The sequence below is a fragment of the Halomonas bluephagenesis genome (genome assembly GCF_054790765.1).
Genome location: NZ_CP133631.1, coordinates 576,244 through 633,914 on the forward strand (window position 1 = coordinate 576,244; position 57,671 = coordinate 633,914).

The window sequence follows — 57,671 nt, forward strand, 5'->3', positions numbered from 1 at the left end:
TTGAGCTTGCCGCTAATTTGTTCGGGAGACAAGCGTCGCCGCAACATATGCACGATGAGATCAAACCGCTCGGTGCCTGGCAAAAGCTTACGCGCAGGACGACAGACCTCTCGACGCTTTTCTCGCTGACGTTGGGCGTACCGGGCGCAGTAACCGTTCTGGGCCATTTGGTTACGGCGTATTTCACGAGAGATGGTTGAAGGAGCTCGCCCCAGGAGCTGGGCAATATGCCGAAGGCTCATCCCTTGGGCTTGACCCACTTGGATGCTGGCACGTTCTTCAATACTGAGTTCGAGGTAAGACATGGGACAACACCTTAGCGAAATGCTCAGGTGTTGCACTCAGTTTCTGCGGCCAAGGCCAATATTGAGCACAAACCTTTGATTGAAAACAATTAACAAACTACACATAACGCTATCGTTGGCAATTATTAGATACCAGCATCAAAGTCGACGTAAAACCCAGCAAGTTTCTAATATGAATTATGTTTTGTAAGGATCAACATGACCCCATGGGCCGTTTTGTTATCAATTGCTGTATTGCTAGTACTGTTAATTAGCGGAAAAGTTAAGCCTGCGATTGACTTTGTGACGCTCGCGGGCATATTTTTACTTTTAGGGTTTGTTGATACCAGCACACTGCTAATGCAATACACCAACCCCGCATTGGCCACGCTACTCTTACTGCTGCTGGTGTCACTTGCATTAGAACGTTCACCTCTGCTGGACTGGCTTTCTCGCGACTTACTCAAAGGCCACCCCCGCTTAGCCACGGCCCGGCTAATGGGCAGCACCGCTGTGCTTTCTGCCTTTTTGAACAACACAGCGGTGGTCGCCGCTTTTTTAGGGGCTATTTCACGCCAACAGCGCATTGCACCTTCGCGGCTATTAATTCCACTTTCCTACGCCTCGATTTTAGGAGGAATCACGACGCTAGTAGGCACATCTACCAACCTAGTGGTGAACTCTTTTAATCTCAGCGCCAGCGGTAGTGAGCTAGGTATGTTTCAATTTAGCTTAGTAGGTGTGCCCGTTGCATTGATCACTCTATGCGTATTGTTATGGCGAGCGAATGCCCTACCCCACCATCGTCTGGAAGATACCGACGAGAAACTCTCCTACTTTCTTGCAGCGGACGTAGAATCCGAATCACCTATGATCGGCAAGAGTATTGAGGAAAACGGCCTTAGAAACCTTAATGGCCTTTATCTATTAGAAATTGAACGCCAGGGCCGCCTAATCAGTCCCGTTGCTCCAGATGAACGCCTGCAAGCAGCCGACACGTTAGTATTTACAGGCGAAGTGAATAAGGTGCAGGCGCTACAGCGCTTTCCAGGACTCAATCTATTTGGCCATCAAGCCGATAACTTACTCGCCACCAATTTAGTAGAAGTGGTCATTTCCCACGAATCAGAGCTTTCTGGCAAAACACTGCAAGATGTTGATTTGCGAAGCATGTTTAGCGCAGGGGTTGTCGGTATACGCCGTGGTGGGAAACGCCTGGAGGGCCAGCTTGGCAAAATCCCTTTGCGGGTGGGCGACTGCTTGCTCTCAGCTGTTAGTGCCGACTTTCGTCAACATCGCAACATAGACCGTAACTTCCATCTACTCAGCGGCAGCTTTACACGTCCTCAACTCACGCGAAAAGAAAGCATTATTACGCTAGGCGGATTTGCAAGCGTTATCGCACTGGCGACTGCCAACTGGCTGCCGCTGGTTCATGGTTTACTACTACTGCTGGGCGGCCTACTGTTATTAAAAGTGATTAGCTTGGCCGAATTGCGCCGCCGCTTTCCGTTTGAACTTTGGCTGATCATTGGTTCTGCCTTGGGGATAGCACTAGCGTTAGAAAATTCAGGGGCCGCCGCTGTACTGGCAGGAGGAATGCAGTGGATGTTTAGCGGTTACGGCGTTTACGCTGCTTTTATTGGCTGCTACCTATTAACACTACTGTTAACCGAAACAGTCACCAATAACGCGGCTGCCGCACTAGCCTTCCCTATTGCCTGGAGCACCGCCCAAGCCTTTGGTGTCGACCCCCTGCCATTTGTGATGGCAGTTGCCTACGGTGCCAGCGCCTGCTTTTTAATTCCCTTTGGCTATCAGACCCACCTGATGGTGTATTCACCAGGGCGCTATAAAATTACTGATTTCTTCAAGATTGGTTTACCTGTGAGTATTACCTACTCGGCCGCGGTATTGGTTATTACACCAATAGTGTTTCCCTTTTAGGATATTTTCTGATTAGGAGCACGCAGCTCAACTAGCCAATTCGGCTACCTTGAGACCATGTCGCTCAGCCCACTGCTGGCACAAAGCTTTTAAGGATACATTCATATTATCCACCAGACACACCTGCGCGGTAGGTGCTAAGCGTGGCAACAGTATGGGCAAAAGCTTACAGAGCAACGCTTCTAGATGTTCGTCTAAAAAATCTGATGTGCCAATAATCAACAAGCTAATGCAGTTATTCTATGAATTCAGAACACAACAACCAACGCGCCTTAACTTTTAAAAATCCTAGCCTCACGAAAAGCATCAAAACAACTACCAATCAACTTAAGCTCAAAAGCTATCCATAATATCCTGATTACTAATTTCTCGCCAAGCAACAGAGCCATCAATATATTTACTAAAAAGCACCACTGACAAACCTTCAAAACCAGACTCGCAATTTATAAAAAACTTCTTCTCCTTATTATATTGATATTTTTTTACAACAACTCCATCCCACTTTTCATAGATTGTAGCCCATATCGAAAAATCATCCACCACCTCTATCAATAAACCCTTTGGCTTTTTAGAAACGTAAAAACCAGGATCTTCTTCTTTTTTTACGATTTTATTCTCTCCCGCTATGTATTTATACTTCGAAACCTCTCTTCTAAGCCCTGCAACGTTATCAGCTAAATATAATTTCAAAGCAGACACAATTAGCTTTCTTGGTGGAACCGCATGACCTGCACCCCAATTCCCTTTAAAAAAAAGCATCTTCTCTTTGCTGTAAAAAAAACCATCTTCGTCATCCAAGTCAAGCTTTTTGATAAATGGCTCAGCATGAACAGTAGTATGCCAGTCGAGAGCATTTTGAAGGTAAATAAAATCTTTATTCTTTAGGCTGTCACTCTTGGATAATAAACTAGTGCATATACCAATCGCCCCCCTTTCCTCGGAAAACTCTACTTCACTTGTTAGCTTTTTCTGTAAAGACACCTCAGACAAATGCCTCCAAAACCTAGAATTATATTTCTCGACAACCGTTTGACAATTCCAGACAAAAGCTTTATTGATTTCGTCACTTTCGCTCAAATAATATAAGCTCGCAAATCCACCACCACTTCCGCCGAATGAGCAGAAACTAACGCCCATCACTTTTGCCAAATGATTTACAATCAATATAATAGTTTTTTGAGTATTTAGCTCTCGCCACCCCAAATACCAACCAATATATATATCATCCTTTAAATAAATAACTGGATCAAAAAAAGCTACTACAGATGCACCTATCTCCTCAGCTAATGCTACACCTGTAAAATTAGGTATCAAATCTAACTCTCTTGCTTTCTCACTTAATGCTCCATTAAAGGTCAACAGAGCTTTATCGCTAAAGGTTATTCCTCTTTTGATCAAAACATCAATCGCGTTACCTCCAATCAATATCTGATAAAGCCCATCATCTATTATATTTCTATCAAGAAACTGATCAATAGATAGCGAGTAGAAACTCACTTTAAATCTATTCGCAGATCTTTTACCTTTGTTTATTTTGCTCGAAACATCACACACAGGGCATATCACTCCCAAACACTTCCACCAACCATCCCAAAAGCTATAACTACTTTCATAGCTATCGAAAGAATTCTCAAACAATTAGATTCTAGAACTTTAAAAACACTAAACAACTATCTCCACCATTAGGTTTGCAACAGCGTTAATATTAAAACTTGCGCTGGCAAAGTCAAAGATATCATCCCTCCTTCCCAGTCGAACATTAAAGCTTTGTTTTACTTGCTCCATATCCCTGTAAACCCACTCTTTCGGATAAATCTCATCCGCGCCTTCCCATGGCAATACAACCGGGGTACAGCCACTGGCGGCGCCTTCAGCTACCGCTAGGTGGAAGCTTTCGTGGTCACTTACCGAAAGAATGAAATCAACCCCAGCATACCATTGAGGCATATCATTGCCGTGAGGGTCGAAGATCACGGCATCTTTAAGCAGCGGGTCATCTTGTAAGCGACGATACTGCTCTTCATACCAAGCCATTTCTTCGGGCCGGTGCATGACCATCCAGGCGAAGTCTTCTGGCCGCTTTCCTTTTACCCGCAGAATATAATCGGTGTCTTCTTTGCGTAGCTCCTTCAGAATATCCAACGCACGGTCTAAGCGCTTGCTTTGCGGCACCATGCCGACTAAGCCCAACACTTTGCCATTGGTGGGTTGACGCGGTACCGCTTGCATGGCGTCGATATCAACGCCGTTATAGATGACCACGCCATTTTTCTTCAGTGCTGGATTGCGTTGCTGGGCATTACGCAGCATATGCGGGCCAACAAATATCACCTTATCAAAAGCATCGAAGGGCACTTGGTCAAACAACACATTGCGCAGTTCTTGAGCGTGCAAGCGCCCTACCAATCGTTGCCCTTCAATTTTATGCTTGGCATACCAAATAGCGTTACCCAGGGTCCACTCACAGAACACGGTATCGGCTTGGCGCACTAAGCGCTTACTAGCGGTTTCATTGTGATGATTATGACCGGTCCAAAAATCTAGCAATACGCGCATCCCTGCGTTCGTGAAGTAGGGATAAAACGGCTTAATAAACTTGAGATCGTGCCCTGCAATCACGACAGTTTTCTTAGGCGGCACATTGGGCGCTTGGGCATGAACTTGGGGTGGTTTGCGAAGCGTCAAGGTCAACTGGCGTGACGCCCAAGGCTGAAGCTTGGAAAGCAGCATATCCGTATCTGAGCGAAGCAGTTGCAGTGACGTATCGATAGAAGAGTTTTCCACCGCCACACCCGGCCAGCCACCTTCTTCAAGCGCCGCATGTCGACTGAAAGCAATACGCTTATGGGGGGCGTAAAACGTGGGCCAGATTAAGTCTTCGAGATCTTCCACTTCCAACCCTTCCAATGCACGCGGATTAGCCAGCAACCAAAGCGCTCCTGGAGAAGCACGTTCACCATCCGGCGTTGCACAGCGAATACCTTCCGCTTCTAGTTGTGCACGGGTACCGGCCTTCCATTCGCGACTGACAATACATACCGGGCGAACGGTTTGTGCTAACACGCGCTGGGCACCCGCCGGGGTCATTTCAGACGTATAAATAGAGTACGCTGGTGGTTCAGGTGCTTGAACAACCATACCGGCAGTGCGCAGCATTTGGGTCAGGCGTAGTTCGGTGGTGTGAGCGCGCATAACCGCGCGGGCGCCTTTCAACGCCACGCGCCAGCGGTATGCAGGGTAATGCATCAGATTCTCAAGCGCCTGGGCGGCATCGCTCTCGGTACGCACCACATGACCCGCTCCTTCCAAGTAGCGATTCATACCCAGGGCTGGGCCGGAAAGCATAGGCGAACCGCAGGCAGCCGTTTCCACAACACGGCGCGAAAACATCGTTGGGGAATCCAGCACCGAGTTGACGTTAATCTGCACCGGATGAGCTTTGTAAGCCTGGATCATCTCCTCATAACTGAGGCTGCCTGCCACATAGTTACCCAAGCCGCCGGGGTATTTGTAAGGCGATTTGGGATCATCGTGCTGGCGATCATAAAGCGTCAAGCCTAAGGGGGCTGCCGCGCTCATGATTTTGTCCATGTACTCGGTGCGTTCAGGGTAGCGCTTACCATAATAGGTACCGCCATAAGCGGCCGTTGGCTGCCATTCACGGGTAGACGGCAGCAAGTTATGGATCTTCGGTGAGGCATAGAACGGCGCACTACTGGCCGTTTGAGTCAACGCGCCAGGCGTGGTGAGGTAAGGAATAATCCTCCGGCTGTCGGTCGTAAACACGTGGTCACACTTAGCAGCGGTCGCGCGGAAACGGTCAAAGTGAACCGGGTCTTCCTTATTCCAGAATAACGACGGAATACCCTTACGGCGGCAGTGCGCCAACAAGGCATCAAGCGCTGCAAACTCATGCACGCTGTAATGCCCTACTTGACGGAACCACTGCCAGTCATTGCCCTTCCAGGCGGATTCCACAAACAGCGCATCAATGGGCTGTTCTTTAATCTGCTCACGCCAGTTGTCCGGTGAAAGCGGCACTACTTTAACGGCGCTGGCCAGCGTGTCGGTTGTAAACGTATCGCCAATTAAACCTAGGGTTAGCTGCGCTAGTGTTTTAGCGTTGGTTTGACCTTCAACTTGCTGCTGCTTGCGCTGATGCTCTACCACCGATTCACGCAGTTGCTGCAAGCTGCGGGCATAAATACTAGTAACGTGATTCCAGGTCCGCTCGCGGTCAATCCATGCACGGGCAGCCTTGCCCAGGCGCTCACGCTCTGCGGGGTTGTTGATTAGCGCTTCAATCGCATTGCTTAACGCCGCCGCGTTATCTTTTTCAAATAACCGCGCGCGTTCGCCACCTGGGCCCGCCATAACTTGGTGGGGCGACACATCGGAAAGCACTACTGCCTTACCCATTGCCATTGCTTCAAGCGGTTTGAGTGCCGACACCATTTCAGTAACCGCTGAGGAAAGCCGCGGTATCGGCATAATGTCCATGCATGATAAATAACGTGGCACCTGCTCAAACGCTACCCGCCCTGTAAAGCGGCAGTTCTTTTCAATTCCTAACGTCTTGGCGGTGGCTTTTACGGCATCAATAACCTTGCCATCCCCCACCAGCACAAAGACAAACGCTTGCCCTCGTGACTTAAGCTTGGCTAACGCTTCCAGCAACAATTCCAGCCCTTCATAGGCTACCGCGCTCCCCGCATAACCGATAACCGGCACGCCAGCAGGCAGCTTAAGCTGGGGAGCCACATCGATATCTGCAGGCCTGGGGGTAAAGCGCTCAGCATTCACCGCGTTAGGCACCACCGTAATACGCTCACGCTCCACGCCCCAACTAGCCAGCTCATCGGCCAGTTCTTCGGTTAGGGTAATAACTAGATCCGCTTCAAGAGCAGCCTGTTGCTCCAGCTCACGCATAAGCTGGTAACGTTCGGAGCCTGCCCATTCAGGCTGGGTAGAGGCTTGCGTGATTTCCCACAGACCGCGAACTTCATAAACAAACGGTAAACCCAGGCGTCGTGCCGCTATTAACGCTGGCAAGGCGGTAATATGATTCGACGCTGCCACGATAACTTCCGCACCACTGGTTTGCGCTTCACGCAGGTAGTGGTCAGCAGCTTCTGCTAGGTAGAGATCCAAGGGGGTTTTGGCAAGGTTCCAGCCAGCACACGCCGCGTAGGCCACGCCATCTACGTTGGCTTCATGGTAACCACGGGGCAATCCTCTAGCGCCGCCATCCCACGGAAAGCCAGGTCGCGTCGTCGCGCGAACGTTCCAGCCAGATTCTTGCAAGCCCACCGCGATACCATGAGAGCGAGTCGAATAGCCGTTAGTGGCATGGGGAACCGATTGGTGTAAGCAGTACAACACTTGCTGGCGGCGGCTCATCAGCCCAGCATTAGGTTGGCGAGGCGGCAGCGCCATGCCCCCTTTAAGGCGTGCTAAACCCGCTACAAAGGCCTCAAAGTCGCGCTTAGGTTTATCAAATTTAACCCCACGAGCTTGTAGGCTTTGCAACGCCTTTAGCGTATCGGTCAGGCGACCCTCTTTATAAAACCACTGGCTGGCCGTTGGGTAATCAATGTCTTCAAAACCTTCAGGCCCTTCCTGGGGTTGCGGCAACGCTAAAAGCGGTGCTGATTCGTCTGCAACAATTTCTAGGGACTCTACCATTCCCTGGGTCAAGCGGCTAAACGTCAGCACGTTGGTGTCTAGCCCTTGAAGAACCGCATTACTCTGCGAGCCTTCTTGCTCATTGCTTAACCTTTCGACACGCACATCTTCCAGCGCTTGCGCCATGGCAGCGACTAACGCCTCCGCGTCATCTGCCTTAGCAAAGCTAACGCCCTTGAACACCGGGCAAGCATTTTCTAAAGCCGGAAGCTTCGACATTACCAGCCGTTTGCCATAAGCCAACGCTTCCAATGCTTTTGCGGGTGGTACCAGCTCGCATACCGGCACTGCCTTACGAGGAATAACCACACAGTCCATAAGTGCGTAATATTTCGCCAGCTGCTCATTAGGCACACAACCTACCTGAATAAGCCACGGCTTATCAGCATCACGCTGATAATCAATAACAGCATTCGTTAGCGACTGTTCATTCCCAACAAGTAGCAACTTAACATTGATACCTTTGCTTACCAGCGCTTCACAGGCTTCAAACAGTATATCCAACCCTTCGTAAGCATAAAAACTGCCAACATAACCAATAACGTTATCGCCCTCCCAAATACCTAACCGATGCTTCAGTGCGGCATCAGCAGGCTGAATGGTAGGCAACTCACGAAGGCCATTGGGCACTATACTAATACGTTCCGGCTGAACGCCACGCTTGATCAGTTCCGCTTTCATTGGGGCATTAAGGGTAAATACCTGACTGGCTTCACGAGCGATAAAACCATCTCGCGCCGCTTCTTCTTTAAAACCTTGGGTATAGGCATAGCCTGGCTCTCGAGCGTCATTAGCGAGTTCCCCAAATCCGCGCACTTCAAAGCAAAACGGTAGCCCCATCCGCTTTGCTGCCACCCAGGCAGGTAACGCCGACACCCAGTTAGACGCAGCCACCACAACCGAAGGGCGATACACCCGAAACCGTTCAACAAAACATTCCACACTGGCATTCAAAATAGCCAACTGCCCCTGCGGCACCACACCATAAGGCCAGCGCGAATGAATGTACGTTACCCCATTCACCTCGACGTCAGGCGAAAGTTCGCGTTTAGCATAAAATGCCCATGGGCATCCAGGGCGTACAAAACACAACACCTCTAATCCCTGATGGTTCAATGCTTCTGCAATACCCTGTGTGCGAACCGCGTCACCATTGGTCGCGTCGTACTGTCCATGATTGACGACATAAGCCACCCGCCCAGTAACCGGCTGTGCAATAAAAGGAAGGCGATGCTGAGCTAACTGTTCCACGTGCTTAATCAGAGCGTCCATGTAATACCTAGTAAAAAGTGAAATTTATTAACAATAGCAATATATTAAATGCTGTTCAGTTATAAACATAAAAAGACAAGGAAAAACAAAAGGCAAATTTAGCAACAATAAAGCGACTTAAGCATTAATTAAAAATCCACCTTGCCAACAACTAATTAAACGCCAATGAAAACTGAAGACCTTTGTCTAATTTCTTCGCAGCTTCAAGAAATTTATCATCACTAATAGCCCATGTATGATCATGAGCGTTTGCATAACGAACATGTATAAAATTGAATGGGTCAGAGGAGTAAATCTCGCAACCTTTTGCTAATAAGTCTTTAAGAAATAAAGAATCCGTGCCCTGCCTCACTCGATTAAACGTCAGGTTACCTGTTTTTTTGCGGCTCCATATCAGCGTACCCCCTTGAACATGCTTGAAATAGCGATAGTGCTTGCCAGAAAATCTCAACGCAAAATCATTGGTACTTTCTACGTAGCAGAAGAAACTTGTTTTCCCAACCAGCGCAGCACCGGAATACTGCAGAGCCAAACAAGCATCTAAAAGGTAATTAGGGCCATAATAGTCGTCGTCATCTATCTTCGCGATAACGTCAGTTTCACAGCTATCTAGCGCTAAGTTAAGACCGTCTGCCAGCACTTTATCTTCACCGGTAATACGCATAAAACGGCAACTCTCAACGCCTTCGAAGGCATCGAGAACATCTTTTTCGTCAGCGCCTTCACCATGGGCCACGTAGATAACCTTAACATTGACACCATTTTGAGTATTAAGCATTTCAGCTACTCTGGGAATCAGCCAGGGCCTCTTTGAAACGCACACTGCCGTTACGGTTAACGTTTCGTCATTCAGCAAAGAGATGGATTTACTTTCCACTACCTTGCTAAGCAGCTCTGCAAACCTGTGACGAAATGTATTCTTGGAATGGACAAGCCTTACCCCCTGAGCGGCCACTTTTAATGCATAAATATCATCTTCAAGCAGACTGTCAATTTTGTCCTGCGCCTCCTGTCTACTATTGACGACCTGGACGATATCAGCCAGCTCATGGTCTAGAGAGCTTACCGGTGGAGACACAATAGGTACCGCACAACCTAATGACTCATAGAATTTCTCTACCAGTAGCGGACTAGAACAGCCCGCTGTATTGGCATTAACCATCACACTGTATTTTTTATATATTTTTTCGTTAATATCATCGAGGCTTGCAGAGGGAAATATGGACTGCTTATATTTACCTGGTAGCGAATGCCCACCATAAATATCCAGAATTCCTTTTTCCGCAGGATAATCGAAAAGCATTTCCAGATGATCGGCACGCACAGGGGTATCTTTACTGCTCCAGCTATCGGAAAATGCCAGCCGTCCGTTTTTTTCACCCTGCAACTGAGGAAAATACAACGCTTCTTGCACCGCAAGCTTCAAAAAATAGACACGGCCATGGCCAACATCTTGTTTATACCGATTTATAACCGACTCATCTACCGTAAACACATAATCAAACAACTTGGCCGCATCAATAAACATGTCGTAATTGACAGGGTCATCTTTATTCCAAAAAACAGTTGGAATTCGCTTTTCCTTACATGCCAGCAATAACGCTTTAAACGGAGCAGCAATCGCTCCGTTTATGTCCTTCTTACCGTAATGCCAAGCTGAATTTCTGTTAGGCAACACACTTCCCACAAACACAATATCTATGGACTGCTGGTCGAGCTGCTGTTCCCAAGACAAAGCATCTGCTGGAATAAAATTAAACACGTGCTTAAAGCAGCGCTCAGAGGCCTCGTCCAGCAGTGTTAAAACATTGTATGATTCATGACACGTCTTAATGGCGGCCGTCGATACGACGCCCTGATTGTCACCATAAGTGTTCAATGCCTTATATATTTCTTGAACTCTATCGACGCCGTAAAGCTTGAGCGCGCGTTCTTCGACGAACGTTTTGGATGCCACGCCTTCAGGATTAGTAGGATAATGACTGTTACTGCTTTTGCCATTTTCAACGTCATCACAATGGCTAGCGCGTTCAGCTACTCCATAAAATGCTATCTCTAGGCGCGCAGCTGCTACCCACGCCGGAAGCCCCACCCCAGCTGTTTCCGCCAGCACCGCTGAAGGGCGATAAATGCGCAATAGCTTGATAAGTTGCTGAACCACTGCTTCCAGCGTAGCTCGCTCATCGCCTTGAGCATTTTGGTGCAAAGGAGAATACAAATAACGAACACCGTCGATAGTAGTCTCTGGTGGTATATAAGATTCACCCTCAGCATTATCATCCCCTGTCCAATCAGGGCGAATCATGCATAGAGTGTCAACACCCTGCTGGTTAAGCGCTTCCGCCAGCCGATGAGAGCCGTTAGTGCTTCCCGGCGCTTGATTAATGAGAAACGCCACGCGCCCTTCTATCGAGTGGATAATCGGCGTAGAAGCCTGATGGGCCAACTGTTGGGCGTGTTTGAGAAGATCATCCATAGGTCTCTTCAAGGTCTGTGAGTGGTGAGAAGCTAGGAGTGAGTAGATTACCCTAACAAGCCCACCGCATCGATGACGCTTTCTTTAGCACGTACATTCTCAGCATCAGCGATAAACGGCTTGTGCTTGACGAGCACACAGACCACGTCCGCTTGGGCAAGTGCTTCTTCCAACGTGACCAATGTGGTGTTCTCACCTTGCAGTGTTTTTGGCAGTGATTTGATATTGGGTTCAACCACTTGTAGGCGGCAGCCTAGCTGTTGCACTTGCTGAGCAATACCTAATGCGGGGCTTTCACGCAGGTCGTCGATGTCTGGCTTGAAGGCCACACCTAGGCAAGCCACGGTAAGGTCGCTGCGTTTGGCATCGGGGTGTTGCTGGTGGTAGTACTCTAGCGCTTCTTTCACGCGGCCCAGCACCCACAAAGGTTTGTCATCGTTAACCTCGCGAGCGGCGCGGATAATTTTTGCTTGCTCCGGGCAAGAATCTACGATGAACCAGGGGTCTACAGCGATGCAGTGGCCACCAACACCGGCACCTGGTGTTAGGATATTGACGCGTGGGTGTCGGTTGGCCAGAGCGATCAATTCCCAGACATTAATATCAAGCTCATGGCAAATGGTGGAAAGCTCATTAGCAAAGGCAATATTCACATCGCGAAAGCTGTTTTCGGTGAGCTTGGCCATTTCTGCGGTGCGGGCAGTAGTGGTCACGCAGTCGCCTTCTACCACGATTTTATAGAGTTCGCTGGCTACTTCCGCGCACTTGGCAGTCATGCCGCCAATCACACGGTCGTTTTCAACTAGTTCACGGATAACGTGGCCGGGCAATACCCGTTCTGGGCAGTGAGCAATGCGGATATCTGACGCCTCACCGTGGGTTTGCGGGAAGGTCAGATCCGGGCGAGCTTCGGCTAACCAGGCAGCCATTTGCTCGGTAGCGCCCACGGGGCTGGTGGATTCCAGTACCACTAGGTTTCCAGGCTTAAGAACTTTGGCCACGGCTTTGCTGGCGGCTTCGATATAGCTTAAATCTGCTTTGTGGTTTTGGCCGTTTTCATCGGTATGAAACGGGGTGGGTACAGCAACTAGAAAGGCATCGGCAGGTTCTGGCGTGGTGGTCGCACGCAGGTAGCCTTCTTTTACAGCCGCGTGAACAATAATATCCAGCTCCGGTTCAACAATGTGGATTTCACCATTATTGATGGTGTCGACAGCATGTTGATTAACGTCAACGCCGATAACATTCTGCTTACGTGAGGCGAAAACAGCGGCGGTAGGCAGGCCAATATAGCCCAGGCCGATCATGGAGATAGTGTCGAATTGCATGTTGCATTCCTTAAGTAAAAGGCCACAAATAAATATTAGTTAGCCACGGATGAACACGGATAGTCACGGATAAGGTCAAAAGCAAAAAGACAAAAGAAAAACCAAAAAGATCTTGGGTTTAATCGTTTTATCTGTGCTTTTCCGTATGCATCCGTGGCAAAAAAGTGTTCACCAGTGGCAAGAAGTCTTCAGCTTATGAGCGAGCCAGAACGTCGCGGATTCGTTCGCAGGCTTTGCCGTCCCCGTAGGGGTTGTGAGCGTAGCTCATGGCAGTGTATGCGTTGTTATCGGTTAGCAACCGAGTTAGCTCGCTGGTAATAGTCGCTACATCGGTTCCTACCAGTTTAACGGTACCTGCTTCAACGGCTTCGGGGCGTTCAGTAGTGTCACGCATAACCAGTACGGGCTTGCCCAGCGAAGGTGCTTCTTCCTGAATGCCACCAGAATCTGTGAGGATAATGTGAGCGCGATTCATCAGATAGACAAACGGCAGATAGTCCTGCGGCTCAATCAGATGAACGTTACCTACCCTGGCCAACAGGCGATTAACCGGCTCGCGGACGTTGGGGTTAAGGTGTACCGGATAAAGAATCTGGGTATCTGGATGGCGCTCAGCGGTATCGGCTAGGGCTTGACAGATACGTTCAAAACCGCCACCAAAGCTCTCTCGGCGGTGCCCTGTCACCAAGATAAGACGCTTGCTTTCATCCAGCATCGGGAAGCGCTTGGCCTGTTCTGCCGCTAGCGTCTGATTGGTTTCTAGCTTATGGGCAACTTCAAGCAGCGCATCAATCACGGTATTGCCGGTTACGTGAATAGTGGCCGGGGCAACACCTTCATTAAGTAAATTTTGTTGCGAGGTAGCCGTGGGAGCAAAGTGAACCGCCGCCAGCGCGCCAGTAAGCTTACGGTTGCCCTCTTCCGGCCAGGGTGAATAAAGGTTGCCGGTGCGCAGGCCTGCTTCAACATGCCCTACCGGAATCTGTTGGTAATAACACGCTAGAGTGGTCGCAAAAGTAGTAGCAGTGTCGCCATGCACAAGAACGATATCAGGTTTGAAATCTTCTAGTACCGGTTTGAGCCCTTGCAGAATGCCGCAGGTAACGTCGTTGAGATCCTGCCCTGGCTTCATAATGTCCAGGTCATATTCAGGGGTAAGTTCGAATAAGGCGAGCACTTGATCCAGCATTTCACGATGCTGAGCGGTAACACAAACACGGGCATCAAAACGCTCATCCTTGGCTAGCTGCAATGCAAGCGGTGCCATCTTAATGGCTTCTGGGCGTGTACCGAATACAGTGAGTACTTTCATTCCTTGCCTTCTTTTCAGTTATCGGACCAGCGTACGACCGGAACGCCGAGCCTGTGACGTCATGCTTTGTAAAGACGCAGCTTACCGATTTTTACTCGCCACGTTTAGCCTGCGTCGTTCAAGCGGTATTCCAGTTCCTGACAACGGCGATAGTAGTACTCTAATAGTTCCTGGGTTTCAGCCAACTGCTGAGCAACAGGAATGGCATCCGAGCTTTTAGGAACCCTTTTCATTAGCTGGCCGGGCTTTTGTAATCGTTGCTCACAAATCCTGATATTAACATCAAACAGACTTTGACCATATTGATAGGCCGCCTGCTGATATAGCGTTATCGCATCTTGGTAGTCACCATGATTGAAAGCATCGTGGGCGCGTTTAACGAGGTCTTTTTCCATGGGGCGTCTCGCTGGTTGATTTATCTATATGGATAACAGAATTTAACGCATAGCGCTCGTTTTGAGAATTCTCAACCAAGCCTTAGTGTTTCTAACGGCTGGGTGAAGTAGCAAAGTTCGATTACGGAAAAATCAAAGGTCGCTTTACTGAGCACTCTAACATAAACAAGTTTTGAGACGTTTGCTCACTAGCACGATTAACGATGGCGTATTGTAGTATACCCGACCGCTTTTAGGAGTATTAGGCAAACGACAACGGCCAACGCATCTTGGAAACTGGCTGTTGATAATATGAGCGCAGCCAGACAACCGGATGCATGCTCGCGCTTCTATAACTGCTGCATGTAATCCTGAATATGTTCTGCCTCACTTCGGCACTCTGATTGTATAGTGGCATCAGCTTGGCTGAAATCGCTAATCGAAGTAGTGAGGCAACAGATACCCAAACGCCCGTGAATAATCAAAAAATGACAAAGACACGACATCAATTATGACAAACTTGAAAATTGGCTATTTGCTCGTTCATTGACGACACTCTAGTCTGACCAAAAACATTTGGCACCAATAGCTAAACCTATAGTATGCTAACAACTGTTGTTAGCGTTATCGCTGGGCCATGAGACTAGCTATCACACTTGATAGTGACAGGAATGTAAAAAACAACTAGAACATAAAACATCGGTCTAAATGTATTTTACACTCTAGAATTTACATACTTTTACTAGGCAGGGTTATTATCATCAATGACTCATGACCTGAACAGAGCTTGGCAAAGCTATTACATTATTCTCGCAATGAAAAATCCAGGCCGAGAGCAATCTCTAAACCTCCTTCCACCATCACCTCTGGTAGGTTAAAACTTAGTTCACAAGGTAATACTGAAACTGCAGCCTTGCCTTCCACTATTGCAATCATTTTATAATCTTTTGCGTATAACTCCCTCAAACGAACTTCTGTGGCAGGTGTCAGTAGCTGGCGGAGTGATGGTAGCGCTTTCCCTTCGGCGTATTTCTTGCGAAAGTAGACGGCCGGGCAATCAGAATCGACCCAAGGCAATGATGTACTGCCCTTGGTGGTGCTGTTAGAAGGTTCCTTAAACACCTGATCACAAAGCTCGTTAGGTAGTAGCTCTTGCATCTCTTTATAAACGTTGTCCATACGAATTACTTTGTTGTAGGTAATTGGCCGCAGATGCCAAACCTGAGGGTAGAGGTGACTGTCTACCTCCTCCCAGCGCTCGGTTTCAAGCAGCACCACGTACTCATGAACAAACTCGTCAAATGTCAGTAATGCCGGGTCTCGTCCGACCACTTTTTGAAGCAAATTGAGTAGGTCTTCGGCACCATCCCTCTGAATCAGCTTATTTTTATATGTCGAAAAAACACGTTCAATAGGGTCGCGATAAACAAACACTTTAAAGTTGAAGCGCTGGTCGATTTCTTTAGGATCTAAATCATTAACCTGCGCATTTTTAATCATACAACTAACGGAGGGCACATCACCAGGGCAGGCATCAGGATATAGCGCTTTAAAAAGCATTTTAAAAGAAGTAGAAGCATTTTTACGAATATAAGTATAAAAGAAAGAAACCCCCTCCCCTTCAAAAAAAAAATCAGGAGAAAAACGCTCCTTTGCGGAATGTAAAATTGAATTTTCAAAATTCATGGAACACCACCCTTATAAAATTTCTTTTAAACAACATGAGAGGCCAATCATGACATTTTCATAAATTTACACCATACTCACTCAATGACACACTTTTGCATATAGCGAGCTTTTACCTCAAAAATTTAATGTCAAAAAAAACCGCATTAAAACCTGCATTTATCACCTCCCTTTTATAAAAACTGTATAATTCAGAAAATCCTACAGGCGTTAAGATAAAACTTCATATTTAGTGAATATTTTAGCATCAACATGAGATAATCAACACAATGTAGAACCTGTTTGCCGCTAATTAAAATCACTGAATAATTTTAAAAAACCAGAAAAAATCAAGAACTTTTCTATCAATTAGGAAATTATTCAAATCGAAAAAATGATTTATTTAATTTAGCTTATAAAAACCATTTAACTTAAGCTTAACTCTCAAAACATATAGAGAACATGCAAACATACGTAATTAATGCTTGCATGTTAAAATTCAAGCAATCACCGACTAATTGCTGTATCGGCGAAACATTTTGATCCATCTACAAAAGCTATTTTATCTGGATAATGAATCACTCATCATGCTAAAAATTTTACTTAACTAACTCAAGGGGCCTATAACGAAAAATTATGCTCAATAAACAGCATAAACAATTTTTTTGTATCATTCATTTTTGTTGATACTCAGTGACTTTGCAAAAAGCTAAAAACCTCAGGCCCGAAGAAAACCACTTTCGAACTTTTAGCATAAATCCAAAACCAAGTGAAGCAAAACAACCTGAAACTACTGTCTGAATAGCTTCCATATAGCAACCTTTAACTCAATGAATGATTTCACGCATCTTAAAAGCACAACACTAACGCACTTTAAAAATATAACTCAAGCAAAATATTTTTAGCGGCCACACACTCATAACAATATAAAGACAACAACTAGTCTTGTTAGAGTTGATCAAAGCGTCGGTATGATGGCTTAAAGAAGTTATTATCATCAGCTCTTAAAAGCAAAACAGATTCTATAAACTCATCAATCTGGGCGATATCAATTCTCCTAATGAGTTCAGGATTGACTTCCCAGAAACTAGCTTCAATAAGACGAGAAACAGTTTCTTCATCAAACCTCATACCAATACACCTAGCCGGCACACCAGCATAAATAGAATATGGAAGGACAGTTTTTGTAACAACTGCCCCCGCAGCTATTATTGCGCCACTACCAATTTTAACTCCAGACATAATGTAGGAGTTATCACCAATCCAAACATCATTCTCAATCTCAACTCTTATTCTTTTTATTGGATCAGAAAACTTTATTTTTGGCGGGTTTGAATTAACTTGAAAAAAAGGATTAGTAGAAATAGCATCAAAATCATGGGCGCCAGATCCAATAATTACATTGCGACCAATACTACAGTAACGGCCCACCATAACGCTAGATCTAATAAAACCGCTATTAAAATAGCTGGAAAAACCAAAACTGACCCCACCATGCATCTCTACTTTTCCAAGCATCACTTCAGGTTCATAGCGAAAATTATCGTGTGGCTTAAATTCTTTATTATATTTTAAACTCAAAACTAAGAACTCCATGACCTAACAATCAACACTCGTTTCATAAAACTCACATATCAATCATTCACGTTATAAAGATCTTGATATAGTTTTTCTAATAGCAAGATCAACATCCGCGATAACATTATCCACTCCAAAAAAATCTAACGAATTGTATCCAGCGGAACTTATACGCGACCAAATATCTTCACGCTCATATAGATTTTTACATACTTCGCCAAGCTCAAAAGGTGATGCTACCTCTACAGAAAGCGGAGATAAATACTCACTTAATGACTGCGGCATTTCTCGGTGTATAACAGGAGTTCCAGAAACCATAGATTCCAAAGGAACCATTTCAAATGTAGCTCCAGGAACAAGACACACAGTAAGCCTAAACTTATTCAATACCCGCCCTATGTCTTGAGTGTAAGGTATCACTTTCAGATAGTTGAGTGGAACATTATTTGTATGGTAATGCTTCAATACATAAATATTGACATGCGGCAGCTTAATTCTAATTTGCTCAACCCACTTTGCTAAGTTTCCGTTTACTAAAGAAGAGTTACTAAGCTTTGCAAGATCGCCAAGGAATATTCCCTCACGCTGTGAATAAGGTTTATTCTCGTACCTCTCAAGTGAGATAGTTTTCGGAAAAGGAACAATCATCTCTTTGGTTTTTTCTTTAAAAGAGTATTGCGTTGAGTTGGAAAAACTTGCAAAAAATATTTTTGGTTTTTCAAACTCTGAATTCAATTCCCATAGTTTGTCCTCGATCCATGCTGTCCTTTGCTTATTCAAATTAAACGATAAATTAACTGCACACACGCAGCCCTCTACTGCTAATTTTTTAATATACTCAATGCAGTCACCAAAATCTGGCCTATCTGGATCAGGAGCATAAGCCAAACAAAAGTCATATTTTCTGTTTACCTCACATTCATTAAGTTCTGAAAGGCAACACACATCAACTATATGCCCTAGTTTCTCAAGCCCATTTTTTAATAAATGAGAGCTTTTAAAAACCCCCCCCTTAACATTAATTTTAAAACGACCAACAATCAAAATTCTTAGCTTAGTATTTACGTAATTAACGCTCCAATCCGTAGCACTAACTATCTTATTTTGCTTTTCTTTTGTATTATGCCTTGATCCCTTGATGCTTTTAGAGCTGTGCTGATATATAGAAAACTCTTGACTGGCATCAGACTCATAAATCTCTCCTTTTTTATGCTCGATAACTACAAAAGGTATTCTTTGTTCTTGACCCAAAACCGCAAAGTATATATCTGCCATATTGGGTGATTTAAAATCTGCAAATGATACATTAATGTGGGAAGTATGAAACCCCATACAACCTGTACCCAATACATGTACCGGCGTATCATAAGGCCTCGGAGCTCCAAAAGAAAACACTCGACGTGAGTCCTTATTGTAGTAATTTACAAAAGGCTCAAGTATTACACTGCCATGCCAACCGACAACTACCGGATAATTATAATGCTGAATTCGTTTGACAATCCTGTTGATAAAGTCTTGGGGGTATATCAAATCATCATCACATGTAAAATAATATCCATCAAAATCATCAACCCAATAAAACTTTCCTGCATCACCTATTTCTCTAGAGAAGTCACTAGATAACTTGTATGTAATTTTTTCATTATTTTCAAGAAACTCTGGAACAGAATCGTATTTATCTAAGAAAACACCTATCCTATCTACTTGATCAATCAGTGATTGAACGGTTTGTTTCAAACAGTTAACTCGCTGAGGTATCGAGGCAATGCCTACGAAAATTTTATCATTTTCCTTATGATAAAAGTCACCACTCCATGAAACACTAACGTCTTTCTTTACGACTAAATCACGTTCATAATTGCCATTAGGAGAATCTATCTTTAAGCCTTCATTTATCCCAACCGACAGATAATGTAGTAATGCCCAGTCGCCTTTCCTGAAAAACCTTGAATATCGAGCAGTATAGTCCGCACTAGAAAATTTCGGCCCTGGATCACGCAAAAGACGATACCCATATTTCACGAAATGCTGCAAAGGAGATAAGTCACCTTCAAAAACATCAGGATATTTTTCGCAATACCATTTGCCATCGAAAAAACCCGACTCTTCAACTAATTCACATACTTCTTTTTTACTAAGCAAAACTTTTCCCCTATAACTAAATTACATGTAAATTATATTTTCGCCGCAAGCTTTAACAACTTTCTTTATATCTACAAAAGTGAAAATTTCCTTACAGTAAGAGAAAAGCTCCCTCCCCTCCTGAACAAACTCATTATGCTTAACAGTCACAACAACTGCATCATAGTAATTTTTCTTCGGCACACTGATTAAATCTAACCCGTATATTTCTTTTGCTTCATTTTTATCAACCCAAGGATCATAAACGTCCACATGTAACCCATAGGATTTAAGCTCTTTAATAAGGTCCACTACTTTACTATTACGTATATCAGGACAATTTTCTTTAAAGGTCATGCCCATCACTAGCACTTTGGCACCTTTGATCAACTGGCTTTTTTCAATCATGGCTTTGATCAATTTAGAGGCTACAAAGCGGGCCATGCCATCGTTGATTTCGCGCGCTTTACGAATCATATCAGGGATGTGGCCTACCGACATGGATTTATGTACTAAGTAATACGGGTCTACTCCTATGCAATGACCACCTACTAAGCCTGGTTGTAACTTGATAAAGTTCCATTTGGTAGCTGCGGCCTCAATTACATCATTGGTATCTATACCCAGGTGGCTGAAAATCATTGCCAGCTCATTGATAAGAGCAATATTGACATCGCGCTGGGTGTTTTCAATAATTTTAGAAGCTTCAGCTACTTTAATGCTGCTGGCCTTATGGGTACCTGCTTCAATAATGGTGCCATAAAGTTGGTCGACAAAGTCTGCTATTTCAGGCGTAGAGCCAGATGTCACTTTCATAATCTTAGTGACAGGGCGCTCTTTATCGCCTGGGTTTATACGCTCGGGGCTATAGCCCGCATAGAAATCCTGGTTGAATACAAGGCCGGAAACCTTCTCAACAACAGGTATACACTCTTCTTCTGTTGCACCCGGGTAAACCGTAGACTCGTAAATTACCACATCGCCTTTGTTTATTACACGCCCAAGCATTTCAGATGCTTTCACTAGTGGGGTAAGATCAGGCTGGCGGTGGTCATCGATGGGTGTTGGCACAGTAACAATTAATACGTTTGCTGCTTTCAGGTCTTCTTCATTACAGCTAAAAGCAAGATTGGGTGCAGCAGCCAGCTCGGCCTCACTTACTTCACGGGTGTTATCTTTACCCTGCATTAATTCTTCAATGCGCGTCTTTTTAATATCAAAACCAATGGTCGGGAAATATTTACTGAACGCGACTGCCAAAGGTAAACCAACGTAACCTAGACCTAAAATAGCAATTTTGGTATTTTCCATTTGCATGGCGCTTCTTACTCCTGATTATGTTTGCAGTGCGTTAACGATACTTGAATTTGATAATTCAAGCAGAAACGGTATTATCTTTTTCTTCTAATATGCGGGTTAAAATCGCTAGCTCCTTAAAGCGCTCGTTGATATTGGCGTCTTTTTCACGTAGCTGGCGCTGCATATCGCGCATCTGCTCGTGCAATTTTTTAACTTCTGCACTTTCAATGAGTGAATTAATCGTTGATTTCTCTTTACCTGATGCTACTTGCAGGTATTTGTCGCATAAGACAACATTAACGCTAAAAAGTGTTTCTCCATAGAGCTTTGCTGCTTTTTGGTAAAGTTTTTTAGCCGCTATGTAATCACCTTCATTGAAAGCGGCGTGTGCGCGTATAACGAGATCTTTTTCCATGATGTTGGCCCGTGAATAGTGAGTGGTGAATAGTGAGTGGTGGATAGTAAGTGGCGAATCATCCGGTTGGGGGCAAAATTCGATTCTCGGCTCCGCTACTCAACTCTTAGGCTGTAGGCATTGGGGAGTGTCAACCATTGGGCAGGGCGTTGGCGGGTTTCGAGCAGCGTATCCCAATAGGAGACTAAATTGCTTTCCTGTGGATAGCTATTGCTCTCCAGCACGATATCTAGCCGCTGCGTGGGCAGTTGCTTTAATAATAGCGGTAAGGCTACTTCTCGGCTGTGGCCTGCTTCAGGTAGCGTTTCCCCTACAATGATCAGCACGCGGGCATCTTCTGGCAGCCATTGATTAAGCCGTTGCAACGTGGTTTCCGCTGAGTAAAACAGCGCTGTTTGGTCGTTGGCCTGGCACTCACCCCATGGGGCGTAAACCACATTCACCGCGTGGCTAAGGCGCTTGTTGTTTAAGCGCTCTTTGAGTTCGTCACTGACCGTTTTCTGATGCTGAATGCTCACTATGGTTTGCGGTAAATCATCGTGAGAAAGCGTCACTTCATTATGAGTCTCTTGCCGCTGGCCGTTTTGCCTAATTAAGCGTGGTTGCTCTGTCCGGGCATTGATAATGCTCTGAGCAAGTAGCTCTGTGGTGTTCAAGCTGCCGAAAATCACCACCACATCATGATGGTGGGTATCATAGTGTACTAGCAGCGCCATAGCGTAACCGGGCGCAAGCTGAGTACTGACAGGGCGCTGCCCATGTTGCAAATAGTGCGTCAGTGCCTGCTCATCACGCTGTTGGCGGGCGCTTCGGGTAACGTGCTGGCCAAGCGCGCTGGTCGTTTGCTGAATGTAGCTGCGCTGTTCGCCGAACAATGATTCCAGTTTGCTTTCTAACTGCCCAAAACGTTCGTTACTATGCTTTAACGTAGCTAGCTGTTCGCTGAGCTGGCTGATCATAGCGTCTTTTTCAGTTAGCTGCTGCTGGGCCTCAACTAGTTTAGCCTCAGATTCTTCATGCTGTTTTTTACTATTGGCAAAGTAGCGCTGGTAATTCTCGCGTTCTTCTTCACTAAGCGTTAAATTTTCTTGAAGGCTTTCTGACTGGGCCTGCTGAGTTGTTAGCTTTGCCTGCAGCGCTTTAATTTGCTCAGCGCCCTCTTCTGCTTGCTGCTTGCGATTAATAAACCAAGCGTGAGTTTCTTCCAGTTTTTTCAGCGCTTTCTGTTCGGATTGAACAGCATTTTGTAACTGCTGTTCTACAGCTTCATATTTCTGTGTTACATCTTTAAGTCTTTGCTCACTTTCCTGGTGTTCTTTTTGATGCTGCTGGCTAACTTTAATCGCTTGGTTTAGCTGCTTCTTCAGCGTATCGCGCTCTTCGGTTAGCTGGCTTAATTGGGTATCACGCTCGGCTAGCTCCGCGTCTTTTTCTTTCAACTGGGCATCTTTTTCTTTCAGCTGTTGCTGGGCTTTTTGGGCACTCTGCTTGCTGTTTTGCTCGGCTTCCGCAAGCGTTTTCTTGAGCGCATCACGCTCTTCTGTCAGCTGTTTAAGCTGACTAGCACGCTCACCCAACTGGGCATCTTTTTCTTTCAACAGTTGCTGGGCTTTTTGGGCACTCTGCTTGCTGTTTTGCTCGGCTTCCGCAAGCGTTTTCTTCAGCTTGTCGCGCTCAGTGCTTAGCTGTTCAAGTTGGCTAGCACGCTCACCTAGCTGTGCATCTTTTTCTTTCAGCTGCTGCTGAGCTTTCTCGTCGCTTTGCTTGCTGTTTTGCTCAGTATCCGCAAGGATTTTCTTGAGCGCGTCATGCTCTTCTGTCAGCTGTTGAAGCTGACTATCCCGCTCACCCAACTGGGCATCTTTCTCTTTCAGCTGTTGCTGAGCTTTCTGTGCATATTGCTTACTGTTTTGCTCGGTTTCAGCGAGCGCTTTCTTCAGTGTGTCTCGTTCTGCGCTTAGATGACTAAATTGGGTTTCATGTTCAGCCAGCTGTTCTTGAACAGCTTTCAACTTGCTATAGAGAGGGTTACGAGTAAGCTCGATGAGGAAAAAATCTGGGTCTTCAGCATCTTGAACACCAACCTCAAAACCATGCTGTTCACACCATTGAGCCAGCTCAACGTTGGTGGCCATTCCCTCGTAAAGACTCAGCGGGCTGGTACGCACCCAAAGATGAGTTAACTGATCCAGCAAACCTGAGTGATTAAATACTTGTAGCAAGCTGAGAGCGATTTCCGGTTGCTCGATAATCAAATGGGTTAGCGTGGCTTGGCTTAAACCAGCCTGTTCCAGCGCTTGAGGAAGCGTTTGGGTATCCACGGTTTGATGGCGAGCCTTACCCAACCCTGGATAGAGACTGGTTAACTCACTAGCAGGAGCCAAGCTGTTAAAGTCTTTCAGCGTATAGGCATAGCACACCGCCTCTCCACCGGGGGGGGTCACTGGCTGCTCCGTAATGTGCAAAGCAGGCAAGTTTTTTGCTAACGCCTGCTGACGATCAAGCATAGGGGAAAGCGGTGCCAATAATGTGACTTGGTTTACATGTTTTAGCAGCGTTTCGCTTTCTTCACGTAGCGGGCCAATGTGTACTAGCAGGTCAACATTCTGGCTCATGCTTTAGCCCCCTTCGCTATTGTTTGAAGCGCTGACAACTGGTATTGAGGTGGGTGTATCTCGCGATTTTCCTCTTTTCCATAGCGAAGGTAATGCAGCAACGGATGCTGGCCAGAGGCAGCGACATCTTCATAGTGAGTAAGATAAAACTCAGTACTGAACAGTGGCCCTGGGTGGCGGCCATCAATGGCACCAAACTTGATGAAATGCTCAGCGGGTTTGATATTGGCCTGAGCTACGTCTGGGTATTGCTTACAGTACCACTCGGCATCAAACAGCGGGCTAGCTTCTAGCATGGCTACCTGTGAGGGCAACGCCTTCTTGTAGCTGCGGATTTCGCGGTAAGCTACAGCTGCGTGGCGCTGGGCATGCACACGTAGCCACTGCACCAAACGCTCTAGGCGGTGTATACGCTGTTCACTTTCCGTGCGCAGAACGTTGAGTTCTGTTTGGCGCTTTTCCAGCTGCTGGCGGAGGGTTATCTGCTCAGAAGCGTTCTTTTCAAGCTCTTGCTGGTTTTGCGGGTATACCGTGAATAGCTGCTCAGATAGTGCTTGCTGTTCTACATACAACGTTTCATACGCCTGTTGGGCCTCCTGCAGGGTACTCAGCAATTGCACATTTTGCGCTGCAGTGAGTTCCTGCTGGGCAATCGCTTGCTCTCTGTGCTCAAAATCAGTGGCCCTGACTTGCTGCAACATATCGAATATTTCAGCGGCTTCTATTTGCACATTTTGCAGCGCCTGCAAAATGACTGCTTGGTCTTTCTGCTCTGTCTCCAAAACCTGTTTAAGTGTTTGGTTTTCTTTTTGCAGCGTTTGAACATGTTGCTGAATAGCACTTTGTTCTTTGCGCTGAGTCTCAACGTTCATCTTAAGTGTGTCAGAAGCCTGTCCAAGTGCTTCGTTTTCTTTTTTCAGCACCTGATTGTGTTGCTGAGTAACATCTTTCTCTTTGCGCTGAGTATCAAAAGCTTGCTTAAGTGCTTCGTTTTCTTTTTTCAACGTTTGAAGATCATTGATTCCTTCTGCTAAGAATTCTTGTGTGTTTTGGAGTTGTTGGAGCACTAGGGCGTACTCATCGTGGGTACTACTCAATTCACCTTTCAGGCGGGCAATATCCTGCTGCTGGCGTTCCTGGGCGGCGTCTGCCTCTTTTAGCGCACGACCATTTCGCTGGCCTTGCTCACTCTCCGCTTGCCGAGCGTGATATTCGCTCAGCGCTGCTTGAGCCATCTCTGCCTCGCGCGCCTCTACAACCGGGCACTCCTTGCTGCTGGCTGCCAAGTAGGCATAGGTATCTTGTAATGCTTGAGATTGACTGCTCAGATACGCCGCTGCTAGTTGATATATCGGATTTTCAGAGCGGTCTATCACTGGCGCTTTAATCACTTCTAATTCACAGCCAGGCATGTAACCAGCCAACGTCACTTGACGGCGAGCTGAGCGAAAAAGCGCGAGTAAACGTTTAGCTTGCGACAGCCAATCACTTAACGCTTCCTCGCCTGTTGTCCCGGTTGCCAGGCTAGCCGCCAGCCAAGCAACAGGCTGCGGCCAAGCGATGATACATGCATGCGCTGTCTCTTTTTTCAGCCAGCTTTTAAGTGACGCTAACGCTTCTTCACTAAACATATCAATCACCAGCAATTGGTCTTCAACGGTGCTGGCTTCATCAGTGCTGGGCTGCCCCTTTGCAATGTCGCTTAACGTTAGTTCAGTCGCGTTTTGCTCGCGCAGGGCGGCGCCTGATTCGGCCTTGAATTTATCTATTCCTACGTACACGACTAAGGACATGGTGAGAGCAGCTCCATTCTTTTCTTTAGCAATCATTAATTTTAATTAAAACGAGGGGCATTTGGCAAACTTAAGCCTTGTTTATCTTTGGCTGAAAGCATGGGTGCCCGGCTGTTTACCAACGGCCATTGAATATTAAGTGTGGGGTCATCCCAGCGCAGCGATACTTCATCCCCTGGGGCGTAGTAATCGGTGCATTTGTACTGAAATTCGGCTTGTTCACTGGTGACATAAAAGCCATGAGCAAACCCGGGTGGCACCCATAACATTTGCTTGTTCTGCTCGCTAAGCATTGCGCCAACCCACTGGCCGAAGGTTGGCGAACTTTGGCGCATATCTACCGCTACATCGAAGACTTCACCTTGGGTTACCCGCACTAGCTTGCCCTGCGGCTGTTGGTGCTGGTAATGAAGGCCACGCAGTATGCCTTGGGCGGATTTACTGTGATTATCCTGCACAAAGGTGTGATGCCCACAGTGGGCTTCGAATTCGCTTTGGCGAAAGGTTTCCATGAAGAAGCCGCGCTCATCGCCGAAGACTTGGGGGGTAATAAGCACAACATCAGGAATGGCGAGTTTTTCGTATTGCATATCTAAACCGTAAGAGGTGAAAGGTGAGGAGCTTGATGTAAGGCTTGAGGGGTAAGATTACTTTCTCCTCACTACTCACCCCTTACTTATTACCTTTCGTTTTGAGTAGGCGTTGTAGGTATTGGCCATATTGGGTTTTAGCGAGTGGTTTGGCGAGCTCAGCTAAGCATTCGTCGCTGATCCACTGCTGCTGCCAGGCGATTTCTTCTAGGCAAGCGATTTTAAGACCTTGGCGGTGTTCAATCGTTTGTACGTATTGGCTGGGTTCTAACAAGCTGTCATGAGTACCGGTGTCTAGCCAAGCGAACCCGCGACCAAGACGCTCTACGCGTAAATCCCCCCGCTGCAGGTAGGCGTTGTTCACACTGGTGATTTCTAGCTCGCCGCGCTCTGAAGGAGTTACCTGCTTGGCAATATCTACTACGTCGTTATCGTAGAAATACAGTCCGGTGACGGCGTAGGCAGATTTTGGCTTTTTTGGCTTTTCTTCGATGGAAATAGCGCGGCCCTGCTCGTCAAATTCCACCACGCCGAAACGTTCAGGGTCTTTAACTAGATAACCAAATACCGTCGCGCCCGACGTATGCGAACTGGCACGCTTTAACTGATCAGAGAAGTGCTGACCATGGAAGATGTTGTCGCCCAACACTAAGCAAACAGAACTTTCGCCAATAAATTCTTCACCGATTATAAACGCCTGGGCTAGGCCGTCGGGGTTAGGCTGTTCTGCGTATTGCAGGCGAATGCCAAAATCTTCGCCGGTACCCAGCAGGTTTTGATATTGAGGTAAATCTTCCGGCGTTGAGATGATCAGAATGTCGCGGATGCCTGCCAACATGAGCACCGAGATCGGGTAGTAGATCATCGGTTTGTCGTAAATCGGCAGGAGTTGCTTGGATACACCGCGGGTAATGGGGTGTAACCGCGTGCCCGAGCCACCGGCCAGGATAATGCCTTTACGGTTTTGGGTGTTGCTCATACTCAACTCGCTGTAATAATTTTTTTTGCCACGGATATACACGAAAAGGCACGGATAAGATCAACAACAAAAAACCAACATATGAATATTAAGAATATGGTTTTATCCGTGGACTCCGTGTAGATCCGTGGCAAAACTCGTCGCTTCCGTAGCTTAAAAATTATCTAGATATTCTTTAAGCGTTAAGGCCAGCTGGCTTTGCCAAGGTGGCATGGTGATACCTAATGCGCTTTCTAGCTTGCCTAGCGCCATGCGTGAATTCAGTGGGCGCTGGGCGGGTGTTGGATACTCTACCGTGGAGATGCCGGCAACACCCTCGGGAGTGATGGCAAGAACTTCCTTTAATTCACGGGCTTGGTTAAAAATCTCACTGGCGAAGTCGTGCCAGTTGGTTTCCCCTCTGGGTGCTAAGTGGTAGATGCCTTGGGGGATGTGAATAGAGAGCCGTGTGCCATGAGCCACGAAAGACAACGCGGTGATTTGAGCGATTAAACGTGCGGGGGTGGGCGCGCCTATTTGATCGTTAACGATATTCAGCGTGTCTCGCTCGCGGCCTAGGCGAAGCATGGTTTTCATGAAGTTGTTGCCACGGGCGGCATACACCCAGCTAGTGCGAAAAACCAGGTAGCTGGCACCGCTTTCAGACACCGCTTGATCCCCTTCCAGTTTGGTTTCACCGTAGACGCTTAGCGGGCCAGTGGGGCTGTCTTCCTGCCAGGGTGTTTCGCCGCTGCCTGGGTAAACGTAATCCGTTGAGTAATGCACCAGGGGGATGCTCCGCTTCGCGGCGTAATTAGCCAGTTGCGCGGGCAGTTTGGCGTTTAAGCGCCTTGCCTGTTCTGGTTCGCTCTCGGCATTATCAACGGCTGTGTAGGCAGCGGCATTGAGGACCAAATCAGGCTGGTGTTTTTCAAGATACGCATCGACAGCTTCGGAGTTGGTTAGGTCGAGTTCTTGGCGTGTCGGGGCCAGGATAGTACCGAATGGAGCAAACTGGCGCTGGAGCTCAAAGCCTACTTGGCCATTGCCGCCGGTGATGAGGATGTTCATGGAGAAGCCTTAACGTCAAACGATTGCGTAACCTGTAGCGCGGTGTAACGAGGCCGCGAGGAACGAGCGATACCGAGGCACCCGCGAAACTCAAGCGTCTGTTGCGGGTGCGCCGTAGGCTTACCACGCACTACAAAACCCAGTAATACCGACCTATCGTAAAACCCGTAGCGCGGTGTAACGAGGCCGCGAGAAACGAGCGATACCGAGGCACCCGCGAAACTCAAGCGTCTGTTGCGGGTGCGCCGTAGGCTTACCACGCACTACGTATTGGCGCCTAGGCGTTGACCTTGATAGCTACCGTCTTGTACGCGTTTCCACCAGGTTTCGTTGGCGAGGTACCATTCGACGGTTTTGCGTAGGCCAGTTTCGAAGGTTTCTTCTGGCTTCCAGCCCAGTTCGCGTTCAATTTTGCTAGCATCGATGGCGTAACGAACGTCATGGCCTGGGCGGTCGGTGACGAACGTGATCAGTTGTTTATGTGAATCGTGAGTGGTGAGTGGTAAGTGGTGAGAATTACCCTTCACTTTGTATGGCACTAGCTCATCCAAAATCTCACAGATAGTCTCTACTACATGTAAGTTAGTTTGTTCGTTGTGCCCGCCGATATTATAGGTTTCGCCTATACGACCTTCGGTGGCAACTTTGATCAGGGCTCGGGCATGATCTTCTACATAGAGCCAATCCCGAATTTGCTGCCCATCGCCATACACCGGCAGCGGTTTGCCAGCCAGGGCATTGAGAATCATCAACGGAATTAGTTTTTCCGGAAAATGGTACGGCCCGTAGTTGTTAGAACAGTTGGTGACAAGTGTAGGCAGGCCATAGGTGCGCTGCCAAGCGCGAACAAGATGGTCTGAACTGGCTTTACTCGCCGAATAGGGTGAGCTAGGAGCGTAGTGAGTTTCTTCTGTGAAGAGGTCGTCAGTGCCTTCTAGGTCGCCATACACTTCATCGGTGCTTATATGATGAAAGCGAAACACTGCTGCTTTATCGGCATCTTGTTGCTGCAGGTCTTTCCAGTAAGCTCGGGCGGCTTCTAGCAGAACTGCAGTACCAACCACGTTGGTTTGAATAAACGCAGCGGGGCCGTCGATAGAGCGGTCTACATGGCTTTCTGCTGCTAAGTGCATCACCACATCAGGCTGGTGCTGTTCAAACAGCTGCTGCATGGCAGGGGCATCGCAAATGTCCGCTTGCACAAATGCGTAGCGCTCATTGGCAGAGACGCTTACCAACGATTCTAGGTTGCCAGCATAGGTGAGCTTATCGATATTCACGACACGGTGGTCGGTATTCTTAATTAGCTCACGAATAACGGCAGAACCAATAAATCCTGCACCACCGGTGATTAAAAACGTTTTTCTCATTAACTATCTCATTAACTATCTCATTAACTATCTCACCAACTAACTCATCAGCCATCTCATCAACTATCTCATCAACGCTGGCACTATCGTTCGCTTTGTCGAAGCTCTAAATTTGCCCGCGCATCTTTAGCTCTGTTGCCTGCTTCTTGAACCGCTTTTTTCGCCGCGACCAGCGCCGCTTTATCATCTTGCTCTTTGGCATCAGCCAGGGTTTCTTGAGCAGCTTTTAAATCGGCATGGCAGGCTTGTAGGTATTTACGAGCGCCCACAACATCGCTAGGCAGTTCGGCATGACGTTTCTTTTCATCGACATCTGAGTGATAGGCAGCAATGGCATCATTGATATCGTCATACCAGTAGGCATTACCCTTTTTGAGATAAACCCCTGCCTGGCAGAGGTCCTTCAAAATGCCTTCTGAGTGAGACACCATTATCAAAGAGGCTTGGCCTGTTTTTGCTTCAAATAACTCTTTGGCTTTGGCTTTAAATGCACGATCGCCCACGGCAGTGGCTTCATCGGAGATGTAGACGTCAAAATCAAACGCGAGCGATAGACCGAAAGAAATACGTGATTTCATACCCGATGAGTACGTGCGGATTGGCTCATCGAAGGCAGGGCCAATTTCAGCGAACTCTTCCACGAACTTGATAACTCTCTTGACTTCTTCGGGGTCACTGCCTTGCACGCGAGCAACGAATTTAACGTTTTGGCGCCCCGTCATATTGCCCTGCATACCACCAGAAAGCCCTACCGGCCAAGAAACACGACTATGTCTAATTACCTCGCCGCGCTCGGGGGTGTCCATACCAGCAATTAGACGTAAAAGCGTTGATTTACCTGCCCCGTTCGCACCAATCAAGCCCACACTGACGCCCATAGGGATTGTGAAATTGACGTCTTTTAGTACCCAATTACTACCGTGGTGATTGTGGTAGCGTTTGTAGAGATGTTTGATTTCAATCATTTTAAATTCGTGAATAGTGAGTGGTGAATAGTGAATAGGAAATTCATGGGCAAGTAAGTTTCACCGACTCTTTAGGTGTTTAATAGGTAGCAAGCGGTAAGCGAACCGCACTACAAATTGATATCAAGCGGTTTGCTGTTGCGCTGATAAAGCGCTTCTAGTTCATTTTTGAGCGCGTGCTTGGCGGCTTGGTCACCGTGCACAAGGCGTATGGTATGGGGCCAGCGTCGCATGCGCTTTACAAAATTAAGCAGGTCTTTTTGATCTGCATGGGCGGAATAGCCGCTGATGGTGGTAATGCCAGCATGGATATCGATGCGCTGACCATCTATTTCCACCCAACCGCCCTGTGGGCCGTGTTGCTGTATCATTCGTCCTGGCGTGCCTGCGCCTTGATACCCCACAAACAATACCTGATGACGCGCATCGCTTAGCATGGCTTTTAGGTAGTTCATAATGCGGCCACCTGCACACATGCCGCTGGCCGCAATGACTACCGCTGGGCGGCTGGTTTTCGCTAAGTATTGGACAGTTTGCTCGTGAGCTTCGTGGCTTTCTACGGTGTAGAGATTTTCGAAACTGAGCGGGTGACGGCCACTGCGTAGGCGGCGGTGGGCTTCTTTATCCCAATAGGGCTTTAGCTGGCGGTATACGTGGGTAAAGCGGGCAGCAAGAGGTGAATCAACAATGATTTCCAAGTCTTGCCAACGGCTTTGCTTGGGCTTCGATTTAGCCTCGAAAATAATGCCTTCCAGCTCGTATAGCAGCTCTTGGGTGCGGCCTATGCTAAAGGCAGGCACCATTACCGTACCCCCGTTAGCGAGGGCTTGTTCAATGGCATTTTTTAGCGTGGCACGCCGTTTGCGGCGACCTTGATGCTGGCGGTCGCCGTAAGTACTTTCAAGGACTAGCTGGTCACAACTATAAGGCGACTTAGGCGCAGGCAGCAATGGTGCATAGGGTGCCCCTAAATCACCGCTGAAGACAATGCGCTCTTTGTGGCCATTGGCATGCTGGTGGGCGATCTCTACGTAGCTAGAACCGAGAATGTGCCCTGCCCTTTTGAGCTTGATGCGGGTAGTGATGCCATTGCTTGCATCCACATTTTCACCAACCAAGGTGTGCCACTTACCGTAGGGCACACTGACGATTTGTGATTCAAGCTGCGCTTGAAAGCGCTGAATCAGGTCTGCATTACGCGTAAAGCCGATCTTTAGGGCGTCTTCAATGACCAGCGGTAGCAGCATTGCTGACGGGATGGAGCAAATAATTGGGCCTTTATAACCCGCCGCCAGCAGGTAAGGTAGCCGCCCCACGTGGTCAATATGTACGTGGGTAACGACAAGAGCACTAACGGTGCTGATATCAAATTCAATTTGCAGCTGTTGAAAACTGTCTTCAGCCGCGTCTTCGCCTTGAAAGAGGCCGCAATCCACCAGTAGTGAGTGTTCGCTGTTGAGAATAAGCTGGTGACAGCTACCCGTCACCCCTGCCGCACCACCATGATGGATAATCTCAAGCATCGAAATTCCTTTTTCGGTGGCGCTAGTTGGCGTCGGTGCTGATATTGAGCAGGTAACATTGCTGGGCGGCTACGCCGCCGTTGCTGGTGCCTCGGTTTCGCTCGTTACGCCGCACTACATATTTGCCTTTCAGGTTATGTGGCATGGCGCTTCTATTCGCGGGTGCCTCATTTGCTCGTGCCTCGCAAGATTCGTTACACCGCGCTACACGTTTGCCTTTCGGGTTATGTGGCATGGCGCTACACGTTTGCCTTTCGGGTTTTGTAGCGCGTGGTAAGCGAAGCGCCCCCGCGGGCAATGTGCAGCATAGGCACGGCGTTAGATTTCAGGCAGCTTGACTTTTCAAAAGTGGCCAAGCCCCTTGCTTAGAGGCATCTAAAATAACGATTTCTGTGATTGTCCCGTCTTCTGCATAGCTAATATGCGTATTCCAGTCTTGAGACACTTCTTTGATGGTCGTTTTTTCAGACAAATGCAGCACTAAAATATCGTCTGCCTCATCGTAAGTAGTCCGCATTACTTTTCCTCCCACTCAAAATGATGCATTACCGTTTTCACTACAATTTTGTCCTCTAGGACTGCTGCAACGCATAAGAGATTGTCTTGCCTATTATCAAAATTTTTTGCCACCCACACTCGCACATCATCTTTATGCTTAACCGTGCCTGCTTCTATCAATTCGATTAACTCACCATCATTTATGTTTCTAGCAGCCATTCTTTCGCTAGCATGACGAGTGATGTGTATGTCTGAGTTAAATCGATGGCTATACATAGTTAAGGCTAGCTCATTTTTCAAATCAGGTAATGTAGCGCGAAGCGTTGACGGTAGGGAGCTTTTAGGCGGCTGCGCCGCCTGATATTGAGCAGGTAACATTGCGGGGCGGCTACGCCGCCGTTGCGGGTGCCTCGGTTTCGCTCGTTCCTCGCGACCTCGTTACGCCGCACTACATATTTGCCTTTCAGGTTATGTGGCATGGCGCTTCTATTCGCGGGTGCCTCATTTGCTCGTGCCTCGCAAGATTCGTTACACCGCGCTACACGTTTGCCTTTCGGGTTTTGTGGCATGGCGCTACACGTTTGCCTTTCGGTTTTTGTAGCGCGTGGTAAGCGAAGCGCACCCGCGACCTCGTTACGCGGCGCTACAAAATTCCACCTTAATCCCTGTGGTCCTTCACAATCATCATGATCATGCTGAAAATGAAGGCTAAGAAGATAGTGATGATGGCAAATACACTGCTGTTGTAAAGGCGGTTTGGTTCGGTTGGGTATTCTGGGAATAGCGGGCTTTGCAGCACGCTCACCTGTTTAAGCTGACGGGCGGCTTCCAAGCGGGTATTTTCCAACGCCGCTAACGCGCTGGAGTAAGTTTCTTGTGCGAACTGGGCTTGAAGCTCTAGCGTTTCGTATTCCGCAGATATGCGGTTTAGCGAATTCCCCGTTGCTTGCGCTAGGCGGTCACGCTGCTCGACGATTTGATCTCGCAATGCGGTGATGCTGCGCTCTACTTGGCGTAGCTCAGCTGATTGCGAGCTTTGGAAACTGGCCAACGCGTTACGTTGCGCTTGCAAACGGGCCAAGTCGCCTTCTAGCGTAGCCACTACTTGGTTGATGCTTTCCACCGTGGAGGTTGGCGATACTAAGCCGTACTCGTTTTGAAATTCGAGCAGCTCAGTGCGGGTATCACGAAAACGATCTTCCAGGCGAATCATCTGCTGTTCTAAAAAGCGAACCTGCTCTTCCGCTAAGCGGTGGCCCATTGTATTCATGTGGTTTTCGCCAGCGTCTAGCAGCAGCCCAGCCATATCTCGGGCGAATTCTGGTGTGTAGCCTTGGACGTGAATATTCAGAACGCCGGCATATTCATCCAACTCTACCTCAACCCGGCGCAGATAGTATTTGTGCAAGTCTTCAATGGGGACATTAGGGTCGCGCAGCTTGGCAAAAATATCGCCGTGTTCGCTGTAGTGCTGGCGAATATCGAGCTGCTCATCAAGCAGGCGCAGCATATCAACAGAAAGTAGATGCTCTCGAAGCAGCAAAAGATCGGCCGTATTCCCCCCACCGCCGCCCATCAAGGAGGAAAGGCTGAATTCCGGCGTGGCTACCTGGGGGCTTTCTAGCACCACGGTAGCCCGAGACACATAGCGCTCTTCTGCCCATACAAACCAATAAAAAGACACTAGCAAAATAGCAATAAATGCTAACGCCCAGTGGGGAGATGTTTTTACAAATCGACGCAGGGAAACTTGCATGAATTATTTTGCCTTTAACTTATCAACAAAGCGCAGGTGCATCAGCAAACCTAGCGATATTAAGGTGAAAGTGAACAGCCACATGTAAAGCATGCTGGTACCTTGCACCACTTCATAATTTTCGAAAAACCCTAAGCGAAGTGTTTCTAATCCATGAGGAATGGGGTTCAGCATTAAGTATTCCAGCAGCCAGTGAGGCAGACTATTTAATGGCAAAATAACACCAGAAATAATTAATAGTGGCAGCGAAATCATGCGAATGACAATACCTATTTCAGGCACTAATGTTGCAGCAACAGATGTGACCAGCCCTGCCCCTAAGCCTAAACTCCAAAGTGACAACCAAGCCGCAATAGCGCGTATCGCGTTATCTGGGTACATATCTAGCCCCAGCATTAATCCACCACCAATAAAGATCAAAAAAACCAAACTGCGTAACGTTCCTTCAAGAAAATTACGCACTAATACCGGGTCAATCGGTTGTACTTGGCGGTAGGCAAACAGTGCTTTATTACCATCAATTGCACCCATGCCGCGAATCATACCCTCACGCACAAGAAAAAAGCCCATCATCCCTGTAATCATCCACGGCATAAAGGGAGCATTAGTAATTAGGCGTCCACCACCACCCACAAAGCTACGAATACCCACCATAATTGCCACCAGGGCAAACGGCTCGAAAACCATCCAGAACCAGCCCATGCGGTCGCCCATGGTGCGGGAGAGCGCTTCTCGCACGAACATGGCGTACCAAACGCTACGAGTGACTTGCCAAGGCGTGCGGGCGCCTTTCGGCGCGCCTTTTACATTTGCCATAGCTCTACTTTTAAATAAGTGAGATGTGAGGCGTGAGGCGTGAGGTGTTAGTGGTTTTACCCCTCACACCTCACCCTTCACCATTTACAGATCAACTGCGACGCGAGTAGCGACAGCGATTTGGAACAATATCTGCGTGAGCGTAGAGGCTAGCTGCAGATTGTGGGTAGGTGCAGCGGGCATGACAAGAATTTCATCCCCAGGGCGCAAGTTGACGTTGCGAGCGTTTTCTACTGCACCGTTCTGACGAACAACGAGAATGTGGTCTTCATCGGCGCGGTTGGTGAAGCCACCAGCACTTTCGATGTAATCAATCACATTCATGCCAGGACGGAACACCGCTGCTTGGGGCACGAGTACTTCGCCGCTGATGAGCATGGAGTCACTCAACTCAGGAATGGTGATGACGTCGCCATCCTGCAGACGGATATCGGAAATACGGTCGTTGTAGGCAACCACCAAACGGCCACTTGGTTCTAGCTCGCGGGCACGCTCAATGAAGTTTTGGATAAGTTCGGCTTCTTGAGCGCGAATTCGAGCTTCTTCATTAGTGCTGGATTCAGCGCTTAGGTAGGTGGTTTCTAAGCGGCGTAAGCTATCTTCCATGGATTGCTGTTGCTGCTGCCTGACGCTTTCACGCTGTAGCGAGATGCTTTCCACTGCGGTCATGTTTTCAGGCACCGGAATGGCATCGAGTAGTTCGCTTAAGCGTGCATCACGGGGTAACGCGTAACGTGAAGGCCCGTAGTAACTGCCTTCCACTTCAACCACGATGGTTTCACTGCGCTTATCGGCACTGAACAGGACTTCATCGCCGCTACGAATGGTTTGGCCGTAGAACATATCAATCGGGAAATATTGGGCAATGGGCCCCTCTTCCCGGTTGCCGCGTAGCAGAACATGGGAAACACCACTTCTCAAGCGCGCCAGATTAACTAATTCAGCGCCACTTAATTGGTTGCCCAGTAGCTCATAACGGTGCTCGCGGTGCACATCACCCCCCACTGCAATCGCGGGGCCGCGCTCTTCTACCACAATGGTATCGCCGTCTTGAAACTGCGGACGGGCAATAGAGCCATTGATAAGGAAGTCGTAGAGATCGACCGTGGCAACAGTGCGGTCGTTACGCATCACGCGAATTTGACGATAACTGCCTAAGTCTTGGTCGATACCGCCTGCTTGATCGAGGAAATAGAGCACCGAGTCGTTTGGTGTGCCTGCAAAACGACCTGGGTTTTCAACATAGCCTGTCACAAAAACAGCAACAGGTTGAACACCCTGTACGTTGGTGTAGACCTGTACGTTTTCTGGATAAACCGACGTAATGGCACCGCGCACACTGCTTTCTACTTGCTGGCTATTTTGGCCCTCTACATTTAATGGGCCAGAACCAGGAATAAAGATATTGCCCTGAGCATCTACAGGTATCACTCGTTCAAACTCAAACGCTCCCCAGGCGCGCACGGTAATTTGATCACCGGGCTTTACTTGGTAGCTAGCGTTCAGGCCATCGCCCATAGCGCCACGAAACCCACCGCTAAACAGATTGGCCCCAAACGGTGGTAACGCATCAGGGTTTTGCGGCTGAGCGCTAACAGGCCCATAGGTGCCGCTTCGCCAATCGGCGCGGGGCGTATCATCCACCTGCTCTTGCTGCTCGCGAGCCTGCCCTTCCGGCAGAATAGTATTGGGCAAGCTAATGCTTTGCGCCCACCCCGAACTGCTTATGGCACTGCTGATGACAACAAAAGAAGCAACGGCAAGAGGGCGTTTAAACGAAAGCCGTTTAAGGAGACGAATAGCGTTCATTAGTAGCGCCCTTGTGCTGCAGAGGATGTAACGGAGGTGCTTTGACTCAGCACCCGCTGATTAACCCAGCCATTGGGAGTTTCGCAAGTGAGGGCGGTGCGGGCAGCGCTGCCTCCGGCTTCTGTTACACGCAGTTGCCTGCACGCTCTGCCGCTGGCGGGTAGATAGGGAGCACCGGCAATGATTTCGACGTTATCACCCCAAGGGCTGCGCACTAGGTTCATGACTGCCCCGGCTGGCGCTTGAGATAGAAAGCCATTGAGGTTGTCGTCACCCAACAGTCTAGCTGAGTCGGTATTCAGCACGTATTGGGCTTGCTGCTGTGTGCTGTTGGGATAGGTAGCGCAGCCGCTTACTACGGCAACGCTTAACGCTGCCAACAGCATGCGAGCTGGCCGCGTCAGAGAAAGTAGGCTATTTGACATGATGATTTCCAGTAAAAAGGCACGCTACCGCCCAGGGATTCTAACGGGCGTATTCCCTTGCCCTACGCTGTGCGGCTTAAAAAGTGGTTAACCTGTGCTAACAAAGCGATGCCATTGTAAGGTATTAACAAGCGAGGCTCTACGTTGACAAACCTTATACAATCAATTAATTAAATTTTGCTACATTACCAATGATACACATAAAAAAAGCCAGCTTTATGAAAGCTGGCTTTTTTCATCACGGGATCAACAACTTAAAAATCAACTTTGACTCATAGCAGGATTAGCTTCCCTCGTAAGGTTTGCATAGATACCCCAAAACGAGGCTAGTAAAAAAGCATACATCATTACACCGCTGTTATGCGTCAGGAACGCTTGAGATAGGCCAAAGTCGATATAGGTGACTGGCAGCAGCACCCCAGCGGTAGCAATGGCACGAACTGCTAAGTTATCGGCTTTTATCTGCTTGGCAAACAGTCGCATAGGGATAATGTATAGCGCTAACAAAACAAACAGGCCAATCAAACCACGCTTGGCAAAGGCGTCAATAAATTCATTGTGCGCATGGCCGTACTGAGCGGCTTCTTGATTAATAACGCCCTTCTCCCCCAGCGCCGCCATCGCTTGCTCGTAGCCGTTACTTCCCCAACCTACCAACGGTTTCTCTTGAATTAGCAGCGTTGCACCACGCCACATTTCAAACCTAGACCCCACCGAGGTAGCGCGGTTCTCGCCTGAGATATACAAATTGACATCACTAACCGCTTGATGAACACGACTTTGCACACCAAGCTGTGGCACTGCGTAGACGGCGATACCAGCGGTTAATACTGCCACAATAGCCGCTACTTTTAGCTTCGGTGAAAGCCCTGTTCCGTAAGCGCGATATAGCACCAGTAACACGATAGGAAACCCTACCCAGCCACCTCGGCTGCCTGAAAATAGCGAGCCTAGTATGCCGCCCATCGCCCCCAGCAGCATGAAAGCCACCCATCCGTTGCGCTGACGCTGAACAACTGCCCACCCAAGCCCTGCTAAACAAAGCACCCCTAACAACATACTTAGGTTGCCAAATTGGATAACGTGGGTGTGGCCTCCTGCGCGCGAAACGCCTTCAAATAACTTTTGCCACCCTGCCCAACTGCCAGCAGATATCGCCCCAACAGCGATCCCTCCCCATAAAAAAGCGAGTTTAGGAGGGTGGGCAATTACCCACCACAGCGCAGGGACGGCGAGTATAAAACGAATGGGTTTATCGATCCCCCTACTGCCTTGTGCATCCCACCAGACCTCAGCCAGGCTAACCAGTGCATAGGCCATTAAAGCGGCGATGACCCATCGATCTTGGGCGGTGAACTGCGGCAAACGCCTCATTACCAAAAGACCAACGCCCGCGAAAAACAGAACCACAGCCCCCAGCGAATAGCCACTAGGGATCACCAGCGACAAGGCTCCTAACAGAAAAATCGCCACACTAGTTAACCAGTGTGGCGTGTATAGTGTGCCGTTTGCAGGCGAATTTTGAGACACCATCAAAGCAAGGTTCCTAATGACTGTTGAACACTCGCAAAAGCCGATAAGCCTTCACACGGGCTTACATTATTACAGGGCTTATACTGTCGAGCCAACCATCACCTTGAAAAGCGTACTTTATATCATTTTGTTAGTAGGCGTTTTTATTGATAAAACCTTTAAAAACAGTCATTACAATGATCTTTAGATCCAGCCATAAAGACCAGTTATCGATGTACCAAAGATCATACTCGACGCGCCGCTGCATTTTTTGCAGGGTGTCCGTTCCCCCCCGCAACCCGTTGACCTGTGCCCAGCCAGTAATGCCAGGCTTTACCTTATGGCGTCGCATATAAGACTCAACCAGCTCTTTATACTGCTCGTTATGAGCTAATGCGTGAGGGCGCGGCCCAACTATCGACATTCGCCCCTGCAGCACATTGAAAAACTGCGGCAACTCATCTAACGATGTGCGCCTTAAAAACGCACCAATTTTGGTAATACGGCTATCGTTTTTCTTCGCCTGGGTGACCTGCCCATTATTTTCATTGTGCACGTGCATAGAGCGGAATTTATAGACTTTAAAGTGTCGCCCATTGGAGCCTTCTCGATACTGCTTGAAAAGCACCGGCCCCGGAGATGTGAGCTTAATGGCTAACGCAATCGCCGCACATACCGGCAATATAAGCAGGGAAATTAACGACCCGATCACAACATCTTCAGAACGCTTGATAAAGCGTGACATGCCACTCATTGGGGAAACGCTTAAATCGATGGCGTAATGGCCTGCCACTTCCGACATGCGATGATTCAGCAGATGCATATCTTGAAAAGCGGGAATAAAACGCACTTCCGCGGTGTGATTACGCAGCGCGTAAAACAGTGCTCGCACCGTTTCACCCATTTCAAAGGGCACGCAGATCCACACTTCCCGAGCGCTAGATTCATTGATACGTCGCGCAATGCGATCTATACAGACATCATTAAGTGGCGCTTTAATACGCTCAACACCGGCAATAGTATGGCCTTCCCAAGAGGCACTACGAATCCCTTTGGCAACATCGAGTACGTTTTGACTTGGCCCAATTAGAAATACTGGCCGACGCGCACCACCTCGCAAACGCACGTGCCGCAGCCCTAACTGAACCAGCAACCGCGCCCCGCCCGCCATTAGAAAAGACGCCACTAGCGTTAACCCTATCCACAGCCTTGAGTAACGCTCTGCGGCGTGAGCGAAATAGATTAATGATGCGGCGGTAATTCCAACGGCTAACCAGACCAACAAGAGTTTTGCCAACATGTGATAAACGGGCGTGATTCGCCAACGTTTATAGCTCTCTGACATGCTGTTGATCACTAACACCAATAAAGCAATGCAGATTAACGCCAACACATACCGCTCATGAAGCTGAAACGAGCCAAAGCGCATGAGATGTGCCAGCCAACCGCCCACAAAAATGGCGAACACATCAAAAAACGGAAATACCACCTGCGGTGGGTAACGCTCCGAAAACGTCATTGTTTTTGGATTACCCATCGTTGTTATCTCCTGCCACGTGTTTGTTCATCATCGGCTATATCGCCCTGCTGCCTATCCAGAATTTGACTTACGCCTTGAGTGAAGACCTGTTCGTAATTAAATTGCTTGCCCACCAAGGAGGCCTGCTCTGATAACACCGAACGCTGAGCAGGTGGTAGTGCATAAAATGCTTCTATGGCTTCTTGCAGCCCCTCTTTTCCATTGTGATAAAAGTAGCCATTTCTCGCTTCTTCTAAATACTCTTTTGCCGCGTGAAGCTTGGCATTAGCAATCACGGGTACGCCGCACGCGAGTGCCTCTACAGCGACTAAACCAAAACTTTCTTTAACAGAAGGAAATACAAATACGGAAAACTGGGCGATTTCACTCGGAAGTTTTGTGCGGGGAAGCGCCCCTGTAAAGGTTACCAACTCCCTTACGCTGAGCTGATCTGCTAACGCCTCTAACGCATCACGCTGAGAGCCGTCACCGATCATCACCAAACGTTTGTTGGGTATTGTTAACTCCGCAAAGGCCTGGAGTAATTCTTGGCAGTTCTTATTGGGCTCCAACCTTGAGACGCAGCCAATTGTAAAAAAATCTTCTGCTCTGATATTAAGCTCACTACTGGCGGCAACAAACTCTTCCCCAATGTTATCTGGGTAAACTTTAATGACCCGTTCAATGGGAATCTGAAGCTCATGACTTAGCTTTTGGCGAAAGTATCCTGAAGGGGCGACACACAGGTCAATCCTTTTTTGTATGCGACGAAAAAGCATACGAAACAGTGACGACTGCATGATTTGGTCTAGGTCAGTACCATGGAAACGAAGCACGATATAAAAGCGCTTGGCCTTCAACAAACTCGCTAAATACAAGATAGGCAGAAAGTAGACTGGGTAATGCACTTCGAGCACAGTTCCAGTTGGCTGCTTAAAAAGTGACACACAGCATCTGCTTAGCAGGCCTGCATAAAGCTTGATTTTGCTTAGTGCTCCGGAGGGCTTGTCTTTAATAGCCACTAGCTCGACATTTTTATCACCGAGCGCTTTTCTCCATGCCTGCTCGGTTGAGCGCACAAATGTGCCGTAGTGCGGCGCTGACTCGGATGGATACATATTAGTCCAAATCAAGACATGGCTCACAACAGCGCTCCCTTTATGCCAAGGTATGTCGCAATATTATCGCCTAGCTCGCTGCTGCTCTCTTGATCTACCAATGCTTCTTGTGGGTCGCGCCTATCAATAAGCTTGTTTAACGCACTGAAGAAGGCTGCTTTATCCGCACAAAATTCGAGTGTGGGATACTTTCCACTGAAAGCTTGAGCAGTATCTAGCTGATGGTCGTTTCGATGCTCGCCTAATGCGTATTGACGCGGCAGGAATACGCCTCGCTTATCATGGTCGAGGCATGACAAGATACTGCCCATGCCTGTATGAGACACTATCCCTTCAGCCTGACAGAACCAGTGGTAGTACTGCTCACTCGATAATGTTTTAAAAATTTCTATCGAGGGGCTGCTGAAGTGGCTATCTTCACCTATTTGAGCAACAACCTTGCCTGAGTAGCCCACGTCTGTGCGCCACTCTTCAAAATATTCAAGCAATCTATCAAAAGGCAGCTGGGTACCTACTGTGATAAAAATCATAATACCTTCCCCCAGTAGCCAACGCGCTTGTCGTTCGTGGCTAGGGGTTCCCCCTGTGTTAGGCATACGTCACAGAAAAATTTTGCAATATTTCCTGAAAAAGACAGCTTTTGATAATTTGCCATACTATCGAGCCAAATAACTTTCTTACCTTTTAATTTAGCCACAAAACAAACAATAAGCCCCGGCAGTGCACCCGTTGAAATAACAACATCTGGTTTAGCTTGCTTTAGCAGTGTTGATGCCTGGCGAAAGGCACCTAGAATTTTCCATATACCGCTATCGCGGTGCACATTCGTGAAATAGAGCGCATTTACATCATCAACCTGTACATCTTGTTCAGTTACTGCGAAAACGAACGACGTATTACCGTCATTCGCTTCACCCTTTATTTGTTTATACAAACGTTTAAGCTGTATAAAATGACCGCCAAAAGAAGCCACCATCAAAATTCTCATTTACCTTCTCCTTGAAACGAGGCACGCTTCTCTTTCACCCTATAGACATAACTGACTAAAAAAGCGGTAGCACTAGATGCGATACCAGAATTTACAACATGCCCTGCGGTTAAGCTGACCCCTATCAACGTAATAGCAAGCAGCATAAAGCAAACGCTATCTTTTGGACTGCTAGCAAACAACTGACTGGACCACTTAAGCACTAATAACCACGGGAAGTAAAAAACGAGAGGACCCACAATACCAAAGGCAATGAACACATCGACTAAATCAATCTCGACTAATGACCCCCTAACTGCCAACAGATGATCTACACCAACTCCGAAAAACACATCAAGAAAACTGAAATCGATAATCACTTGGCTAAAGGCATCTTGTAAGAAGGTGACGCGACCACTAAGCAGCGCTCCCCAGATACCGCCATGCAGGCTATAAAGATATATAATTCGATCAAGCAAGCCAGTTGCTTGAATAAACTGATAACCCAGCACTGACATAGCAAACGCACCGCCCAGGCCTAATATATAAATGACAGGAATACGTTTTACATTAAAGTACCCGCCGTGAATCAAAGCATATAAATAGGCAAGACAAATCCCAATCATGGCAACTTTAGTGGCTTTCATAAGGAAAAAAAACAGTAGCACCAGAAATACACTAGATAGCACCCAAACGTTTTTATTTTCGGCGATATAAAAAAGAACGATACTTGCTGAAGCGAGCATTAAATAGCTCATTTCATTACCAGCAATAATAAAGCCCTTGCCACCTATTCCGCCTGCGTACTGAGATTCCCCTACACCAAAAACACCCAGAGTGACGTTCGCCGCCATAGCAACAAAATAAATAAGCATCAGCGCGGCTATCTTTTCTCCACTCCAAAAGCTGCCGTTAGCACTTTCGCCTATTAGATAAAACAGCAGAGCAAGCGTCAAAAGCCCTCTTACAGCCCAAGTAGTGCTTTCCGTTGCCGCACCGTAAACAAACATTTGGTAAGCAATGCTGGCTACTAACAACGCGATCATGATCAGCAGTTGAAAAAAACGCCAGGGATGATACACCAGCAACATAAGCACAACACCTATGAAGCCCAAGGCTTTATAGGGAGCAGATATACTCGGCATTGCCACCTCCTGGTAATGGAAGTAGCCATTTAAGGTATCTACGGCTGGCCATAGCATCAAAAATATCAACAACGTGATATCGAGACAGGTTTTAACCTTTACATCCATGGCTAATCGCCACGTTGATAGGCAACGCGCACTTTTTTCACAAAAATGCTCATTACCGCAGCAATAGGTGCAAATAGAAACGCCAGCAACAGGCCTACTGCCATAATAAAGCTCCTGCCCAACCCAACAGGCTCCAGGCCTCTCACTGCCAGCTGAGATGCGTCGCCTTCATTAATACTGTCAATCCGGCGCTCTAGCAGAAACACCTTTTCAAAATAGCCCGCCTCAAGCTCACCAGCAGTTTCACTACTGCTAGTGCGAGCAGCCTCTAATGCTTCTGAGTATGCTTCAAACTGATATTGAAGATTATTCTTTAGCGTATTGACTAAATTACTTTGATCGTTTTCTATCGCTTGAACAAGGCCATCATGAAAGCGCTCAATAAGCGGTTGATGCTCGTCCTCTGACAAACTGGTCACTCTTAGCAGTAGAGTATTTCTCGGATTGTTAACACTAACTTCAAAAGGCAGCTCTAAAACACTGCTATCTGACAACATGTTACGTTGCTGCTGCTCTAAAAAAACATTATTAACTTTTGCAATAACTTCCTCAGGCGTTTCCAACCCTCTCTTCACCCCTTCAACTGTTTCATAGGAAGCGACGCTATACATTGTTGTAAATTCATACTTAACTGGCTTTAAAAATATAACTAAAACAGTAATCAATAGCACTATAACTATACAGCTAAACATTCCCTTCCACTGTCGGAGCAAGAGCACCACAAAGTCAACCAGTGTTATATTTTCAGCCTTACCCGCATCGTTGCTATCCATACACTCTCTCTCATTCCTCATGGAGCTTTTAAATACCACTTATGTGTAATGATTATTATTTCTAACCACTAATTATCGACATTGACTTACTACGCACTCATTTTTTCTATATTTTTTAACTGTTGCGCTGGGTGCTTGTGAACGATGGTGCCAACATCTTGCTCACTCATCCTCTTATTTTTTTGCGGTATAAATACTGCTAATTTCTAGGGTTATCATACCTGTTTGCTAGCAGCTATGTAACTCAACGTAGCTAAGGTTTACCCCGACTTTCTTCATTTTGGTTCAAAATACGCTTAGCCGCGACCTCAAATTTTAATACTTTTCATGAGAACGCCCTATCACAACCATCTATTCTACACTGCAGTTTAACACTCAGCGGCAGGCGCAAAGGCTCTTTTCGGATTGGCGTATTAAGACCATAAAAAAACCGGCCTCGTAATGAGGCCGGTTCTATTTTAACTAACAGGGGTTACCTGCTAAACATGGCTTGAGCCAAGCTTAGAAGTGGTAACGCGCGCCTGTCAGCCAATAAACGTTGTCAGTCAGATCGCTCAGAGTAGTTTCGTCACGATTGATAGACGGTGCGTCGCCATCAGCAACTTCTACGAAAACGTCAAACGCGCTGGAAACTTTGTAGTAAGAACCCAAAGCCCATGCGTTGCTGTCGCCGTTCTTCTCGCCTTCAGGATTGATGCCGTCGCGGCTGACGTGGTAGTAATCACCAGCGAATGCCCAAGGACCTGTGGTGTAAGTTGCACCAATACCAACTTTGTCGTAGCCGTTTTCACGAAGACGTAGGTCTTCGTTGTTTTCACGACCTTCGTAACCCAGACGAACTGACAGCTGATCGTTTACTGCGTAAGAACCGATCAAACCACCCAGGATTTCGCCGTTCCCGCCGCCACGCTCAACGTCGTCAACGAAGCCAAGACCTACAGTGATCGGGCCTTGCTCGTAGCGTACGCCACCTTGTGCAGCAACTACGTTGCCTTCTTCACGTACACCAGTAGCGCCACCAGGCACATCTTCAAAACGGCCGCGCTCGCTGTAGTGTTTCAGCTGCAGGAAGGCTGTCCAGCCTTCTAGATCAGGCGTGTAGTAACCGATTGAGTCGCCACGCGACTGTTTCGGGTGACCAGCGAATTCTAAGCCACGGTCGATGTAAACATCGAACGGCAGAGAAACAAACTGGTTGTAGAAACTGTCGAAGTTGCCGCCTTGAATGGTACCGTACTGCTTGCTTTGTAGGCCCAGGTAGCTCTGACGAATTTCAGTGAAGCCAGACTCGGTGTAACGCTCGTCACCCTTGAAGCGCCACTCTAGACGACCGAAAGCGGTCAGGTCAGAGTTAACTTCGTGGCTCATGCGCAGGCCAAGACGAGAATAGACGTCAACGAACTCTTCGCTGTTGTCAATTTTGGCGCCATCGTCATCAACCTCGGGGCCGCCACCAGCGATACCCATGGCGATACGGCCATAGACATCAAGTTTGGTGCCGTCTTGGTCATAAACGGTAGCTGCTTGAGCGGCAGCAGAGGCACCGAGGGCGCCAATGATAGCAGTCGCTAAAAGTGTCTTTTTCATGATGTAGGTTCCTTAACTAGCTTACTGTTTCGATCGTTACCGCAAACTTATCGTGAAGTCTGCAGCTGGCTTGCGGGCCATGCTCTTTATGCCATCCTCCGGTTTTTCCCGGTGGTATGCGGCATGTCCTCAACTAAGCCTTGTTATAGTCCAATGCTCGCAGGTCAAACTCTATACTGGGATTCCAGTGAACGCAATAGAAAAAAACAGTGTTTTTTTACGATTTGCATTTTTTTAAGGAACCCATGGGCAACTGGCAGGTCTCAGCGGCCGGGAAATTTTTGCTGAAGTCCTCTTAATTTATCTTCTAAACTAAGCGGCTCTGCTGTTTTAGCTTTTTCCATCGTATCCCCCCTGCCGCCCTGCACACCTACTTTCTCCGGCGTGGAGCCAGGATTGTTTGGTACTTTTTGGGGTGTTTGTCTTGATGGCTGTCGCGGCTTTCTATTTTCTGAAGGCGGCGCTTGTTTTGATGGATTGCTGTCTTGCTTATCTTTTCGCCGCTCACTGGCATGTCGCGCCGCTTCTTTATCGACTTTGCCTGCCGGGTTTCCATCTAAATCAATTCGCTCAGCCCCTTCTCGCATGGATTTCACATAACGTGGCAGATTTACATAGTTTGCTAGTGCTCGGCGAATTAATTTCCCCGACCAGGGTTCACATTGAGCTAAATCCTGATGAATGCCCACTTTTAGCGGTTTAGTATGTCCAGTGAAAAACGCGTGCGGATAGCGTTTATACCACTGGCGCAAAAGCGCTTGGGGAGAAGGCGGTTGCGGTGCTGGTTCTGCAGTTCCCTTCTCTGCAATGACGGATTCTGTAGCTACTTTATCTGTAATTACTTTATCTATAGTTACTTTATCTGTGACTACCTTGTCATCTGGTATTTTCTCTACAGATACAGCCCCTATAAGCGATGCTTCTGCGGCAGCGGCTTCGCTAGTTACCTGTGTGTCGGGTAATTCTGAGGAAGGCCTTGCATCTTCTGCCAATGGTTCAGCGATAAAGGGATCAGGCTGGGATGGGCTGTGTAACGGCTGCGAAGACGGCTGGCTCTGTGGCACCTGATCAGCCAACTGCCGTTTTAGCATTGCGTTCTCTTCACGCAACGCGTTCAGTTTGGCCTTGGTCTGTTCAAGGTGCGTTTCTAATGTTTCTAACAGATCCAGCACTGTTGTTTCGGCCATACCCCCTCCTCCTTTGCGCTGATCAGTCGGCGATCCGCTCATAAACTACAAAGTCGTATTGGGGCTGCCCTTCCGCTGGCTTGCCCGCTACACGCTGAACTTCCTGCCACTCTTCCATTGAGAATTCTGGAAAAACGGCATCACCGTCGACTTCAATATCCACTTCAGTAATATAAAGCCGCTGGGCATGGGGAAGCGCTTGCCGATAAATTTCTCCTCCTCCCATCACCATGATTTCTTCGGCGGCTTCAATGGTGGCCTGTTGGTCGGCTAATGCCAATGCTGCTGGTAGCTCATGACAAATCCGCACGCCCTCGGCGGCAAAGTTTGTATCACGGGTTACCACAATATTGAGCCGATTAGGCAACGGCCTGCCTATCGACGCATAGGTTTTGCGCCCCATGACGAGCGGCTTGGCCTGGGTCATGCGCTTGAAGAACTTTAGATCTTCAGGTAGATACCAAGGCAGCTTACCGTCTACACCAATCACCCGGTTTTTGGCCATCGCCACAATCATCGCTATTGGCACCAGGGGGTCATAAGCATTTTGCTGCTGGCTCATACCGCCACCTCCGCTTTGATATGGGGGTGCGATTCATAATCTTCGATGTGGATATCGTCAAAGGTGAAATCGAACAAATTGGTTACCTGGGGGTTAAGCACCAAACGTGGCGACGCTTTAGGCGTGCGGCTCAACTGCTCCTGGGCCTGCTCTAAGTGGTTGCTGTAAAGATGGGCATCACCCAGCGTATGCACAAACTCGCCAGGCTCTAGGCCGGTTACTTGAGCCACCATACTGAGCAATAACGCATAGCTTGCAATATTAAACGGCACGCCTAAAAAGATATCTGCACTGCGTTGGTAAAGCTGACACGAGAGACGCCCATTGGCCACATAAAATTGAAATAAACAGTGGCAAGGCGGCAGTTTCATTTCATCGACTTGACCTGGATTCCAGGCTGAAACAATCAGTCGCCGCGATTGAGGCGTGGTACGAATTTGCTCTAACACGTTAGAAATCTGGTCGACGCTACCGCCATTGGGATTCGGCCAGCTGCGCCACTGGTAGCCATAAACAGGACCAAGATTACCGTTTTCGTCGGCCCAGTCGTCCCAGATGCGCACGCCATTTTCTTTGAGATACCCGATATTGGTATCACCTTTAAGAAACCACAGCAGCTCATGAATAATAGAGCGCAGATGCAGTTTTTTAGTGGTTAACAGCGGAAAGCCTTGAGAGAGATCGAAACGCATTTGATGACCAAACACTGAACGCGTACCAACGCCAGTGCGGTCATTCCGGTCAATGCCCTGCTCCAGCACGGTGCGCATTAGGTCGAGATATGGCTGGTCAAGCGCTTCTTTCGGCGTGGACGTTATTGCAGTCACAGAAATTCCAGATTAACAGGCAATGTAGGTGGGTATTCTAGGCTGGTATAGGGGGGTAGGTCGAGCCTAATTAGGCCTCCTTCGCGGGTGCGCTTCGCTTACCACGCGCTACAAAACCTTTAACGTCAATCTATTGCGATTATCGTAGCGCGGTGTAACAAGTCTTGTGGGGAGCGAGCAAATGAGTCACCAGCAACGGCGACAGCCGCCTTGCTTAATAACAGCGCCGTTTCGCGCTGGCGCACCATCGCTGGTGCGCTGCGCCTTGCAACGCGCTACACCTTGGCATCGATGGGTTGATTACGCGACCAAGCAATGAAAGCAAGGCCCAAGGCGATCATCGGGAGCGTCAGCAGCATACCCATGGTGAACCAGCCGAAAGCGAGATAGCCAATGTGGGCATCCGGCATACGTACAAATTCAACTATAAAGCGGAAGACGCCGTAGCCTAACAGGAACAAGCCTGAGACAAATCCTCTGGCTCGTGGCTTGGCAGATACCCACCACAGAATGGCAAACAGTACGACACCTTCCAGGACGGCTTCGTAAAGCGCTGAAGGGTGGCGTGGTTCTGGTCCCATACCAGGAAATGGCATGCCCCAGGGTAGCGACGTCACACGACCTGGCAGCTCATGGTTGATGAAATTACCAATCCGTCCTGCGCCTAAACCAATCGGCACCAGCGGAGCAATGAAGTCTGTGAGGGTGAGAAACGCCAGTTGTTTACGGCGTGCAAATAGCCATGCGGCAAGTAGCACCCCTAATAAACCACCATGGAAACTCATGCCGCCATCCCATACGCGGAACACCCATAGCGGGTCAGCCGCCCACTGCCCTAGGCCATAAAACAGTGCGTATCCTAATCGCCCTCCCACCACTACACCTATGGCGCAGTAAAAGAGCAGGTCACCGATATCATCCTTGGTCAGCCCAATACGTGGCGCCCGTTTACACCCTAGCCACCATGCCGCAACAAACCCCACCACATACATTAAGCCGTACCAATGAACCTGCAGCGGGCCAAGTGAAATCGCTACAGGGTCGATCGTTGGGTAATTAATCATCGAGAATCTCTAAGCAAACAGGAAAAAACAGCAGCGTGACATAAGTGAATTACGCCAATATGAAGCGCAAGCCCACGACAGCCAACAGCGTTGCAAATGAAAATCTCAGCACAGTGGCCGAGAGGACATGAGCCAAACGAACTCCAACCCGTGCAAACGGTACGCTTGTTAGCACAATGCCGATAAAGGCTGGCCACATGACAAAGCCAGTCGTCCATTGAGGAAGAAGCGGATTCCCCCACCCCACAACAATGAACGTTAACGCCCCAACCGCCGCTATTGGTAAACCACAGGCGGCAGAAGTTCCCACCGCTTGGGTCATGCTAGCACCACAACGTGAAAGCCAAGGCACTGTCATTGTGCCTCCCCCAATACCAAACAGTGCTGATATAGCCCCCACTACGCCGCCAGCAATGGTCATCGCAACATTTCCCGGTGGTGTACTGCCAGGCTTTGGCGAAAGACCAAAAACCATTTTGGTTGCTAGCAGCAATACAAACACCCCGAATAACGTTCCCAAAACGGTGCCAGAAAGGTTGTCTGCGATAAATACACCACCGATAGCTCCCAACATAAGTCCGGGCAACAACGCCATGAACCATGGTTTATGAATACTGCCTTTTCGGAAGTGTCCTAACGCTGACGAAGCCCCCGTGACCACGATCGTCGCTAGGGAGGTGCCTACTGCAAGATGCATGGTGATTTCAGGAGCAACCCCTTGTAGGCTAAACGCAAAGACAAGCGCAGGCACAATAATTAAACCGCCCCCTACCCCAAACAAACCGGCCATGGTCCCTGCCACTGCGCCTAGCAACAAATACCCTGCTAAAATACTCAATACTGTCATTTATTTTGCACCGGGTTATTCGCGCCGGGCACCCACTTGGTAATCATGCTAAGTAGTGTCTCGGGTTTGTAGGGCTTGGCTAGCACGTCATCCATACCTGCAGCGTTATAAGCGCCATATCCGGCGCTATCAACGTTTGCGGTGAGAGCAATCAAGACACTGCGTCGCTGACCGCCACTATGACGTTCGAAAGTTCGCCAGCGGCGTGCAGTTTCTAGCCCATCTAAGGTCGGCATAAAAATATCCATAAATACCAGATCATAAAAAATCATTTGCTGGCAGTCTAAGGCCTGCTCGCCACTACTGACGCCATCTACCTGAAGCCCCTGGGTTTCCAGCATTTGACGTGCCAGCATTAAATTAACGGGCCCATCATCTACCACTAAAATACGCAGCTTGCGATCTGAAACGGGAAACGATTGTTCATAAACATCTGTTTCATTGACACTTTGCTGAACAAAGTTAGTAAGCAGTGCGCGTATATCCGCCAGTCGTTCACGCACATAGGTAATATTCTGTTGGCATGTTTCTGAATAATCCGTCTCCAACATATCGCCTAAATGATCAAACAATCCGTCAGCTTCACGCTGTAGTAACGTTAGATAGCCAGACTTCAAACGTGACTCTTCCCGCGCACGGTCGCGCCCAGCAATAAGGTGTTTCAACTGTTTTTGCTGGTGATGCAGATCATCGAGTAGGGCTTGATCGGGCCTAACTGGCTCGCTTGAAGAAGCTGGGGTCTGGGTATCCTCTTCAGCGCGTATAACATCTGCCAACAACTGATTGACTATCGCCAGACGGTTAAGCGGTAGTTCCTCGTCAAACTCTTTCGCCTGCGCATGAGCCTGATCAGGCTGCCGATTAACTAACTTGGCGGCTTGGCGCTCTAGCTCTGCCAGCTCATGCATGAAACGGGCATCTTTTTGCTTTGCACGACTCTTAACCAGCATCAAAAAAACGCCAACGTTTAAACAACTGCCCAGAAGCAACGCGAGGGTCAGCCATAGGGTGGTGCTCCACGTTGTTTGACTGGGGGAAAGCCCCCAGACTACCAACCCTACCAACACACAAAGCAGTACCAGGGCCGCCTGAATGAGTAAAAGAGGCCACAGAGTGGGCCAAACAATCGCATTCCAGAAGTGCTCTCGCTGATAGCGTTGCATAGTGTGCGCCTTCCTAGGTGGCTTCTTAAATATTACGCCTTAACATGTTGGCAGCCATAGCATGGCTAAGCATATTTATATTAATGTTAAGTGTATGTCTACGCATCAATACTGTCATACCACACTGGCTGATTGGTTTCCTGTTACTATTCGCGAGCCTTATTTATGTGCTTAATCACTTTTTCTTGGTCTCCTGGCTCTTCAATACCATTGCGCTTGGCAGGTAACCGGGATGAGTTCCATCAGCGGCCTACGGCTCCTCTTGCTCATTGGGAAGAGTACCCTGCTTTGCTGGGAGGACGCGACTTGGAAGCTGGTGGTACATGGTTAGCCGCCAACTCTCAAGGCGTTGTCGCAGCATTGACTAATGTGCGTGACCCCGCGCTGGCGACGCCGGCCAACGCGCCGAGCCGAGGCGAACTCGTTGCGAGCGTCTTACAAAGCAACGATGTAGAGGCATGGCTTAAAGCACAGGAACGCACGACCGCCCACCGCTATGCCGGATTTAATCTGTTGGTTGCCACACAACACCACATGTGGCACTTGCACCGCGGCCGTCATGGGGTAGTACTTACCCGAATCCCACCTGGGGTTCATGGCTTGTCAAACGCCACCCTTAATACTCCCTGGCCAAAATTGAACCTGGTTCGCGACGCCTTGTTAAACAGCGCCGACGAACAGTGGCAGACCGCGACGCAGCATGCGCTGCATGATTCGCAAACCGCACCTGATGAGCAGCTACCGGATACCGGGGTGGGTTTAACGCTAGAGCGCCAGCTCTCTTCCGCGTTTATTGTTGGTGAACATTACGGCACCCGGGCAACCACTTGGCTAACGCTAAACCACCAGAGGCAGGTAAAAATTACCGAGCAGCGGTTTGGACCACTCGGTCGTTTTGAGGGAGAAACCACATTGACAACACCCTGCCCCCTAGCACTCAATTAGCCCCAGCATTAATCTCGTGGTGGCATTAAGTGTGAAAGCTGCCACTCATCCATACGCTGATTGAGGTGTTCATGCACTAATGCTGGTGTATCCAGATCCATGATCTCTTTAAGCAGCGTTTGTGCATCTTGCATCGACACTCGGCGAATAGCAGCCCGCACTCGGGGCAAACTAGGGGCATTCATAGAAAGGCTGGTGAATCCCATGGCCATTAATAGCAGCGCACCAGCGGGGTCACCTGCTAATTCGCCGCAAAGCGATATAGGCTTTTCTAGCCGAGTAGCATCCTGAGCGAGCTCTTGCAGCGCGCCTAGCAGCGCTGGGTGCAACGCATCGTACAGGCTAGAGACGCGAGGATTATTGCGATCTACCGCGAGCAAATATTGGGTAAGGTCGTTACTGCCTACCGAGAAGAAATCGACCCGTTTCGCCAGCGCATCCATTTGATAAATAGTCGCAGGCACTTCAATCATTACGCCTACTTTAGGCCGTTCGACAACAATACCTTCTTCGCCTAGCTCAAGAATGGCACGATCCAGCAGACGAATCGCTTCGTCGACCTCTTCCACATTGGTAATCATCGGGAAGAGCACGTAGAGATTATTCAAATCATGCGACGCTTTCAGCATGGCACGCAGCTGCACCATCAATACTTCTGGATGATCGAGGGTTACCCGCATTCCCCGCCAGCCCAAGAATGGATTAGCTTCTTCAATGGGAAAATAGGGAAGGTCTTTATCGCCGCCGATATCCAGCGTTCGCATTACCACCGGCAGTGGCGAAAAGCCTTCTAACTGCTCGCGGTACATGCGCATTTGTTCTTTCTCACCGGGGAAGCGCTCGGTAATCATAAATGGCACTTCGGTGCGGTATAGGCCTACGCCGCCGATACGGCTTTTCAGCAACGCCGAGGCATCAACCGCCAGACCGGTGTTAACCATTAGCGGCATGGCATGGCCATCTGGCGTTTCACTGGGCAGGTCTTGCTCGTGCTCCAGTAGCTCACTCAGCGCGGTTTCTTCGGCAATCAAGCTTTCGTAGCGGGTTCTTAGCTCTGGCGCTGGGCGCACAAATAGCCGCCCCCGGTGGCCATCAAGCACTACCGGCGCGCCGTTTAAGCGCGGCAACGGGAGATCCACCATCCCAAGTACCGTAGGAATACCCATGGCGCGGGCTACAATCGCAACATGTGAGGTACTCGAGCCACGCACGGACACCAAGCCTTTTAGCTTGTCTCTTGGCACTTCTCCAAGCATGGCAACGCTAATTTCATCACCTACCAAAATGGCGTTTTCTGGATAGGTTTCTGGCGTGGAAGGCGTGTCTTCTTGAAGATGCGCCAGCACACGGCGACCAAGATCGCGAATATCTGCCGCCCGCTCACGCAAATAGTCGTCGTCTACGCGCTCAAGGTATTGCACATGGCGGCGCACCACATCGGCTAATGCCCCAGGAGCCCACTGCCCTTCACGAATACGCTTTTCAACTTCTTCAGAGAGCGCCGCTTCGCCAAGCATTTGCTGATAAACGTCAAATAGCGCCAGCTCTTGGGAAGAAATACGATTAACCAAGCGCTCTGCCGCTGCGCGAATTTCATCGCGTGTTTTGCCAATGGCTTCTTTTAATCGTGCAACTTCGTAATCTTGGTCGCTGGGAATAAGGTCGGGTACGCTGTTCAGGTCAGCGGGCGGCGTAATCACTACCGCTTCACCTATGGACATACCTGGGGAAGCCGCCACGCCTTTAAACATGGCCTGACCACCCGGAAGCGCAGGCCGTGAAAGGTTGCCGGTAGCAAGCGCGTGGGCCAGTACGCCTGCCAACTGGGCAGCCATGGTGACAAGGAAAGCTTCATCTTCATCGTCATACTGACGTTTTTCGGCTTGCTGTACGACTAAAACGCCCAACATGAGGCGCTGATGAATAATCGGCACCCCCAAGAAGCTGGAATAGCGCTCTTCACCGGTTGCTTCAAAATAGCGGAAGTGGGAGTGGGACTGAGCATCTTCTAAGTTAAGCGGTTCGCTGCGCTTAGCAACCAACCCCACTAGGCCTTCACCTAGCGGTAGCACGACGCGACCTACCGCTTGAGTACGTAGGCCTATCGTTTCCATTAATACGAGTGACTCAAGCTCCTTGTCATATAAATAGAAGGAGCACACATCAGTCTGCATGGCCTTGCGTATGCGGCGTACCATCGTTGACAGCGCGGCGTCGAGGTTTCTTGCGCCATTCACTTCTTGAATAACGCGTCGCAGCACCTCAAGCATGGACGTTTTTCTATTCACTATTATTTGCCTCGCTGAGGGATTTTCGGCCAGCTGTCACTGTTTACTTAGAACAGTTCCTTCAAAACGGTTCTTTCAAAACGGTTCTTTCAAAACGGTTCTTTCAAAACGGTTCTTGCAAAACAGTGGAGTGCACGTTATCCATCGTTATCTTGTTGCGCCAAGCGCTGAACGCGAGGAGAAAGCTCCCGTAGCGCGCGCCGATATACCTCACGTTTGAACGGCACCACTTGCCCTAGTGGGTACCAGTAACTTACCCATCGCCAACCATCAAATTCGGGTTTAGGCGTTGCCGTCATGCAGATTCGATTTTCTTGGCAGCGAATCTTGAGTAAAAACCACTTCTGCTTTTGGCCGATACAAACCGGCCGTGAGTGGGTGCGAATCATGCGTCGTGGTAGACGATAGCGCAGCCATCCCCGGGTACAAGCGACAATATCAACATCGTCGGCGGTTAGACCGATCTCCTCAAAAAGCTCGCGAAAAAGCGCTTGATGTGGTGTTTCGTTTGCCTTGATGCCTCCCTGGGGAAACTGCCACGCGTTTTGCCCTACACGACGCGCCCAAAGCAGCTGCCCCTGGCTATTGGCAATAATAATGCCAACATTGGGGCGAAAGCCGTCAGCGTCGATCACGGACATCACCTTAATAAATTTTCAGTTGTCCCCATTTTTCCACAAGGGAGACAAGCGTATCAATACAATATAACGCTAAGTGGTTAAACCAAGGTGACTCTGCGATAATCCGCCGCTTTGCGAACCATCGCTAACGACCAATATTGACGACCAACTTAACCATAAGGGGAGCGCCGTGAGTCTGGCTATTTTCGATTTGGATAATACGCTGATATCCATCGACAGCGATCATGCCTGGGGCGAGTTTTTGCTCGAACAGGGGGCAGTTGATCCAATTGCCTACCGCGAGGCCAATGAGCGCTTTATGGCCGACTACAACGCAGGCACGTTAGATATGGCGGCCTTTTTGGAAATGGCATTGAAGCCACTGGCTGAAAACACGCCAGAGCAGTTAGCTGCTTGGCACCAGCAGTTTATGGCCAGCAAAATCGAGCCGAATATCTTGCCTAAAGCAGAAGAACTGTTGGCCCGGCACCGTACAAAAGGCGATACGCTGCTGATCATTACCGCGACTAATCGCTTTATTACCGCCCCCATCGCCGACCGCTTGGGCGTTGACGCCTTGATTGCCGTTGAACCGGAAATAGCCGATGGGCGCTACACTGGCCGTGTAGCGGGCACTCCCAGCTACCGCGAAGGCAAAGTGACCCGCTTAAAGCAGTGGCTTGAGGGCCAAGAGTTCACCATGGACGGCGCATGGTTTTACAGCGACTCCCACAACGACCTTCCCCTGCTTGAACAAGTGGAGCACCCAGTAGCCGTCGACCCCGACGACACTCTTCGCCAAGTGGCCGAAGAACGCCAATGGCGTATTATGAGCTTGCGGGATTGAGCCAACTGCCCCGCGGGTGCGCTGACGCTTACGCCGCGCTACAAACCCGTTAATTCAATACGTTGCAAACGTAGCGCGTGGTAACGCATCTTGCGAGGAACGAGCAAATGAGGCACCCGCGAACGGCTATGGCTCTGCCCCGCGGGTGCGCTGACGCTTACACCGCGCTACAAACCCGTTAATTCAATACGTTGAAACGTAGCGCGTGGTAACGCATCTTGCGAGGCACGAGCAAATGAGGCACCCGCGAACGGCTAAGGCTCTGCCCCGCGGGTGCGCTGACGCTTACACCGCGCTACAAACCCGTTAATTCAATACGTTGAAACGTAGCGCGTGGTAACGCATCTTGCGAGGCACGAGCAAATGAGGCACCCGCGAACGGCTATGGCTCTGCCCCGCGGGTGCGCTGACGCTTACACCGCGCTACAAACCCGTTAATTCAATACGTTGCAAACGTAGCGCGTGGTAACGCATCTTGCGCGGCACGTGCAAATGAGGCACCCGCGAACGGCTATGGCTCTGCCCCGCGGGTGCGCTGACGCTTACACCGCGCTACAAACCCGTTAATTCAATACGTTGCAAACGTAGCGCGTGGTAACGCATCTTGCGAGGCACGTGCAAATGAGGCACCCGCGAACTGAAAAGCG

Annotated in this window: 46 protein-coding genes (1 of these 46 running past the window's edge); 3 read left to right on the forward strand and 43 right to left on the reverse strand. The window is 48.5% G+C overall.

The window, feature by feature from the left end; all coding sequences use genetic code 11:
* A protein-coding gene (locus REH51_RS02620; protein ID WP_234667734.1) for an IS30 family transposase crosses the window boundary here: on the reverse strand, positions 1-305 show its start. 712 nt of this gene lie to the left of the window's left edge; 305 of the gene's 1,017 nt are visible here — the first part of the coding sequence; the start codon lies at positions 303-305; its stop codon lies beyond the left edge, outside the window.
* A gap of 198 nt (positions 306-503) precedes the next feature.
* Between REH51_RS02620 and REH51_RS02625 the strand changes: the two genes are divergently transcribed.
* Positions 504-2,231, forward strand: a complete 1,728-nt coding sequence (locus REH51_RS02625; protein ID WP_498936770.1) for an SLC13 family permease — start codon at positions 504-506, stop codon at positions 2,229-2,231.
* Positions 2,232-2,564: 333 nt separating this feature from the next.
* On the opposite strand, the gene REH51_RS02630 is transcribed toward REH51_RS02625, so the two are convergent.
* From REH51_RS02630 to REH51_RS02825, 40 genes are all read right to left on the reverse strand, one after another.
* Positions 2,565-3,869 (reverse strand): hypothetical protein, encoded by a 1,305-nt coding sequence (locus REH51_RS02630; RefSeq protein ID WP_498936772.1) that lies wholly within the window; start codon positions 3,867-3,869, stop codon positions 2,565-2,567.
* A 24-nt stretch (positions 3,870-3,893) separates the two neighbouring features.
* Entirely contained in the window at positions 3,894-9,188 is a 5,295-nt protein-coding gene (locus REH51_RS02635) for a glycosyltransferase (protein ID WP_498936774.1), read from the reverse strand.
* Between the two features lie 151 nt (positions 9,189-9,339).
* A complete protein-coding gene (locus REH51_RS02640) occupies positions 9,340-11,664 on the reverse strand; it encodes a glycosyltransferase family protein (protein ID WP_009721818.1) in 2,325 nt (774 codons plus the stop codon).
* A gap of 47 nt (positions 11,665-11,711) precedes the next feature.
* Entirely contained in the window at positions 11,712-12,992 is a 1,281-nt protein-coding gene (wecC, locus tag REH51_RS02645) for a UDP-N-acetyl-D-mannosamine dehydrogenase (protein WP_009721817.1), read from the reverse strand.
* Positions 12,993-13,185: 193 nt separating this feature from the next.
* Positions 13,186-14,304: a non-hydrolyzing UDP-N-acetylglucosamine 2-epimerase gene (wecB, locus tag REH51_RS02650; RefSeq protein WP_009721816.1), complete on the reverse strand. Its 1,119-nt coding sequence runs from the start codon at positions 14,302-14,304 to the stop codon at positions 13,186-13,188.
* A gap of 104 nt (positions 14,305-14,408) precedes the next feature.
* Entirely contained in the window at positions 14,409-14,699 is a 291-nt protein-coding gene (locus REH51_RS02655) for a hypothetical protein (protein ID WP_009721815.1), read from the reverse strand.
* Positions 14,700-15,482: 783 nt separating this feature from the next.
* Entirely contained in the window at positions 15,483-16,364 is an 882-nt protein-coding gene (locus REH51_RS02660; RefSeq protein ID WP_009721814.1) for a sulfotransferase family 2 domain-containing protein, read from the reverse strand.
* A gap of 927 nt (positions 16,365-17,291) precedes the next feature.
* Positions 17,292-17,924, reverse strand: coding sequence for a CatB-related O-acetyltransferase (locus REH51_RS02665; protein WP_186004631.1), 633 nt, complete (start codon positions 17,922-17,924; stop codon positions 17,292-17,294).
* 66 nt (positions 17,925-17,990) lie between these two features.
* Positions 17,991-20,063: an FkbM family methyltransferase gene (locus REH51_RS02670; RefSeq protein WP_009721812.1), complete on the reverse strand. Its 2,073-nt coding sequence runs from the start codon at positions 20,061-20,063 to the stop codon at positions 17,991-17,993.
* Between the two features lie 21 nt (positions 20,064-20,084).
* Complete coding sequence (locus REH51_RS02675) at positions 20,085-21,359, reverse strand: nucleotide sugar dehydrogenase (protein WP_009721811.1); 1,275 nt, start codon at positions 21,357-21,359, stop codon at positions 20,085-20,087.
* Between the two features lie 58 nt (positions 21,360-21,417).
* On the reverse strand, positions 21,418-21,756 hold the full coding sequence (locus REH51_RS02680) for a hypothetical protein (RefSeq protein ID WP_009721810.1): 339 nt from the start codon (positions 21,754-21,756) through the stop codon (positions 21,418-21,420).
* A 95-nt stretch (positions 21,757-21,851) separates the two neighbouring features.
* Positions 21,852-24,371, reverse strand: a complete 2,520-nt coding sequence (locus REH51_RS02685) for a coiled-coil domain-containing protein (protein WP_009721809.1) — start codon at positions 24,369-24,371, stop codon at positions 21,852-21,854.
* Positions 24,368-26,164: a hypothetical protein gene (locus REH51_RS02690; RefSeq protein ID WP_498936776.1), complete on the reverse strand. Its 1,797-nt coding sequence runs from the start codon at positions 26,162-26,164 to the stop codon at positions 24,368-24,370. The genes REH51_RS02685 and REH51_RS02690 overlap by 4 nt, the downstream gene beginning before the upstream one ends.
* A 41-nt stretch (positions 26,165-26,205) precedes the next feature.
* Complete coding sequence (gene rfbC, locus REH51_RS02695) at positions 26,206-26,754, reverse strand: dTDP-4-dehydrorhamnose 3,5-epimerase (protein WP_009721807.1); 549 nt, start codon at positions 26,752-26,754, stop codon at positions 26,206-26,208.
* A gap of 82 nt (positions 26,755-26,836) precedes the next feature.
* Positions 26,837-27,733 carry a glucose-1-phosphate thymidylyltransferase RfbA gene (rfbA, locus tag REH51_RS02700; RefSeq protein WP_498936778.1) on the reverse strand — a complete coding sequence of 299 codons (897 nt, stop codon included), beginning with the start codon at positions 27,731-27,733 and terminating at the stop codon, positions 26,837-26,839.
* Between the two features lie 153 nt (positions 27,734-27,886).
* Positions 27,887-28,783 (reverse strand): dTDP-4-dehydrorhamnose reductase, encoded by an 897-nt coding sequence (rfbD, locus tag REH51_RS02705; RefSeq protein WP_009721805.1) that lies wholly within the window; start codon positions 28,781-28,783, stop codon positions 27,887-27,889.
* 263 nt (positions 28,784-29,046) lie between these two features.
* Positions 29,047-30,153: a dTDP-glucose 4,6-dehydratase gene (rfbB, locus tag REH51_RS02710; protein WP_009721804.1), complete on the reverse strand. Its 1,107-nt coding sequence runs from the start codon at positions 30,151-30,153 to the stop codon at positions 29,047-29,049.
* Between the two features lie 83 nt (positions 30,154-30,236).
* Complete coding sequence (locus REH51_RS02715) at positions 30,237-31,118, reverse strand: ABC transporter ATP-binding protein (protein ID WP_009721803.1); 882 nt, start codon at positions 31,116-31,118, stop codon at positions 30,237-30,239.
* Between the two features lie 110 nt (positions 31,119-31,228).
* Positions 31,229-32,641: an MBL fold metallo-hydrolase RNA specificity domain-containing protein gene (locus REH51_RS02720; protein WP_009721802.1), complete on the reverse strand. Its 1,413-nt coding sequence runs from the start codon at positions 32,639-32,641 to the stop codon at positions 31,229-31,231.
* A gap of 22 nt (positions 32,642-32,663) precedes the next feature.
* Complete coding sequence (locus REH51_RS02725) at positions 32,664-32,786, reverse strand: hypothetical protein (protein ID WP_009721801.1); 123 nt, start codon at positions 32,784-32,786, stop codon at positions 32,664-32,666.
* A 180-nt stretch (positions 32,787-32,966) separates the two neighbouring features.
* The gene (locus REH51_RS02730; RefSeq protein ID WP_009721800.1) at positions 32,967-33,158 is read right to left on the reverse strand and encodes a DUF2283 domain-containing protein; all 192 of its coding nucleotides are present in this window, start codon (positions 33,156-33,158) and stop codon (positions 32,967-32,969) included.
* Positions 33,158-33,517 carry a DUF4258 domain-containing protein gene (locus REH51_RS02735; RefSeq protein ID WP_221927876.1) on the reverse strand — a complete coding sequence of 120 codons (360 nt, stop codon included), beginning with the start codon at positions 33,515-33,517 and terminating at the stop codon, positions 33,158-33,160. Before REH51_RS02735 ends, REH51_RS02730 begins: the two co-directional genes overlap by 1 nt.
* Before the next feature lie 280 nt (positions 33,518-33,797).
* Positions 33,798-34,895, reverse strand: a complete 1,098-nt coding sequence (locus tag REH51_RS02740; RefSeq protein WP_498936780.1) for a KpsE/RkpR family capsule polysaccharide export protein — start codon at positions 34,893-34,895, stop codon at positions 33,798-33,800.
* Positions 34,896-34,898: 3 nt separating this feature from the next.
* Entirely contained in the window at positions 34,899-35,711 is an 813-nt protein-coding gene (locus REH51_RS02745; protein ID WP_009721797.1) for an ABC transporter permease, read from the reverse strand.
* An 84-nt stretch (positions 35,712-35,795) separates the two neighbouring features.
* Positions 35,796-37,520 carry a polysaccharide biosynthesis/export family protein gene (locus REH51_RS02750; protein ID WP_009721796.1) on the reverse strand — a complete coding sequence of 575 codons (1,725 nt, stop codon included), beginning with the start codon at positions 37,518-37,520 and terminating at the stop codon, positions 35,796-35,798.
* The gene (locus REH51_RS02755; protein ID WP_498936782.1) at positions 37,520-37,945 is read right to left on the reverse strand and encodes an RT0821/Lpp0805 family surface protein; all 426 of its coding nucleotides are present in this window, start codon (positions 37,943-37,945) and stop codon (positions 37,520-37,522) included. Before REH51_RS02755 ends, REH51_RS02750 begins: the two co-directional genes overlap by 1 nt.
* Before the next feature lie 261 nt (positions 37,946-38,206).
* Entirely contained in the window at positions 38,207-39,478 is a 1,272-nt protein-coding gene (locus tag REH51_RS02760) for an O-antigen ligase family protein (RefSeq protein ID WP_009721794.1), read from the reverse strand.
* A gap of 130 nt (positions 39,479-39,608) precedes the next feature.
* Positions 39,609-40,994, reverse strand: coding sequence for an undecaprenyl-phosphate glucose phosphotransferase (locus tag REH51_RS02765; RefSeq protein ID WP_498936784.1), 1,386 nt, complete (start codon positions 40,992-40,994; stop codon positions 39,609-39,611).
* Positions 40,995-40,999: 5 nt separating this feature from the next.
* Complete coding sequence (locus REH51_RS02770; protein ID WP_234667730.1) at positions 41,000-41,998, reverse strand: glycosyltransferase; 999 nt, start codon at positions 41,996-41,998, stop codon at positions 41,000-41,002.
* A 119-nt stretch (positions 41,999-42,117) separates the two neighbouring features.
* The gene (locus REH51_RS02775; protein ID WP_009721791.1) at positions 42,118-42,624 is read right to left on the reverse strand and encodes a glycosyltransferase; all 507 of its coding nucleotides are present in this window, start codon (positions 42,622-42,624) and stop codon (positions 42,118-42,120) included.
* A complete protein-coding gene (locus REH51_RS02780) occupies positions 42,621-43,082 on the reverse strand; it encodes an oligosaccharide biosynthesis protein Alg14 (protein ID WP_498936786.1) in 462 nt (153 codons plus the stop codon). The genes REH51_RS02775 and REH51_RS02780 overlap by 4 nt, the downstream gene beginning before the upstream one ends.
* Complete coding sequence (locus tag REH51_RS02785; RefSeq protein ID WP_009721789.1) at positions 43,079-44,314, reverse strand: hypothetical protein; 1,236 nt, start codon at positions 44,312-44,314, stop codon at positions 43,079-43,081. Before REH51_RS02785 ends, REH51_RS02780 begins: the two co-directional genes overlap by 4 nt.
* A 2-nt stretch (positions 44,315-44,316) precedes the next feature.
* Positions 44,317-45,087 carry a lipopolysaccharide biosynthesis protein gene (locus tag REH51_RS02790; protein ID WP_498936788.1) on the reverse strand — a complete coding sequence of 257 codons (771 nt, stop codon included), beginning with the start codon at positions 45,085-45,087 and terminating at the stop codon, positions 44,317-44,319.
* 501 nt (positions 45,088-45,588) lie between these two features.
* A complete protein-coding gene (locus REH51_RS02795; protein ID WP_498936790.1) occupies positions 45,589-46,674 on the reverse strand; it encodes a porin in 1,086 nt (361 codons plus the stop codon).
* Positions 46,675-46,937: 263 nt separating this feature from the next.
* Positions 46,938-47,861, reverse strand: a complete 924-nt coding sequence (locus tag REH51_RS02800; protein ID WP_498936792.1) for a ProQ/FINO family protein — start codon at positions 47,859-47,861, stop codon at positions 46,938-46,940.
* Positions 47,862-47,883: 22 nt separating this feature from the next.
* Positions 47,884-48,423 (reverse strand): dihydrofolate reductase, encoded by a 540-nt coding sequence (locus tag REH51_RS02805; protein WP_009721785.1) that lies wholly within the window; start codon positions 48,421-48,423, stop codon positions 47,884-47,886.
* The gene (locus tag REH51_RS02810) at positions 48,420-49,193 is read right to left on the reverse strand and encodes a thymidylate synthase (RefSeq protein ID WP_234668056.1); all 774 of its coding nucleotides are present in this window, start codon (positions 49,191-49,193) and stop codon (positions 48,420-48,422) included. The genes REH51_RS02805 and REH51_RS02810 overlap by 4 nt, the downstream gene beginning before the upstream one ends.
* 332 nt (positions 49,194-49,525) lie before the next feature.
* Positions 49,526-50,314, reverse strand: coding sequence for a prolipoprotein diacylglyceryl transferase (gene lgt, locus REH51_RS02815; RefSeq protein WP_009721782.1), 789 nt, complete (start codon positions 50,312-50,314; stop codon positions 49,526-49,528).
* Positions 50,315-50,363: 49 nt separating this feature from the next.
* The gene (locus REH51_RS02820) at positions 50,364-51,161 is read right to left on the reverse strand and encodes a sulfite exporter TauE/SafE family protein (protein ID WP_009721781.1); all 798 of its coding nucleotides are present in this window, start codon (positions 51,159-51,161) and stop codon (positions 50,364-50,366) included.
* Positions 51,158-52,324 (reverse strand): response regulator, encoded by a 1,167-nt coding sequence (locus REH51_RS02825; RefSeq protein WP_498936794.1) that lies wholly within the window; start codon positions 52,322-52,324, stop codon positions 51,158-51,160. Before REH51_RS02825 ends, REH51_RS02820 begins: the two co-directional genes overlap by 4 nt.
* A gap of 165 nt (positions 52,325-52,489) precedes the next feature.
* Between REH51_RS02825 and REH51_RS02830 the strand changes: the two genes are divergently transcribed.
* A complete protein-coding gene (locus tag REH51_RS02830; RefSeq protein WP_039868443.1) occupies positions 52,490-53,269 on the forward strand; it encodes an NRDE family protein in 780 nt (259 codons plus the stop codon).
* Between the two features lie 8 nt (positions 53,270-53,277).
* Here REH51_RS02830 and ptsP read toward each other — a convergent pair whose 3' ends face one another.
* On the reverse strand, positions 53,278-55,539 hold the full coding sequence (gene ptsP / locus REH51_RS02835) for a phosphoenolpyruvate--protein phosphotransferase (protein WP_009721778.1): 2,262 nt from the start codon (positions 55,537-55,539) through the stop codon (positions 53,278-53,280).
* 155 nt (positions 55,540-55,694) lie between these two features.
* Complete coding sequence (locus REH51_RS02840) at positions 55,695-56,192, reverse strand: RNA pyrophosphohydrolase (protein ID WP_009721777.1); 498 nt, start codon at positions 56,190-56,192, stop codon at positions 55,695-55,697.
* 175 nt (positions 56,193-56,367) lie between these two features.
* Here REH51_RS02840 and REH51_RS02845 point away from each other — a divergent pair, with 175 nt between their 5' ends.
* Complete coding sequence (locus tag REH51_RS02845) at positions 56,368-57,024, forward strand: histidinol-phosphatase (protein ID WP_009721776.1); 657 nt, start codon at positions 56,368-56,370, stop codon at positions 57,022-57,024.
* Positions 57,025-57,671: the final 647 nt, after the last annotated feature.

Bases quoted from the DNA above. Each gene is read 5' to 3' on its own strand.
- REH51_RS02820 (WP_009721781.1), bottom strand. From the start codon at position 51,161: ATGACAGTATTGAGTATTTTAGCAGGGTATTTGTTGCTAGGCGCAGTG.
- rfbA (WP_498936778.1), bottom strand. From the start codon at position 27,733: ATGAGCAACACCCAAAACCGTAAAGGCATTATCCTGGCCGGTGGCTCG.
- REH51_RS02655 (WP_009721815.1), bottom strand. From the start codon at position 14,699: ATGGAAAAAGACCTCGTTAAACGCGCCCACGATGCTTTCAATCATGGT.
- REH51_RS02640 (WP_009721818.1), bottom strand. From the start codon at position 11,664: ATGGATGATCTTCTCAAACACGCCCAACAGTTGGCCCATCAGGCTTCT.
- REH51_RS02760 (WP_009721794.1), bottom strand. From the start codon at position 39,478: ATGGTGTCTCAAAATTCGCCTGCAAACGGCACACTATACACGCCACAC.
- REH51_RS02810 (WP_234668056.1), bottom strand. From the start codon at position 49,193: ATGCGCACCGTGCTGGAGCAGGGCATTGACCGGAATGACCGCACTGGC.
- rfbC (WP_009721807.1), bottom strand. From the start codon at position 26,754: ATGCAATACGAAAAACTCGCCATTCCTGATGTTGTGCTTATTACCCCC.
- REH51_RS02765 (WP_498936784.1), bottom strand. From the start codon at position 40,994: ATGGGTAATCCAAAAACAATGACGTTTTCGGAGCGTTACCCACCGCAG.
- REH51_RS02625 (WP_498936770.1), top strand. From the start codon at position 504: ATGACCCCATGGGCCGTTTTGTTATCAATTGCTGTATTGCTAGTACTG.
- rfbD (WP_009721805.1), bottom strand. From the start codon at position 28,783: ATGAACATCCTCATCACCGGCGGCAATGGCCAAGTAGGCTTTGAGCTC.
- REH51_RS02800 (WP_498936792.1), bottom strand. From the start codon at position 47,861: ATGGCCGAAACAACAGTGCTGGATCTGTTAGAAACATTAGAAACGCAC.
- REH51_RS02690 (WP_498936776.1), bottom strand. From the start codon at position 26,164: ATGTCCTTAGTCGTGTACGTAGGAATAGATAAATTCAAGGCCGAATCA.
- REH51_RS02635 (WP_498936774.1), bottom strand. From the start codon at position 9,188: ATGGACGCTCTGATTAAGCACGTGGAACAGTTAGCTCAGCATCGCCTT.
- REH51_RS02775 (WP_009721791.1), bottom strand. From the start codon at position 42,624: ATGATTTTTATCACAGTAGGTACCCAGCTGCCTTTTGATAGATTGCTT.
- rfbB (WP_009721804.1), bottom strand. From the start codon at position 30,153: ATGAGAAAAACGTTTTTAATCACCGGTGGTGCAGGATTTATTGGTTCT.
- REH51_RS02715 (WP_009721803.1), bottom strand. From the start codon at position 31,118: ATGATTGAAATCAAACATCTCTACAAACGCTACCACAATCACCACGGT.
- REH51_RS02740 (WP_498936780.1), bottom strand. From the start codon at position 34,895: ATGCAAGTTTCCCTGCGTCGATTTGTAAAAACATCTCCCCACTGGGCG.
- REH51_RS02805 (WP_009721785.1), bottom strand. From the start codon at position 48,423: ATGAGCCAGCAGCAAAATGCTTATGACCCCCTGGTGCCAATAGCGATG.
- REH51_RS02675 (WP_009721811.1), bottom strand. From the start codon at position 21,359: ATGCAAATGGAAAATACCAAAATTGCTATTTTAGGTCTAGGTTACGTT.
- REH51_RS02745 (WP_009721797.1), bottom strand. From the start codon at position 35,711: ATGGCAAATGTAAAAGGCGCGCCGAAAGGCGCCCGCACGCCTTGGCAA.
- REH51_RS02685 (WP_009721809.1), bottom strand. From the start codon at position 24,371: ATGAGCCAGAATGTTGACCTGCTAGTACACATTGGCCCGCTACGTGAA.
- REH51_RS02755 (WP_498936782.1), bottom strand. From the start codon at position 37,945: ATGTCAAATAGCCTACTTTCTCTGACGCGGCCAGCTCGCATGCTGTTG.
- wecC (WP_009721817.1), bottom strand. From the start codon at position 12,992: ATGCAATTCGACACTATCTCCATGATCGGCCTGGGCTATATTGGCCTG.
- ptsP (WP_009721778.1), bottom strand. From the start codon at position 55,539: ATGCTTGAGGTGCTGCGACGCGTTATTCAAGAAGTGAATGGCGCAAGA.
- REH51_RS02825 (WP_498936794.1), bottom strand. From the start codon at position 52,324: ATGCAACGCTATCAGCGAGAGCACTTCTGGAATGCGATTGTTTGGCCC.
- REH51_RS02785 (WP_009721789.1), bottom strand. From the start codon at position 44,314: ATGGATGTAAAGGTTAAAACCTGTCTCGATATCACGTTGTTGATATTT.
- REH51_RS02660 (WP_009721814.1), bottom strand. From the start codon at position 16,364: ATGAATTTTGAAAATTCAATTTTACATTCCGCAAAGGAGCGTTTTTCT.
- wecB (WP_009721816.1), bottom strand. From the start codon at position 14,304: ATGAAAGTACTCACTGTATTCGGTACACGCCCAGAAGCCATTAAGATG.
- REH51_RS02730 (WP_009721800.1), bottom strand. From the start codon at position 33,158: ATGCGGACTACTTACGATGAGGCAGACGATATTTTAGTGCTGCATTTG.
- REH51_RS02735 (WP_221927876.1), bottom strand. From the start codon at position 33,517: ATGTTACCTGCTCAATATCAGGCGGCGCAGCCGCCTAAAAGCTCCCTA.
- REH51_RS02750 (WP_009721796.1), bottom strand. From the start codon at position 37,520: ATGAACGCTATTCGTCTCCTTAAACGGCTTTCGTTTAAACGCCCTCTT.
- lgt (WP_009721782.1), bottom strand. From the start codon at position 50,314: ATGATTAATTACCCAACGATCGACCCTGTAGCGATTTCACTTGGCCCG.
- REH51_RS02720 (WP_009721802.1), bottom strand. From the start codon at position 32,641: ATGCTTGAGATTATCCATCATGGTGGTGCGGCAGGGGTGACGGGTAGC.
- REH51_RS02725 (WP_009721801.1), bottom strand. From the start codon at position 32,786: ATGCCACATAACCTGAAAGGCAAATATGTAGTGCGGCGTAACGAGCGA.
- REH51_RS02790 (WP_498936788.1), bottom strand. From the start codon at position 45,087: ATGGATAGCAACGATGCGGGTAAGGCTGAAAATATAACACTGGTTGAC.
- REH51_RS02795 (WP_498936790.1), bottom strand. From the start codon at position 46,674: ATGAAAAAGACACTTTTAGCGACTGCTATCATTGGCGCCCTCGGTGCC.
- REH51_RS02780 (WP_498936786.1), bottom strand. From the start codon at position 43,082: ATGAGAATTTTGATGGTGGCTTCTTTTGGCGGTCATTTTATACAGCTT.
- REH51_RS02680 (WP_009721810.1), bottom strand. From the start codon at position 21,756: ATGGAAAAAGATCTCGTTATACGCGCACACGCCGCTTTCAATGAAGGT.
- REH51_RS02830 (WP_039868443.1), top strand. From the start codon at position 52,490: ATGTGCTTAATCACTTTTTCTTGGTCTCCTGGCTCTTCAATACCATTG.